The organism is Microvirga rosea, from assembly GCF_020595095.1.
GTDB classification, from domain to species: Bacteria; Pseudomonadota; Alphaproteobacteria; order Rhizobiales; family Beijerinckiaceae; genus Microvirga; species Microvirga rosea.
Genome location: NZ_JAJDOP010000010.1, coordinates 56376 through 98706 on the forward strand (window position 1 = coordinate 56376; position 42331 = coordinate 98706).

Here is a 42331-nt window from a genome sequence, read left to right on the forward strand (position 1 = left end):
CGGAGGCCGCCCGAAACACCGCCGTAGCTGACCAAGCCTGCCGGTTTGTAATTCCACTCGGCATAAACATAGTTGAGGGCGTTGAAGAAGGCCGGAGGCGGATTGAAGTTGTATTCAGGTGTCACGAATACATAGGCATCGGCTGCAGCAACGCTGGCGCTCCAGGCCTTGGTATGATCATGCCGGTATCTGCGCAGTATAGGGTGCTCGGGTTCATCGTAAAGCGGCAAGTTTAGCTCGGCGAGGTCGATGAGGGTCGACTGGAATTGACCGTGTTTCCCAACTTCCTCGTGAAACCATCGAGCCACGGCCGGACCGACGCGGCCGGGGCGGGTGCTGCAGATGATCGTGTTGAGCTTCAGCGACATAGGGACTCCTAGATTGTCATGAGAACCTATCCTATGTAGGTTCTGTTTTGTAACCGAGGCTCTTTAAGGAACTTTTCAGCCGCGCCGCAAGGAGGCACTTTTATGACACCCAGTCACATCCATGTGCCCACCGGCTGTTGCCGGACTGTCACTGAGATTCTGTCTCGTGTTGGCGATAAGTGGAGCGTCCAGGTCGTCGTCCAGCTCGGCGCAGGGCCGAAGCGCTTCAACGAGCTGCGGCGTATCGTCAGCGGCATTTCTCAGCGTATGCTGACCCTGACGTTACGGGGCCTGGAACGGGATGGGCTTGTTCAACGGACGATCTATCCGACAATTCCGCCCAAGGTGGAATACCGCCTGACCGAGCTTGGAGCTTCGTTGCTTGAAACGGTACGCGCTCTCGGCGACTGGGCCATCCAAAACCGGGATCAAATTCTCGAGGCGCGGCAGCGATTTGACGAAACCGGCGGACAGGGCACAGAAACGTTCTTCAATTCATCCGATGCCGCTTGAGCCGCGATCAGGACCGGGCCTTGTCGTTCAGGACCTCCCAAAGGGCAGGATCGTGAAAATCGGCAATCGTGCGGTCCGCGCCAACGGCCTGCATATCTTCAGCCGTAAGACCTGTCAGCATGCCGAAGGAAAACAGACCAGCGCCTTTGGCCGCCTTCATGCCCGAGGGTGAGTCTTCGAAGGCGACGGCCTCGTCTGCCTGGATCCCCAGCCTTTCCAGAGCCGTGAGATAGGGCAGTGGATCCGGTTTTCCGCGAACGACGTCCTCGATCGTCACTGTGACGGCGAAGCGTTGAGCGACGCCGATGATATCCAGCATATGGGTCGCATTGAGGATCGGAGCGTTGGTGACGAGAGCAACGCGAATGGCTCGATCGTCAGCCCAATCCAGAAGTTCGGCCAACCCGTCGAGCGGTTTGAGGTCGGTTGCGAGCCGCCGAAAAGCCGCCTCTTTCTGGCGGGCGAATTCCTCGTGCTCGCTAACCGTGTGGTTGGGAAGCAGGGTCGCGAAGATGGATTCGTTGGTGTGGCCGATGATGGAGTTCCGGAAGAGAACGTCGTCGATCACGATCCCCTCGGGCCCGAGAATTTCCGCAAAAGCCCGGAGATGAACCGGATCGCTGTGGACGAGAGTGCCGTCCATGTCGAAAATCAATGCCTTGAGCATAGAACCCATCGTGTCGCTGAAACCTCATCCGGCACAAGGCCGGAATGGAGCAGCCTTACAGCCAAACCGGGTCACGATAAACCGGTGATAGGCACTTTGTCGCAATTCATCGGTCAAGCCGGTTATGATGAGCCGACTTGCCCCGTCAAGCGCCTGGGATGAGGGCTACTCCACGCTGTGGGGCGAAAGAGACGGAGACTGCCGTCCCGGGCGGGATCGGCTCCTTGCGGCCGTATTGAACGACAAACAGGCTGCCGACCGGGCTTTCGAGATCATATTCGATCTGCGTTCCGAGATAGGATGCCTTTTTGACGGTACCGGTTATTCCGCCGCTCGGCGTAGGTCCTTCCTCAAGGAAAATCGCATCGGGCCGGACGGCAAGCTTGACCGGACCGGCATTTGCGTTGCGATGAGGCAGGGTCAGGATCGCTCCGCCGATTCGGACCCGTGCGTTCGGCCCTTCTCTGTCGAGCAGGATTCCTTCCAGAATATTGGCATCGCCGATGAAATCCGCCACGAAAAGATCAGCCGGTTCTTCGTACAGCTCCCGCGGTGTGCCGGTTTGCGCGATGCGCGCATTCGACATCACGATGATACGGTCCGAGACCGCCAGGGCCTCTTCCTGATCGTGGGTCACGTAGGCGACGGTCAGGTTCAGGCTCTGCTGCAATTCCCGAATATCCTCGCGGACGCGTCGCCGCAGCTTGGCGTCCAGATTCGAGAGCGGCTCGTCGAAAAGAAGAACCTGGGGCTCCAGCACGAGCGCGCGCGCGACGGCGACACGTTGCTGCTGGCCTCCTGACAGCTCCGACGGGCTGCGTTTTTCCAAACCGGAAAGTCCGACGAGAGAGAGCTTTTCCATGGCCATGGCCTGAGCATCTCTTTTCGGGACACCTTGAACACTCGGCCCATATGCAACGTTCTCGAGAACGGACATATGCGGGAAGAGCGCATAGGACTGGAACACCATGCTCACGTCACGATCCGCCGCCGAGAGATTCGTCACATCCCGGTCGCCGATCAGAATCTGACCTTCGCTGGCCATCTCGAGGCCCGCAATCATGCGCAGCGTTGTCGTCTTCCCGCAGCCGGAGGGGCCCAGCAATGTCACGAGCTGGCCGGGGGCTATGTTGAACGATACGTCGTCGACGGCGGTCACCCGACCATAACGCTTCGTCACGTTACGGAATTCGACCGACGCTGCCACCTTTCTGGAGGTCTTGGATGCTCCCGTGAGAGCAAGCGAGGATACTGCGGACATCTGGTTCATGGGGTGGCCTGAACGGCAAGAGGGGCTGTACTGGCGGTGGCGCTGCGGCGTCCCAGCCTGCGTTCACCGACGGCAAACTGGATCGCGACGATCGCGAGGAGCATGACGACGATGAGAACCGTCGAATATGCAATGGCAAGTCCAAATTCGCCCGCCTCGACCCGGCCGACGATGTAGGTGGTCGCCATATTGTATTCTGCCGTCACGAGGAAGATGACGGCGCTGACGGCCGTCATGGCGCGAACGAAGGAATAAACCAGGGAGGCCACGATCGCAGGCCGCAGAAGCGGCAGGACGATCCGACGCATGGTCGTGAACGAGCGGGCGCCGAGTGTCAGGGACGCCTCATCCAGGCTCTTGTCGATTTGGCTCAGCGTGGCAATCCCGGATCGGACGCCGACCGGCATGTTGCGGAACACAAAGCACATGACGAGAATGAAGCCGGTTCCGGTGATTTCGATGGGTGGCACGTTGAACGCCAGAATATACGATACGCCGACGACGGTTCCCGGAATTGCGAAACTCAGGAGAGTCCCGAATTCAAAGGCGCGCTGCCCTGAAAATCGCTGTCGTGTCAGAAGATAAGCCGTCAGAAGACCGATGGCCGCAGTCAGCGGGGCGGAGAGCGCCGCGACTTTGACGGTGGCAAAGAACGAGTTCCAGGCGGAGCCGGAGAAGTAGAGGCCCCATTCGGCCCTCTCCACCCTGAAGGCCGTCAGGAAGTGATCGAGGGTCGGCGTGTAATCGCGTCCCATCGAGCGCACGAAGCCGCCGACCAGAATGATGGCATAGATTACGATCGTGAAGAGCGCCCACGGAATCGCCGTCAGATAGGATGCGAGCGCGACGCGGCGAGGCAACGGCAGCGGAATGCCCGCATCGCCCTTGCCGGTCACCGTCGTGTAGACCTTCTTGCCGAGCCAGGCATGCTGGAGCCAGAATGCCCCAAGGGTGAAGCCGAGCAGAATGATGGACAAGACGGCCGCTCGGCCCTGGTCCTGCTGGGCTCCCACCACGGCAAAGAATATCTTTGTCGAGAGAACCTCGTAATTACCCCCCAGCACGAGAGGGTTGCCGAAGTCGGCAAGGCTTTCCACGAAGCCGAGCAGAAACGCGTTGGCGAGCCCCGGACGCATGAGCGGCAGGGTCACGGTCACAAACGTGGTCCAGCTTTTCGCGCGCAGCGTCTGGGAGGCCTCCTCCAGAGTCGGGCTGATCCCTTGAACGACCCCGATCAGCACGAGGAAGGCAATCGGCGTGAAGGCCAGGAGCTGTGAGATGAAGACGCCCGGAAGGCCATAGATCCAGCGTGAACGGGGAATTCCGAACCACTCATACAGAATGGCGGAAAGCGCGCCTGATCGCCCGAAAAGGAGGATCAGGGCAAGGCCGATCACAAAGGGAGGCGTGATGATCGGCAGAACGCTCATGACTCGCAGGAGCTTTTTGAACCGGAAGGTCGTTCGCGTGGCGATCAGTGCGAAGGCGAGTCCAAGAGCCGTTGTGCCGAACGCCACCAGAATGCCGAGGAAAAGCGTGTTCCAGGCAACGCCGCAGCGAAGGTCGCCGGTGAGGCAATCGAGGCCCCAAATCGAGCGATCCGTGAATTTCGCGATGAAAAGGCTTGGGGCAAAATTACCCCTGTCGTCTCCGAACGCGCTCGCCAGAATGGTGGAAACGGGAAAGAAAACGAAAACGATGATCAGGGCGACAACGACGCCGATGGACGAAGTGACAAAGGTGTCGCCCCGGCACCATCCGCGCGCCGCGAGCCCGTGGCACAGCAGGATCAGGAACGATGCTGCGGTCAAGGCCGCACCATAGCCCATTCCGGCCTGGCGAGGACCCGGCTCTCCGAAAAAAGCCTTGAGGCCGTCCAGAGTCCATCCGTTCAGGCCGATTGAAAAACCCTGGATCAGGATCAACAACAGGCCGAGGATGCCTGCCCCGGTCAGCCACCTCGCCAGGAGCGCCCCGTCAGGGCGCAGCGCAGGCCGGAGGAGCATGAGGAGGGGCAGAAGGATCGGGAGGAGCCACCAGGCTCCCTTCAAGCCGAGCACGAGCCCGGATCTGCCGATCACGAACTCACTCAATGTCGGTGCCACTGCCCGATCGAAGCCGTACCAAGGCAGAACCGCGTATCCGATCCAGCCCAGGACAATCCAGCCAAGGGTTGCCCGCGACATGTCCATCCTCACAGGAAGGCTCCGCAAGGAGAGTTTCCCTTGCGGAACGATCAATAGGTTACAAGAAACGGCAAGGCGGAGCCGCCTTGCCGCGAAGAGATCGAGCTGCCTATTTCGGCAGGTTCTTCACCTCGTTATCCCACTTGGACAAAAGCCGCTTGCGCTCGTCCGACGACCCGTACTTGGCGAAATCGAAGTTGATCAGCTTGATCTCACTGAGCTTGGGAGCCTGGGGCGGAACGGGCGTGTTCTTGTTGGACGGCACTTGATAGGACTTGGCTTCCGCACCGAGTTTCTGGGCATCGGGAGTCAGGGCCCAATCATAGAACTTTTTGGCGCTGTCCATGTTCTTGGCGCCCTTGATGATCGACATGGAGCCGATCTCGTAGCCTGTTCCTTCGCAGGGGGCGACGACCTTTACGGGGGCCTTGTCCACCACCATCGTCACGATGTCATGCATGAACGCGATGCCGACGGTCGTCTCTCCGAGCGCCATGGCCTTGGCGGGAGCCGCGCCGGACTTGGTGTACTGATTGATGTTCTTGTGCAGGGCCTTCAGATATTCGAAGCCCTTGTCCTCGCCCATCAGCTGGATGATCGTGGCGAGCAGGGTGTAGGAGGTTCCCGAGGAATTCGGGTCCGCAACCTGCACCTCGTCCTTCAGCTTCGGGTCGAGGAGATCCGCCCAGCATTTCGGCTCGATGCCCTTGGACTTGATCAGCTCCGTGTTGTAGCCGAAACCGAGCGCGCCGGAGTAGATGCCGACCGTCTTGTTCTTGGACTGCTCCCACTGGCGCACGGCCCAGTCCTGCAGTTCTGCGAGTTTCGGCGACTTGTAATCGACCGTGAGATTTTCCTCGGCGGCCTGCATATGCGGGTCGCCCGTGCCGCCCCACCAGATGTCCGCGCGGGGATTGGCCGCCTCGGCCTTCACCTGGGCATAAATTTCGCCGGAGCTCTTGCGGGTCATCGAGACCTTGATCCCCGTCTCCCGCTCGAAGGCGGTGGTCATGGCCCGGCACCATTCTTCCTGCACGCCGCAGTACATCACGAGGGCCCCCTGGGCCTGGGCTGCGCCGGCGGATAGAAACGACACAGCTGTGGCCGCACTGGCCAGCATCGTGGTCACGAAGAAGTTCTTTTTCAGTGTCACAGGAATCCTCCCACAGAAATAGATATTGTTTTCGTTGGTCGGCTAAGCTCCAACCATTGTGCCATCCGGTCAAGGCTTTTGAAGCGCGTCTTTCGGCGTATCTCGGCAGAATTGCCCTTACGATGGTTGGTGATGGGCTTTTCAGGAGACAGGAGCGCAAGCTTCGCTGTGGAAAAGCGAGGGGACGCCGGGCCCGTTGAGCAGTATCTAGACCGGCTCTCTCCCGATTCCTGTCGCCGCCGAGACGGCATCTGCGAGCCCGGGCGTGCAGACCAGAACGGGGTTGCCCTTCCGCAACCCCTCCTTGGCAAGGAAGTCGTTGACCCATCCACCGGCTTCTTCGACCACAAGAAGGCCCGCCAGGGCATCCCAGGAATTGAGGTGCAGTTCGCAGTAGGCATCAACCCGCCCATCCGCCACATAGGCGATGCCAAGGGTGCCGGATCCCGCCCGGCGAACATTGAAGCCGAGCGCCTTCAACCTCCCCACCATCGACAGATAAGCCTCCGTGGGCAGGCGGGACGACCACCCGGCCTCCACCGTCGCCTGACGGGCATCCGTCAGGCCGCTCACCCTGATCGGCTTGCCGTTGAGGCTCGCGCCGCCGCCGCGCCGGGCGGTGTAGAGCTCATCCTGCATCACATCCAGAATGACACCGATCTCGACCTTCTCATCGCGCACGAACGCGATGGAGGCTGCAAAATGGGGGATTCCCCTGGCAAAGTTGGCCGTTCCGTCAATGGGGTCGACGACCCACACGTCACGCTTGAAGGAGCCTCCGCCCTCTTCCCCATAAAAAGCATCGTCGGGAAAAAGAGCCAGCAGGCGGTCTCGGATCAGCTCCTCGACCTCGGCGTCGGTGGCCGTCAGATAATCCTGGGGGCCCTTCATGTCCGCATGCTGCGAGCGTGGCCTCTCGAGGAAGCGCTTGCGCGCCAAGCCCCCGGCCTCCCGTGCGATGGCGCGGGCAGCGTCAAATCTCAGTTCCAAATCGTCCGGCATGGTGGTCTTCCGCCCCGAAAAGGCTAAGCCTGGCAAGCGTTGTCAGGCGTTCACACAGATCTGTTACAAGTCCAGATCCAGCCCTGTTCGGCTGGATATTGAACAACTTTGCAGTTTGGTTGTTGATTAGCCGGCTCAAATCAATCAGATTTGCCCCACCATCTCAAGGACCTTCCTGACACAAGAATGCCAAAGAACGTCGAAAAGCTCTCCAAAAGCGCGCTGTGCCAAGTTGCGGCTCTTCCGTTCCGGATCCGGGAGGGAAGGGTGGAGGTGCTTCTCGTCACGTCGCGAGAGACCAGACGCTGGCTCATTCCTAAGGGTTGGCCCATGAAGGGCAAGAAGCCCTACAAGGCCGCCGCACAGGAAGCCGTCGAAGAAGCCGGCGTGAAGGGGGCCATCCAGCGTAAGCCCATCGGGTCCTACGAATATTGGAAGCGCCGGACCGAGCACTTCGACCTTTGTCGCGTCGATGTTTACCCCCTGGCCGTATCGAAGCAGCTCAAGTCCTGGCGGGAAAAGGGTCAGCGCGAGGCGCAATGGTTCGAAGTGGAGGACGCGGCCTATCAGGTTCTGGAGCCTGCTTTGGCCGAGCTTATCCGTGGACTTCCGGCTCACGTCTGAGTTTTGGAGCGTCTTCCTCAGAGGGGAATTTTTCCGTCCTGAGGGAACGCAAGGACCCTCAAGAAGTCTTCCTTAGCGTTAATTAAGGTCGGCACCCGGCCGGCTTTCCACGACGTTGACGGGAGGTCAGAATGAAAGCTCTGCGCTGGCATGGGAAGGAGGATATTCGCTGCGAGTCTGTTCCTGATCCGCAGATCGAGGATCCCCGGGATGCGATCATCAAGGTGACAAGCTGTGCCATTTGCGGATCCGACCTGCATCTGTACGACCACTTCATGCCCGGCATGCAGAAGGGCGACATCATGGGCCACGAGACCATGGGTGAAGTCGTCGAGACGGGCTCTTCCATCAAGAACTTGAAGGTGGGTGACCGGGTCGTGATCCCGTTCACCATCATTTGTGGTGAGTGCGAGCAGTGTCGCCGGGGCAACTTCTCGGTTTGCGAGCGGACCAACCGAAACGCCAATCTGGCGGCCAAGGCATTCGGTCATACGACGGCGGGTCTTTTCGGATATACCCATCTCACAGGCGGGTATCCGGGCGGTCAGGCGGAATATCTGCGCGTGCCCTATGCGGATGCGACCCACATCAAAGTCCCCAAAGGCATCCCGGACGAGAAGCTCCTGTTCCTCAGCGATATCTTCCCCACCGGGTGGCAGGCTGCGGTGCAATGCGACATCGAGCCGACCGATACGGTGGCGATCTGGGGAGCGGGGCCTGTCGGACAGATGGCGATCCGCAGCGCGCTTCTTCTCGGGGCCAAACAGGTGATCGCCATCGACTATGTGCCGGAGCGGTTGAGCATGGCGCAGGCCGGCGGCGCGACCACGATCAACTTCAAGGAAGAAAGCGTCATCGAGCGTCTTAATGAACTGACGAAAGGCAAAGGTCCTGAAAAATGCATCGACGCCGTAGGCCTCGAAGCGCATGTTTCGATGAAGCATCCCGACACGGTGCTTGATCGCGCCAAGCAGGCGGTCATGCTCGAGTCCGACCGGCCCCACGTGCTGCGGGAAATGATGTATGTGTGCCGCCCGGCCGGCGTCTTGTCCGTGCCCGGCGTCTATGGCGGGCTCCTCGACAAAATCCCGTTTGGTGCCATGATGAACAAGGGTCTCACCATACGGACGGGCCAAACACACGTGAACCGCTGGACGGATGATCTGCTGCGGCGGATCGAAGAAGGTCAGATCGATCCTTCTTTCGTCATCACGCATACGGTCGGCCTCGAAGAGGGGCCTGAGATGTACAAGAAGTTCCGCGACAAACAGGATGGCTGCATCAAGGTCGTCCTCAAGCCGAATTGAGGTGTCCCATGGCTCATCATCGTCACACGCGTTCCCGCCAGACCCGCCCTTCGGGCTCGGCCGAGACTCTGGCTCAAGGGCTCGGATGGTTCAGCCTTGCTCTTGGTGCCGCCGAACTCTTCGGCGCGAGAAGCATGGCGCGCTGGCTCGGCATGGAGGGGAACGAGCGGCTGATCCGTGCTTACGGAGCCCGTGAAATCGCCACCGGCATCGGCATTCTCACCCAACGGGATCCGACCCCCTGGATCTGGGGGCGGGTTGCGGGCGATGCCTTGGATCTAGCGACTCTCGGAAATGCCTTGCGCGACCGGCATTCGCATCATGATCGGGTGGCTGTCGCGTTCGGCGCCGTCGCGGGGGTCACGGTTCTTGATGTGGTCTGCGCCAATGCCCTTACGGGTCAGGAGCCTCAGCCCCGCCGCTACTTCGATTACAGCGATCGTAGCGGGCTGCCGCGCCCACCTCAGCAGATGCGCGGTGCCGCGCGGGATTTCGAAGTGCCACGGGATATGCGAATCCCGGATGCCATGCGTCCTTACAAGGAGCCGCAACGGCCCGGACGTCCGCAGCCGTCCATGTGAAAAGGCCGGCGTATGGGGCATCCTCGCGTCTTCACCATTGGCTATGAGGGAGCAGATCCGGACCGCTTCCTTGAAACGCTTCAGAATGCGGGTGTCGCCGTGTTGGCGGACGTCCGCGCGGTAGCCCTGTCCCGGAAACGGGGCTTTTCCAAATCGGCGCTGCGCGATTCGCTCGCGCAGCGCCATATCGGCTATGAGCATTTCATTCGCCTTGGAACGCCCAAGGAAGGACGACAGGCTGCCCGTGCCGGAGACGCGGCTCTGATGCACCGGATCTATTGCGACGAGGTGCTGGCCACTCCGGAAGCCGGCGAGGCCTTTGAGGTGCTGGCAGACATGGCGAGAGAACGGCCGATCTGTCTTCTTTGCTTCGAGCGCGACCCTGCGCAGTGCCATCGCCGCATTTTATCGGACCGCCTGTCTCAACAGGGGATGGAAGTGATCGACCTCATGGTCGTATAAGGATTTCGATGCGCCTGGATGGGATCCGTCTCATGCCTGCGTATGGAGATTTCATGAGCGCGATCATCGAGGCCGTCAGCAAACATCCAGGTCATGCTTTCAGCAAGCCCGTCCAAAAGTCCATCAGGCTTCTCGCCGGTCTCGGGGTCGAAGGAGATGCCCACGCGGGCGTGACGGTGAAGCACCGGTCGCGGATCGCCAAGGACCCAACCCAGCCCAACCTGCGCCAGGTTCACCTGATCCAGGCAGAACTTCACGATGAGCTGCGCTCCCAGGGGTTCAGCGTGTCCGCCGGGGAGCTGGGGGAAAATATCACGACGCGCGGCGTCGATCTTCTGGCGCTTCCTGTCGGCACCAAACTTCATTGCGGCGACCGGGCCGTCGTCGAGGTCACCGGCCTGCGCAACCCCTGCATTCAGATCGATCGCTTCCAGAAGGGAATGATGGCTGCCGTCCTCGAACGTGACGAGAGGGGACATCTCATCCGCAAGGCGGGGGTGATGGGCATTGTCCTTGAAGATGGTGAGGTGAAACCGGGTGATGTCATCCGCATTGAATTACCCGCGCCGCCCCACAAACGATTGGCGCCGGTTTGACGACGACAGAGCTCCGGGCAGGGCTGTGATCATTGAGATCAAATCTTTTGATGGCCGGGAGGCGGCGCGAAGGCTGAAAAGATACCTTTCAGCGTTGCCAAAGCTCCCCATTTGAGTTAGGTCTCTCAACAGGTTCATTTCAACGAGGGAGGATTGCATGGCAGTTGTCGCACGCTTGCGCAATGTTCCTCCCGTGTTCAAGCTTTAGGCTGAACCGCGCGGGCCGCAGGGCCCGGAACCATTTTCCAGTTTTCAACGTCGTGAGCGAGCACCGGTGACGCATGGCCGTCGCCGCGGATGCCGCCTTGCCAGCAGGAGAGGTCCGCCCGAACGCGGACCGATCGTCCGATGATCCAGCAGAAGAAGCGCGGGGACGCGACCCGCGATGTCCTGAATTTCACTTTCCGTCATTGGCGCCGTGAACCACGTTTCGTCGTTCTCATCGTCGTGACCATGATGGCGTCCACACTGGCCGACGTCTTCATGCCGGTTTTCGCAGGACGCCTCGTCGATGCGATCTCCCTTGGAGGCAGCGACCGCGATGCTGCTTTGGCGAATGCCGTAACGGCATTTATGGCCATGACAGGGCTCGGCCTGGTCATGGTCGTCATGCGCCATCTCGCGTTCTACGGAATCGTCGAGCTGACCTTGCGGGTCATGTCCCGGGTCGCCCAGGATGCATTCGCTCGCGTGCAGCGGTTTTCGACGGATTGGCACGCGAACAGCTTCGCCGGCTCGACGGTCCGGAAGATCACGCGCGGCATGTGGGCGCTGGATCTTCTGCACGACACGATCCTGCTGGCTTTGCTGCCGTCATTGGTCGTGCTGATCGGGTCGATGGTCGTGCTTGGTCTGCATTGGCCGATCATGGGAATCGTCATTGCGATCGGCACGGTCGGCTATATCACGATGACGGCTCTCCTATCGACGCTGTACGTTGCCCCTGCCGCGCGATTGGCGAACGCATGGGACACGAAGGTTGGAGGCACGCTCGCCGATGCTCTGAGCTGCAACGCGGTCGTAAAGGCCTTCGGCGCCGAGACCCGCGAGGACACGCGACTGACGAGGGTTCTGGCGAAATGGCAGAACCGGACCCAGCGCATCTGGAAGCGTGGCACGAACAGCGGCACGATGCAGCTGGTTGCCCTTCTGCTCATTCGGGCCGCAATCATCGGGACTGCTCTCTGGCTGTGGTGGCAGGGTCAGGCGTCGGCCGGCGATCTCGCCTATGTGATTACGACCTACTTCGTCATTCACGGCTATCTGCGTGACGTGGGCATGCACATCAACAACCTGCGCCGCTCCGTGAACGACATGGAGGAACTGGTCGCGATCCATGCGGAGCCCATCGGTATCGATGATCGTCCGTCTGCACCCGCCATACGCATCGCGCGGGGCGTGATCGCCTTCGATCATGTGCTGTTCCACTATGCCGGACATGAGACACCGCTCTACCGGGACCTGTCCTTGACCATCGCGGCGGGAGAGCGCGTGGGTCTCGTCGGGCCTTCGGGATCCGGCAAGACGACCCTCGTGAAGCTCATTCAGCGGCTCTATGACGTGTCCGGCGGACGCATCTTGATCGACGGGCAGGATATCGCTGCCGTGCAGCAGGCATCCCTGAGAGCGCAGATCGCCATTGTTCAGCAGGAACCAATCCTTTTCCACAGGACCCTTGCCGAGAATATCGCCTATGCGCGTCCCGGCGCCTCGATGGCGGAGATTGAGCGAGCCGCAAGGCTTGCCAATGCGCATGACTTTATCATGCACCTGCCGAAAGCCTATGGAACGCTTGTGGGCGAGCGCGGCGTGAAGCTGTCGGGCGGAGAGCGGCAGCGGGTGGCGATTGCACGCGCCTTCCTGGCCGATGCACCGATTCTGATCCTCGATGAGGCAACCTCAGCCCTCGACTCGGAATCGGAGATGCTGATCCAGCAGGCCATGGAGCGCCTGATGGAAGGCCGGACCTCCATCGTGATCGCGCATCGGCTCTCGACGGTTCGCGCCCTCGACCGGATCCTTGTGTTCGACAAGGGTCGTATCGTCGAGGAGGGAACGCATATAAGCCTCTACCAAAGAAGAGGCCTTTACCGCCGCCTCTGCGATCACCAGGGTCTCGACTTCGGAAGGGCGGAACGTCAGGAGCAGGCGGCAGAGTAGTCGGTCAGGGACTGCAGATGATCGGCACGACGGAGGCCTTGACGACATTGACGAGATCGGCGGCGCTCAGGACGGGCGCCGCCGTATTCGTTCGCGATTGGATAAACCCGGGAAAAGCGTCGTTCAGGGCGGCGGATGAAACCATGGGGTAGGGCGCGCTCGGGATGATTCCTGCAATCTTGCGCGGATTGGCAGGAAGAGGCTGCACCAGTCCAACCAGAGCGCCATTCTGGCCGAAGATGGGAGCGCCATCGGCTCCGGGTTGCAGGGCGGCCGTAATCATGGAGCCGTCGGCGAGCGTTCCGGCGACAGTCACCAATTGCGGCCCGTTTCCATCGTTGTTGAACGCCAGCACGACCGCTCGTTGTCCTGCTTCCACGCTTGTATCGGCCGCCAGCGGTACCTGTTTGGCGTTGAGGTCCTGCGCGGTTTCCAACAGGAAGGGGCCTTTTCCTTTGACCTGTTGCACCTTCAAGCCGCCAACGCGCAGATCCTTGCATTGCCCGACGGGAGCCGCGGTGAAGACTTGTCGCGGCGCAACGGCAAGGCCGGTGCCGAAGGGGGGCTGTCCACTGACGACGGCCGACGGCTGAGCAGGAGGGGTGACGGCTGTGGATGCGACCGCAGGCGCGGCGGAGGACGGAAACGGCACGAAGGCGTTGGCGATAGCCACGACGAGGCGATCGAGCTGAGCGGCGACGGACTTGTCGTATCCGATGGAAAACGCCCGTATTCCCGGTGGACCGCCGGCATACCGGGAGTAGAACTTGCCTGTGGGTGTTTCTCCGGCAATGACGAAAAAGTCCGCTTTGAGCACCTTGTAGCTGACGATCCGGCCGGGAGTCTTGATGGCAACGTTGCGATCATAGAGAGATTGCAGCGTCGAATCCGGGGGAGCGACCCGCGTGTCGAGGGTAATCTTGCCGTCCTGGCTCTGCCACCGGGTGCCGCCGTTCGGATTATCGCCTTGCTTCGGGAGGAGCTTGAGCGGGACGCCGATCTGGACCCCGGTCCTGGCATCGGTGACGATGTCGAATCCGACTGAACTACGGATGTTTCGCGCATTCGCCTGCAGGGCGCTGCGATCTGCGGCGCTCAGTGTCCCTGTCGCCTGGCGGCCGTTTCTCGTCTGGTACGCCGAGATCGCATCGAAGGTCTGCCGGCCGAATGTCCCATCCGCTGCGCCGCTATAGTCGCCGGACCAGATCAGATTTTCCTGGACCGCCTTGCGGTCGGCTTCGGAAAGAGCCTCGAAGGCGGCACGTGCCGCGTCTAGCGCCGCCGCAGCCGCCGGATCGGCGGTCCGGGCCGGGGTTCCAGCCTGTGCCTGGACTTCACTCCACGGCGCCTGTCCCGTATATGCCGAAAGAAGCGCGCAAAAGTAGAAGGCTCGGCGCAATCGGGCGCATTTCATCTGGCATCTCCCCTATCGGTCGGATTATTTTCGCAGAGCCAGCCTTCAAAAACCAGATCACGGAATGCGACCATGAGATTTTCTGCTGCCCTCGTCGGCTTGGGGTTCCTCTTTGCCTCGGACGTTGCCCAGGCCCAGTTCATGCCGGAGGGGCCCTGCACCAACGAGACATCGACCTATGCCCAAAGCGAATGTTTGGACAAGGCCTTGAAGGTGGCGGATGGCGAGCTGAACGCCGTTTATAAAAAGGCGCAGGCCTCGATCGACAAAAGCGATATGATGAACGCGGATCAGCGGAAGAGCTGGAAACAGGCGCTTCAGAAAGCCCAACGCGCCTGGGTTGCGTTCCGCGACGCGGATTGCGGCGAGCCGGTCGGCTACGAGTGGTCCCAGGGCACCGGCATGGGCCCTGCCACGCTCGCCTGCAATCTCGAGAAAACGAAGATCAGGGCCCAGGAACTCACCGCCCGTTATCTCAATCGCTAGGCCGCTTTATCTCTTTGACACCCTTGGGGCCTCGTGACAAACCACGGCCCATCTGGCCCGTGGTTTCATCGTGATTGCCTTTTCACCCTTACAGTTGCTCAATCATCCACGGCTTCAGGCGCTGATCCGACGCCGGGAGGTGCCGTTCGTGATGCTGGCGGCCTTCGTTGGCGTCCTTGCGGGGATCATTGTCTCGGCAATGGGTTTCGTGACGCGGCTCCTCCACAGCGTCCTTTTCGACATTTCCTTGACGGACAACCTGAGTGCGTTGTCCGAACTCAAGCCAGGTCAAGCGCTGGTGCCGGCGATAGGCGGATGCCTCGTCGGCCTGAGCGCTTGGCTGGTTTCCCGGTACCGAACGACCCACCTCGTCGACCCGATCGAGGCCAATGCCCTTCACGGAGGGCGATTGTCCCTGAGCGACAGCGTGATCGTCGGGGCTCAGACGATCCTGTCCAACGGCTTCGGTGCTTCCGTCGGCTTGGAGGCGGGCTATACGCAGATGGGATCCGGGATCGCCTCCTGGGGGGCTCGCCAGCTGAACCTTCGCCGGAGCGACGTTCGGGTCCTGGTCGGCTGTGGCGCGGCCGGAGCCATAGCGTCGGCATTCAACGCACCGTTCACGGGGGCGTTCTACGGCTTCGAGCTGATCATCGGGGTCTATTCGGTTGCGACGGTCGCCCCGGTGATGGCCGCAACTCTAGCCGCGGTCCTGGTGACCCAGCTTTTCCACACGGCGCCGAACCTGATCGAAGTCCCTCCGATTCCGGAGCTATCGGCCGCCGATTACTTTCCCTTCCTGATCCTCGGACTTGTCGCAGGGGCGATCTCGGTCGGCATCATGCGGCTTGTGACGCTGGTCGAGCGAGCGTTTGTCAGAACGGGCTGTCCGCCGGTCTTCAGGCCCGCGGTCGGGGGATTTGCGGTCGGGGGCCTTGCGCTCTTCGTGCCTCAGGTTCTGTCGGCCGGGCACGGAGCCCTGCATATTCAGCTCGAGGCCGGCCTCGGCCTTGGCGCATTGGTGCTCCTTTTCGCCGCAAAGGTTGCAGCGTCCGCCGTGTCGCTCGGATCAGGCTTTCGCGGCGGGCTGTTCTTTGCCTCTCTCCTGCTCGGGGCCCTTCTCGGCAAGATCTTTGCCATCGTGGCAGGGCCCGTCATGCCGCTGGTGGTCGACCCCGTGGTGTCCGCCATCGTGGGCATGGCATCGCTCGCGGTCGGAATCGTCGGCGGACCTCTGACGATTACCTTCCTGGCTCTTGAAACGACAGGTGATCTGGCGATCAGCGGTATCGTTCTGACAGCCTCGATCATGGCCGCCATCGTGGTGCGCCAAACGTTCGGCTATTCCTTTTCGACATGGCGCCTTCACCTTCGCGGGGAGACCATTCGAAGCGCCCAGGATGTGGGCTGGCTGCGCAACCTCACGGTCGGCCGGATGATGCGACGCGACGTGAAGACCATCCAGGTACCTACGACCTTGGCGGATTTTCGGCGCAAATTTCCCCTCGGGTCCGCTCAACGGGTCGTTGCCGCCGACGAGGACGGGCACTATGCGGGCATCGTTCTCGTGCCCGAGGCCTATGCGGCGGAGCTGGACGTGGATGCTGAGACGAGCATCGCGCAGTTTCTCCGTTACCGGGACGACATGCTGGTTCCCGCCATGAACGTGAAGGAGGCCGCCAGCATCTTCGATCAGAGCCAGAGCGAAGAACTCGCCGTGGTCGACAATGCCCGCAACCGGAAAGTCCTTGGCCTTTTGACGGAGAGCCACCTTCTTCGCCGCTACAGCGAGGAGCTCGACAAGGCTCATCGTGGCGCCTTGGGCGAAGAGACCGTGAATGAAAGCGTGGGAAAGGAGCGCCAGGGCTGAGCGTCCCTATCGGCGATCTTGGTTCCGTCCTGCCGTGATGCTAGGCTCAAGCATTGCTAAGGGGCAGGGGAGATTCCGGTGATGCGTCACTTGGTTCGCGCGCTGATCGTTGTTGCCGGATTGGTTTCGGGGGCTCTCCCGCTGCAGGCCCAGCAGCCGCTGAAGTCCTACGTGAACGAGGAGCTTGCCAGCCAGGCCATCCGGCTCGAGCAGGAGCTCAAGAAAGAAGGCACCGGCAGGGCCTCCGACGGGACAGGTCCTGTCCTGCGCCGCAAAGGCGAGGCTCAGCTGAATCTGGGTCTTGCCAATCAGGCTCTCGGCTTCTTCACGTCCGCCATTGCGGTTGAACCCGGTGCTTTCGCGAACTGGTCCGGATATGTCCGGGCAGCATTGGCCGTCGATCCCGGAAACGACTGGCAAGCACGGGAAAAATTGCAGAACCGCCGCCTGGCTGCCGCCTTCGCGGCTTATCAGAAAGCGGCCGGGCCCGCCGATGAAGCGGCCGCTTTGGCTCTTCTCGGCCAAGTCTATGCGGCACAGGAGATGTGGCGGCCGTCGCTCAATGCTTATGCGGCCAGCCTCAAGCTCAAGGACGATCCGTCCGTGCGGGCGGTCTATGAGCCACTTCGCGAAGAGCACGGCTTCAGAATTCTCGACTTCAAGGTCGACTCGGACTCGGCCTCACCGCGCGTATGCTTCCAGTTTTCCGATCCTCTCGCGGCAGGAAAGGTTGATTTCGCGCCGTTTGTCGCGGTTTCTGGAAATGCCAATGCGGCGGTTTCCGCGGAGGGATCGCAGCTCTGCGTCGATGGTCTGAAGCACAGCGAGCGATATGCTCTCGTGGTGCGGCAAGGCCTGCCCTCGGCCGTGGGAGAAAATCTCCTGACATCGGCCGACTACGAGATCTATGTGCGGGATCGTTCGCCGCAGGCGAGATTTACGGGCCGCAACTACGTTCTGCCCAGCACGGGCCAGGAGGGAATTCCCGTCGTCTCGGTCAACACCCGGAAGGTGGATGTCGAGGTCTATCGAATTGGCGACCGCAGCTTGTTGCCGACAGTCCGTTCCTATGACTTTCTCGGCCAGCTTTCCCGTTATTCCGCTGCAGAAATCGGGCGGGAAAAGGGCGTCAAGATCTGGAACGGCACGCTCGAAACCGCAAGCGACCTCAACCGTGATGTGATCACTGCGTTCCCGGTCATTGACGCGGTCGGCAAACTCGAGCCCGGCATCTATGTGATGACGGCCAAGCCCAATGACGGAGGTCCAAGCAGCAGTGCCGGGGATGACGATTACGGGAACATTGCCACGCAATGGTTCGTCGTTTCCGATCTTGGTCTTACGGCCTTTACAGGCAAGGGAGGCGTGCAAGCTTTCGTTCGCTCCCTTGCGACCGCCGAACCCCGTGCGGACGTGGAGATCCGGCTGATCGCCCGCAACAATGAGGTGCTTGCAACAAGGAAAACCGACGCTTCCGGCGTTGCTCAGTTCGACCCGGGTCTTGCGCGAGGCGAAGGCGGGATGGCGCCGGGTCTTCTCGTGGCCACGACAGGTTCCGATTACGGTTTCCTCGATCTTGGTTCCGCAGCGTTCGATTTGAGTGATCGTGGTGTCAAAGGTCGAACAGTCCCAGGTTCCGTCGATGTCTATCTGTATACCGAGCGGGGTGTTTATCGCACCGGCGAGACGGTGGCCCTGACGGCTCTGTTGCGGGATGTCAAAGGCATCGCCGTTCCGGGCATCCCCCTGACACTCGTCGTCCGGCGGCCGGACGGCGTTGAATATCGCCGTGCCCTCGTCGAGGACCAGGGGCTCGGGGGCAGGGCCCTTTCCATCCCGATCCTTCCGGGCTCCTTGAGGGGGACTTGGCGTGTCGCGGCTTACACGGATCCAAAGGGACCTTTGATCGGAGAAACAAGTTTCCTGGTCGAGGACTACGTCCCCGAGCGACTGGAGCTGACCCTGACCCCCAAGGTCGCAGCCCTGGTGCCGGGACAGCCCGCGCCGATCGACCTGTCTGCCCGGTATCTTTACGGCGCTCCGGGTTCGGATCTCGCAGTGACGGGCGAGGTCACGGTCGCCGCAGCCTCTAGTAACGGCATCAAGGGGCTGGAGGGCTACACCACCGGTCTTGACGACGAATCCATCGAGGCTGCAACCGTCGAGATCGAGCAAACCGCAACAACGGATGCGCAAGGCCGCGCCAGCCTGCAAATTCCGGTCCAGAGCATCGCGGCTCCGCGCCCCCTGGAAGGGCGCTTCACGCTACGGATTGCCGAGCCCGGAGGGCGGGCCATCGAGCGCAGCATAACGCTGCCGATTCTGCCCAAGGGACCGGTGGTCGCCGTTCGCAAGAACTTTTCCGGACAACTCGGCGAGGGCGCGAACGCGACCTTCGACATTGTGCTGGCGGATCCGTCAGGCAAGCGGCTGGCGAGCGGCAATGTCGGATGGAGCCTTTATAAGATCGAGCGGCGCTACCAATGGTATAATTCGGACGGACGCTGGACCTATGAGCCGGTGAAGAACACGAAACGCGTTGCGGACGGGCGCCTCGACGTGAAGCCGGATGCGATAGCGCGTATCACGGCGCCGGTGGAATGGGGGACGTACAGGCTGGACGTGAGTGCCGCGGATCTCGGGGAGACGGCACAAACGAGCCTGTCCTTCACGGTCGGGTGGTCCGGCGATCAGACAGCCGACACGCCGGATCTTCTCGATATGTCCTTGGACAGGACAAGCTACCGCGCGGGCGACAGCATGAGGCTTCACCTCAATCCTCGGTTCGCCGGCAAGGCGACCCTCGCGGTTGTCAGCGACCGCGTTCATGACATTCGGGTCGTGAATGTTGCGGCGGGCGGGACGGACGTCAATGTGCCGGTGAAGGCCGAGTGGGGGCCCGGCGCCTATATGGTCGTCATGGCCCATCGCCCTCTCGACCAGGCCGCGCGCCGCATGCCGGGCCGTGCGCTCGGCACCGCATGGTTCGAGATCGATCGGGAGGCCCGCGCCTTGTCGGTCAACCTCAACGCTCCCGATAAAATCAGACCGCGCGGGTCGCTCAGCCTGCCGATCCGGGTGGAAGGACTGAAACCTGGCGAAGAAGCTTGGATGACCGTGGCCGCCGTCGATGTGGGCATCCTGAACCTGACCCGTTACGAGGCCCCCAATCCCACAGGTCATTTCTTCGGGCAGAAGCAGTTGTCGTCTGAAATCCGCGATCTCTACGGCTATCTCATCGACGGCATGCAGGGGACACGAGGCGCTATCCGTTCCGGCGGAGACATGGAGCCGAAGCCGCTCGATGGCATTCCTCCGACCCAGGAACCCCTGGCGCGGTTCTCCGGCGTGGTGAAGGTGGGAGCAGACGGCGTCGCCCAGGTCGATTTCGATATGCCGGCGTTCAACGGTACTGTTCGGGTGATGGCGGTTGCCTGGACAAAGGACCGGGTCGGCCAGGCGTCCTCGGATGTGATCGTGCGCGATCCCGTCGTCGTGGCCGGTACCCTTCCGCGTTTCCTTGCCGTTGGAGACCGTTCGAGGTTCTTCCTCCAAATCGACAATGTCGAGGGTGCAGCCGGTGACTACACGATCGATCTGGATATCCAGGGACCGGTGATTGTCACCGCAGACGCCATGCGATCAACGATCCGTCTCGCCGAAAAGGCCAAGGGCGGAGTCACCATTCCCGTCACGGCCGGTGGACAGGGGCAGGCCATTATCGACGTCAGGCTGAAAGGGCCGGGCGTCGAGGAATTGTCCCAGCGTTTCGCGTTGACGATCCAACCCGGCACGGGATCGCTGGCGCGGAGGACGATCCAAAGCATCAATCCCGGTGCGAGTGTTTCCCTCTCGAAGGACCTCGTGAACGACATCCTGGCTGGCACCGGCGCGGTGTCCCTTTCGGTCTCGCCGCTGGCAAGCCTCGACGTTCCTGGACTTTTGCAAGCGCTCGACCGCTATCCTTATGGCTGCACGGAACAGATCGTGAGCCGTGCGCTGCCGCTTCTGTATGTCAACAAGCTCGCGGAGGAGGAAAAGCTCTCCCTCGACGAGAAGGCGGATGAGAGGGTCCGAGCCGCGATCGAGCGCATTCTGGCACGTCAGGACTCCAACGGCTCCTTCGGTCTTTGGACCGTCGGCGGAGACGATCTATGGCTTGACGCATATGCGATGGATTTTCTGACCCGCGCACGGGAGCGTGGTTTCGCGGTGCCGCAGGTCGGCTTCACGCTGGCGCTCGACCGGCTGAGGAACTTCGTTGCCAACACCACCCAGGTTGAGGACAACGCCGCGACCTTGGCTTACGCGGCCTATGTTCTGGCCCGGAACGGGCGCCCGGTCATGGGTGATCTGCGCTACCTTGCGGATACGAAGCTGAGCGCTTTCGCCTCTCCGTTGGCGCGGGGCCAGATCGCCGCCGCTCTCGCACTCCTCGGAGACAGAGGGCGAGCGCAGAAGGCTTTTGCTTCTGCTGTCGAGCAGTTGAAAGCCGAGCGGGACACGGGAGGTTTCCGCAGCGATTACGGCTCGCGCTTGCGCGACGGGGCAGGCCTCCTGACCCTTGCGTCCGAGACCGACAACATTCCGGCCGTCATGACGCCGGTTGCCAAGATCATCGACGACGAGCGCGGCAATCGTCGCACGAGCACCCAGGAAGAGGCATGGCTCGTTCTGGCGGCTCAGGCCGTCGCACGGGATGCCGAGGCGATGGTGTTGAAGGTGGACGGAGAGAGCAGAAAAGGAGCTTTCTATCGGACCTACCGCGATGCCGCGCTGGGGAATATGCCCATCACGGTCTCAAACGCCGGTCCGGCGGCCGTTCAGGCCGTTGTCACGGTGACAGGTAATCCGGTGGAGCCGGAACCGGGCGTGTCGCGGGGTTATACGGTGGAGCGGACCTATTACAAATTGGATGGGACGCAGGTCCAGCCGACGAGTGTCCGGCAGAACGAGCGCCTGGTGGTTGTCCTGAAAGTCACGGAAACGGAGGCCAGACAGGCACGTGTCCTTCTCGTCGATCGCCTGCCGGCAGGATTCGAAATCGATAATCCGAAGCTCGTGGACAGCGACACCGTTGCCGCGTTGCCATGGCTGAAGCGGGACGTCGAACCGGCCCATACCGAGTATCGGGATGATCGTTTCGTTGTCGCCTTCGATCGTGATTCCGAGCAATCCGCCTTCTTCACGGTGGCCTATATGGTGCGCGCGGTCTCGCCCGGCCGCTATGTGCATCCCGCAGCGCAAATCGAGGATATGTATCGTCCTGAGCGCTTTGGACGCACAGGCTTTGGTTCCGTCGAGGTCGTGCAAGCAAGGCCCTGATGTCGGGGAGCTCTATGCTATCGCTCCGTTTCCTCCGCCCGATCGTCGCCGGGGCAGCCGCCCTGATCGCCCTGGCGGGCCTTGCGCTCTGGAGCTATGTGGTGGGGCTCGGACCGCTCGATTTGAGCGTTGCGGAAAAGCGCTCAACGGTGGTTCTCGATCGGGATGGCCGCCTTCTGCGGCCATTCGTGACGGGGGAGGGCCGCTGGCGCTTGCCCATCGAGACGCCGGATGTCGACCCGCATTATCTCGCGATGCTCAAGGCATATGAGGATGCAAGATTCGAGCGGCATTTCGGCGTCGATCCTCTCGCCATGCTTCGCGCAGCTTCCCAACTCTTGCGCAATGGCGGCATCGTATCCGGCGGGTCGACCCTCACCATGCAGGTCGCACGGCTCCTTGAGCCGCGTGAGGAGCGAACGCTCGGTGCGAAACTTCGGCAGGTTGTTCGCGCGATCCAGCTTGAACGGCGGTTCAGCAAGAATCAGATCCTGACGCTCTACCTGACCCTGGCGCCCTATGGCGGCAACCTGGAGGGTGCGCGGGCGGCAAGCCTGTCCTATTTCGGCCGTGAGCCCAAGCGCTTGTCCTTCGCGGAGGCGGCGCTGCTGGTCGCTCTCCCGCAAGCGCCCGAGCTGCGGCGCCCCGACCGGGATCCGCAGGCCGCGCGTCGGGCGCGTGATCGCGTTCTCGACAGGGCTCTGGCGCGCGGTGTCATCGGAGCTGCCGAAGCAGAGGCCGCGAAGACCGAACCGGTTCCCAAGAAACGCCACGCCTTCCCGATGCTTGCAGCGCATGCGGCGGAGCAAGTCGTCGCCGAACAGCCTTCGGAGCGAGTACTGCGTCTCTCGATCGATTCTCGCTTGCAGGCGAACCTGGAGCGTCTGGCGAGGGAGCGGATCGAGCGGTTCGACGCGCCTTTGTCTCTTGCGATCATCGTGATCCACAATGCCACAGGAGAAATCCGCGCGCAGGTTGGCAGCCCGGACTACATGAGCCGCGAACGTGGGGGAGCCATCGACATGACCCGGGCCGTTCGGTCTCCGGGTTCGGCGTTGAAGCCTTTGATTTACGCGCTCGCCTTCGAAAATGGCATTGCGCATCCCGAAACCTTGCTCGATGACAGGCCGTCGCGCTACGGCGTGTATCAGCCGGAGAATTTCGATCTCGGATTCCAAGGGACCGTTACGGCGCGCCGTGCACTCCAGCTTTCCCTCAATGTGCCCGCAGTCGAGCTGCTGAACGAACTGGGACCGGCCCGCCTGCTGGCGCGGCTTCACCAGACAGGGATTGTCATTTCCATGCCGAAGGAGGCTGCGCCCGGGCTTGCTATCGGCCTCGGAGGGCTCGGCATCACGCTCACCGATCTCACCCGTATCTTCGCTGGGCTGGCGCGGGGAGGCGACGTACCCCGGCTGGTGCGGCGCAAGGGCGAAACCTCGGGCGAGGAGCCTCTTAGACGGATCGCGGAGCCGGTAGCCGCTTGGTATGTTTTCGATATCCTGCGGGGCGCGCCGCCGCCGGACAATGCCCTTGCCGGGCGGCTCGCGTTCAAGACTGGTACGTCCTACGGATACCGCGATGCATGGGCGATCGGGTATGACCGCACCTACACGATCGGCGTCTGGATCGGGAGGCCGGATGGTACCGCCGTTCCAGGTCTCGTCGGACGCACCAGTGCGGCGCCTATTCTTTTCGATGCCTATGGTCGTTTGGGAATTGAGCCGGAAGCACTGCCGATCCCACCCTTTGCCCTTCAGGCAACGACCGCAAGTCTGCCGCCGCCGCTCCGGCATATTCGTCAGGATGTTCCGAAGACTCTTGCGTCCACCGTTCAGGCTCCGCTCAGGATCACCTTCCCGCTCGATGGCTCTCGGGTCGACCTGGGATTGTCGCAACCCTTGGAGGAACGGAGTTCCTTGTCGCTCAAGTCGAGCGGAGGAACGCCGCCATTGACTTGGATGGTGGATGGCGCTCCCGTTGAAACGGCGTCGCTGCGCCGGGAAACCGTCTGGCAGCCTCAGGGTGCAGGATTTCTGCGCTTGTCCGTCATCGATGCCAAAGGGGCAACCGACAGCATTACCGTCCGCGTGGAGTGATCGGCTTCAGACGGCGGCGCTGAAGCGTGATACGTCCTCGGCCCTGAATTGATCGAAAACCGCTGCGGCGAGACGGACGAAGGGGCGCCCTGCATCCGTCATGGTAACGGCATGACGATCGAGCTTGACCAAGCCGTCCGCAATCAATGGCCTGAGAAGAGCAAGCTCGTCCATGTAAGTTGAAGGATCCCCGAGTACGCTGAGATCGGCTGTGAAGTTGCACATGAGCGATTCGATGATGTCGCCACGGGCACGGTCATCCAGGGTCAGGCGATAGCCACGAGCCGCAGCCAGTTTCCCTTCCTCGATCGCCTTCACATAAGTGCCGACATGCGCAGCATTCTGGACGTATCCGTCAGGCAGTTGCGAGATGGCGGATGCCCCGAACGCCAGAAGCGTCGGATGATCATCATCCGTGTAGCCTTGGAAATTGCGGTGCAGCGTGCCGGATCGGCTTGCAAGCGCCAAAGGATCGTCCGGCCGGGCGAAATGATCAAGGCCGATTGCCACATAACCACTCCCGGTGAAGGCTTCCGATACCGCTCGCGCTTGCAGGAAGCGCTCTTCCGAACCTGGTAGGGCGGCCGCATCGATGAGCCGCTGATTGGATTTGCGCTGCGGCATGTGAGCATAGCCGTAGCAGGCGACCCGATCGGGGCTTAAGGAGAGAACCTTCTCGCACGTTCGCCGGATCGACTCGATGCTCTGACGCGGCAGGCCGTACATGAGATCGAAGTTCAATCGCGTAATTCCAGCGCCTCGAAGAAGCTTGGCGGCGCCTCGCACCACCTCGAAGGGTTGGACCCTGCCGATGGCCACTTGCACGAGATCGTCAAGATCCTGGACGCCAAGGCTGGCTCGATTGATGCCAAGGGCCGCAAGACCTTGCGCGAGCGAGCCGTCAACAAACCGCGGATCAAGCTCGATGGCGTGTTCGAATTCGTCGGAGAAGATAAAGGAGCGAGATAATGTGTCGATAACGGACTTGAGACCATCGACCCCAAGAATGCTCGGCGTGCCGCCGCCCCAATGAAGATGGGCGATCCGCAATGGGTCCGCCGCATGGGAGGAGACGAGGGCGATCTCTTTCTCAAGGGCGTCCCGGTAACGATCGATGACCTCGTCGCGGCGCGCGACCATGGTGTGGCAGCCGCAATAATGACACAGCTGCCGGCAGAACGGCACGTGCAGATAGACGGATACGCTGGACCGAGGATCGAGCCGCTTCAGCCAGTTCTGCTGGTGCACGGGGCCTACAGCCACGGTGAATTCGGCTGCTGTCGGATAGGATGTGTAGCGCGGCACCGGGAGGCTGCCGTACCGGCGCACGAGTTGATCGGTCATGAGCTCTTCCTGCTCACCGGCAACAGCCGGCGTCACTGAGCGGGATAAGCCCGGTCGCGCAAGTGCGCCTTGATTTTGATCAACTCTGTTACAGTCGCCGGGACGTTGGCCTCTATTGAAGCGTTATACCGGCAACCGCGGCAAGCCGGCTCTTGTCGACGATCTCGACCGAATGCGGCTCAGGAAGGCGAATCAAGCCCTGCGTCTTCAACTTCGTGAATGTTCGGCTGACGGTTTCGATCGTCAGGCCGAGATAGTCGGCAATATCGGTTCGCGTCATCGGGAGGTGAACCGGGCTTTCAGGGCGCCCGTGGGCGGCGGCGCGGTTCGACATGATCAGCAGGAACGAGGCCACCTTCTCCGATGGGGCAAGACGGCCCAAAATCATCTGCGTTTCGCGAGCCTGCCTCAGGGCGGCGCGCGTCATGAGATGGAGCCGGTCGCGCAGGCGCGGATAGCGCTCGACGAGGTTGTCCATATCCCGGATCGAGAAGGAGCACAGGCCCGATGGCACGACCGCCTCGGCCGTCTGGGCATACGTCTCATCATCCGCTAGGCCCAGATAATCCCCCGGCATCAGGAAGCCCGTGATCTGGCGGCGCCCGTCCGGGAGCGCCAGGGAAAGGCGGAGCATGCCTGACGTCAGGGTGTAAACGCGGCGGCGGGGATCGCCTTCCTCCACCAGGGAGGCGTTGGGATCGAGGCGTACAAAGCTCATGGCACGCTCGAGCTCGCTGACCTCGTCATCCTGCAAGGCGGCGCAAACGGCCATTTTACGCGTGTCGCAGCTCGCGCAGGCTTGGCAGGGAGGCCGATAGTGGGAGGTCATGGATGCCCCAGACATGGTTCTAAGCTTTAAGGGATATTTTCCGACATAACGCGGCGTTTGTCTCGCCACAAATCATCGCATGCATAAATGGGTCAAGAGATATAAGATTACTCTTGCGTTGATTGGCTTGCATCATCACTGCTCTTGCGGAAAAGCTTCTCCCCGCCGATCCGGGCAAGACCGGGAAGGCTTCCTAAAGGCGTGTTACCATGTTTGAAACGAAAGCCCTTCCCCAAGCCGCCAGCAAGGCGGAAATCTACGTGTCCCTGGCCCAGCAGCTCTCCGGATTGGTCGAGGGAGAGACGGATGCCATCGCAAATGCCGCCAACATGTCGGCGTTGATCTATAACCTGCTTCCCGACCTCAACTGGGCTGGCTTCTATTTCATGCGCGGGGCCGGACTGGTGCTCGGGCCCTTTCAGGGAAAGCCCGCTTGCATTCGGATTCCGGTCGGGCGCGGGGTCTGCGGGACCGCCGTGGAACGCCGGACTTCCATTCTCGTCCCGGATGTCGATGCCTTTCCGGGGCACATTGCCTGCGACAGCGCTTCCCGGTCCGAACTTGTGGTTCCGCTGATCAAGAACGGAGCCGTCATCGGCGTTCTGGACCTCGACAGCCCGCGTCCCGACCGCTTCGACGAGGTCGATCAAGAGGGATGCGAGAGGCTCGTCCAGATTTATCTCGATGCATCGGACCTTCCCTAGGACGGGGTTGCCGGCGGGGGTGGACGGCAGGGAGCTCCCCATCCCCTTTTCGGGATCGGCTAAGAACATGCTAGAGATGTGGTTCCTCTGGCATCAAGGCGAAGGCCAGCGGCGCTCCAGGGAGGCGGCATGATGCACCAGGCCGGCCGAAAAACATTCCTCTGGTCTCTGCAGGCCGTCGTCGCCCTTGTGTTCACGGTGATCGTCCTCCTGATCTCGGGGGCCTTGATCGGCTTCAACCATCACCAGCTGACCGCCCTCACTCTGCGCGATGCAGAGGACGATTTCCGCCGGATCAATGGCAGCGTCAGAAATGAGATCGCCGGAGGCCTGCGTGTCGCGAGTTCCGTTCTCGACACTTTGTCGCTGACGATCGACCCGAACCTGCCCCTTGGTCAGCTGGCCATCACGTTGACGCCCGTTCTAAAAGATCTCGACCGGCTGCTCCCCGCCGCCATGGGCCTCTTCATCGGGCGTGGGGATGGAAGCCATATTCTCGTCCAGACCCTCGATGGAGGCCGTCCGCCGGAACTTGGGACCGGACCGGACCTTGAGGCCGCGGTCATCGCCTACATGATCGTTCAGCCGACCGCCGCAGGGGAAACCGTGGAATGGGTGGCCGTGGACAAGGATGGGCGGGAGCTTCGCCGCACACCTGCACTCCCGACGGATTTCGACCCGCGCCAGCGGCCCTGGTATGCACTGAGCCAAACGACCGAAAGCACGGTCCTCACACCGCCATATCGCTTCGCTAACGTGCCTGAGGCCGGAGTGACACTGGCGCAGCGCTCGCGCCAGCGAGAAGACGTCGTGTTCGGCATCGACATGACGCTTGCCAGCCTCGATCGCTATCTCGATCGTCTGCGTTTCCCGCCCGAGCTTGAGCTGATCGTCTTTGACCGCTCCGGCGCGCTCATCGCTCATCCCCATGGGGGATCTTTCCGGCAGATCCATCAGGCGGACGTCACCCATCGACTTTTGACGATCGAGGACTTGCAGTCTCCCCTCCTCACCGGGCTTTTCCGGGCATTCCAGGCATCCAAGGATGGTCAGGACAGAAGCCTGTCCTTCACGGTCGACGGCGAGTCCTATTTCGGCCGGACGGAGCCGGTGGGGGAGGGATTCGATAATTTGATGATCGGAATTGCCGTTCCCTATGAAACGATGATGGGGCCAGCGGAACAAATCCGATATGCGCTGCTTCTGGTGAGCGCCATTTCCGTGATCGTCGCGCTGCTCATCGTGCTTCTTGCGTCACGACGCCTTGCACTGCCCCTGCGGACGGCGACCGACGATATTCGCAGAATCATGAAATTCGAATTCGGGCACGCACGACGCTCGCCCTCGCATATCGCCGAAATGCTGGAGCTTTCCCGAGCCATCGACACACTCGAGCTGGCTTTGAGCAACTTCATGCGCTACGTGCCGACGGCGCTGGTGCGCGGCATCATCGGCCGCCGCTTCTCATCGGAGCTCGGAGGCGTTCGCCAGCCTATTACCGTTCTTTTCAGTGACGTCGCCGGTTTCACCACTATGGCGGAGGCGCTGGATCCGGAGCAGGTCATGAGTAAAACCTCCCGTTATTTCAGTGAAATCGGCAGCGAGCTGGTTCGCTCGGGAGCGACAATCGACAAGTATATCGGCGATAGCATCATGGCGTTTTGGAATGCTCCGGATACACGGGAGGATCATGTCGCGCTTGCCTGTCTGGGTGCCTTGCGAGCCTCGCGCCACCTCGATCGCCTCAATGAGGAGTTTCTCGGCGAGGGTGGCGCGCCCATGCGGACGCGCTTTGGCCTTCACACAGGGGAAGCGGTTGTCGGCAATGTGGGATCAATCGACCGAATGAACTATACGGCCCTTGGGCACACGGTGAACATGGCCTCTCGCTTCGAGAAGCTGAACAAGCGCTACGGCACGACGATTCTTGTCAGCGAAGACGTTCGCAACGCCGCCGGGGAGGGATTTCTGTTTCGGTTCGTCGATAAAGCGATCCCCGAAGGAGCGCATGCAGAGATCGCGGTCTACGAATTGCTCGGTGCCGATCTCCCTGACGAGCCTAGTCTTGCGGCGGCGCAGGAACGTCTGGATTCGCTTCCAGCATGGAATGAAGCGCTTGTTTTCTGCGAGAGTGAAAACTGGGACAAGGCAGCGGAAATCCTTGAGGAGCTTGTTGCAAAACTCCCGAACGACCTGCTGTTCAAGGTCCAACTCCAGCGGTGCCGCGCTCACCTTGCGCCGACCTTCACCGAATAGAATTTTCTTTTCCTTTACCCCGGTCCCATCCCGCAATGATCCCTTCTCCTTACATTGACAATTACTACAGCCGAACTGCGACCACGGCTGAGACTTATCCTGCCCTCGAAGAGGATATCGATGTCGATATTTGCATCATCGGGGCCGGTCTTGCCGGCTTGACGGCTGCATTGGAACTCACGCGGGCCGGCCGCTCCGTCGCTCTCGTGGAAGCACATCGCGTCGCCTGGGGAGCATCAGGGCGCAATGGCGGTTTCGTGTCCGCCGGCTATGCAACGGGCCTGTCGCAGATCGAGAAACGGGTTGGTCCTCACGATGCGCGAAAGCTCTATCGCCTTTCCATGGAAGGCGTGGAGATCGTTCGCCGCAATATTTCGGACCTTCACCTCACCGAAGCACAGCCGGTTCCCGGCATCGTCAAGGCCCTTCGCTACGATTCTCGCGGCGCTTTGCGGAAAACCCGGGACAAGCAGGAGCGAGCATTCGGATCAAAGCTGCGTTATCTATCACGGGACGAGATGGCAGCCATATTCGATACGTCAAAGTACCGTGAGGGGATTCTCGACGAGCAGGCGTTCCATTTTCATCCTTTGAATTACGGACGTAGTCTTGCACGGGAGATAGCCCGGCTCGGAGGAAGGATTTTCGAGAATACGCCTGTCGTTTCCGTCGATCTCTCCAGCGCGAAAAAATGCGTCAGAGCCGCCGGAGGCGCTATCCATGCTGAGCAGCTTCTTTTCGCGACGGGTGGTTATACGGGACCCCTTCTGCCGACGCTTGCACGGTCTTTTCTTCCAATCGCAACCTATGTGCTTCTGACGGAAGCCTCTCCCGACCTCGCTCGGGAAACGATCCGTACCTCTGCGGCCATTCTGGACGATCGCCGGGCGGGTGACTATTACCGCCTCGTGGAAGATGGGACACGCATCCTGTGGGGCGGGCGGATCACGACACGAACGACGGATCCTCGTAATATCGCCGCTCTCCTGCGGCGAGAGATGGTCGGCACGTACCCACAGCTTTCAGGCCTGAAAGTCGACGTGGCATGGTCCGGATTAATGGCTTACGCACGTCATCTCATGCCGCAGATCGGCCAATTGCAGCCGGGTGTCTGGTACTGCACCGCCTTCGGTGGACACGGCATGAACACAACGGCCATCGGCGGCACGGTGATTGCGGAGGGTATGATGGGATCGACGGATCGCTATCGCCTTTTCGCTCCGTTCGGACTCCCATGGAATGGTGGGGTTTTCGGAAAAGTCGCGGCTCAATTGACGTACTGGGGATATCAGGCAACTGACGCGGTAAGGGAATATCGCTCGGTGTGAGATCTCGGCAGGCCACTTTGAGCGGTTTTGATCAAGCCTTCCGTTCGATGAGATGTGAATAGCCGTCAGTCAGCCGCATTTGTTAAGCAATAAGCATTTTGTCCTGGCGTCATGCCGCTGCGTAAGGTGATTTCTAGGCCTTGCCAAGGAATGGCGATGCGGAGGAAACAGGCCCATTGGGGTGCGCAAGGGCGGGCTTAAGTTTGACGCATTTGCGAGCTCAAGTTCCAGACCTGTGAGTCGTGCAGGAAAGGAATGGCGATGACGCTAAGCAAACCGCATGATTCTGCCGAGCCGATGATCGTTGCCGAGGCCACCCTGGACGAGCTGAAGGAAGCTGTCCGTGCCTTAAGAACTCTTCAGCCGCGCAGTTCCCTGGCTGATTTCGTCGAAGCTCGGATCGAAGCGCTGGAAAACTTGTGTCGAAAAGGCAAACTGAGCTGAAAGCCGGCAAAAATCCTTGCTTCCTCTGGGTTTGAAAAACGGCGAATTCCTATTTGATCGCGTCGAAGATCCGGCCGGAGAAGAGATACACGAGCATGAGAAGTATGATGCCGATCAGCCAAACGAGTCTGACGGATTGTGCCGATTGTGGTGGTGGAGCCGACAGCTGAGCCGCTTCTATTTTCTCAAAGACCGGTCGCGGTGATGCCGGAAGACGCTCAATAAGCCGGAATGCTGTCGCCGGAACGATGTCCCGCGTTCCGATCAAGCGGGCATGAATCGGAATCTCGCCGCGGAAGGTGACCTCGGCCGGTTGGATATTCGCATCGTAGTTCACCCACCAGTACTCTTCGCGATCGCTCAAAACTAGTCCTCCGCATGTTCGGGCCGAAAGGTCGTCAGCTCTTTATGAAACCATCTCTGCACGATAGGGAGCAACACCTGATGCTGAAGAGCGGACAAGGTCGGCATCATTCCCATCCGAAAGCGAAATATCGCCACGACAGCTCCTGCCGGAAGCAGCAGCGCCCATGGGCGCGAGGCCGCCGGAATGCCGAGGGGCCGCCATGGAGCCTACGAACCCGAGCACCTTGATCAACGACTCGGGCCTCGTCTCGCCATGCCGAGACCGTCGAGCATCTCACCGGGTTGCAGCGATCCATATGGATCCATTGCCTGTCGCGCCGCATAAGCACGAGCCGCGTATCGAGTACTTCTTCAGGTCCATAGAAGAACAGATCACCAGAACTTTCAGAGAACATTGATTTTTTATGGTGACTACTAATATTGTATTTGTAATTATGTTTCCTCTATTATCTTTACTTTGATGGACGTTGGTGCTAGCTCGCTCGCCTTGGGTCTGCTTTCATTCCCAGACGTCGGATCCACACCCTTAGGTGCTGTCTCTGCTGCCGTGCGGGACCGCATAAGCATACGAAGCGTTCTCGCATGAAAGTCCTGTCCATCTTCGGAACGCGCCCTGAGGCGATCAAAATGGCGCCGCTCGTCAAGGCGCTTGAGGCAGAACCGGATCTGACGTCGATCGTCTGTGTCACCGGACAGCACCGGGCGATGCTTGATCAGGTTCTCCGGCTCTTCGACATTCGCCCGGAGCACGATCTCGATGTCATGGTTCCGAACCAGACCCTGAACGGATTGTCGGCTCGCATGCTCGGGACTCTCGACGATCTGCTGACGGCCGTGAAGCCGGATCGGGTGCTGGTTCATGGCGATACGACGACGGCCATGGCCGCATCCCTGGCCGCCTTTCATCGCCGGATTCCGGTTGGCCACGTCGAGGCGGGTCTACGGACCTATGACATCAATCAGCCATGGCCGGAGGAACTGAACAGGCGCATCGTCGACGTCGCCAGCGATCTGCTCTTCGCGCCGACCGCGCGGGCACGGGCCAATCTCGAGAGCGAAAGGCTCGGAGGGCGTGTCGTCGTGACCGGCAATACGGTTATCGACGCCCTGCGCCTGACCGTCGAGCGGCTCGGTTCCGACCTGGAATTGCAGGCCGATCTCGGTGCCCGGTTCAGCCAGCTCCGGAGCGACAGGAAGCTGCTTCTCGTGACCGGTCACAGACGGGAGAACTTCGGCGCCGGGTTCGCCAACATCTGTTCCGCTCTCTCCACGTTGTCCCTCAAGGATGATCTTGAGATCGTCTATCCCATTCATCTCAATCCGAACGTGCGCGGGCCCGTCCGCGAGGCGCTGGCCGACAGGCCGAACATCCATCTTGTCGAGCCTCAGGACTATGTCCCGTTCGTCTATCTCATGCAGCGGGCACATCTGATCCTCACGGATTCAGGAGGTGTGCAGGAAGAGGCGCCGTCTCTTGGAAAGCCGGTTCTCGTCATGCGCGATGTGACGGAAAGACCGGAGGCCGTTGATGCCGGGGCCGTACGGCTCGTGGGCACCGATCCCGACCGCATCGTCGGAGAGGTTGCGGCGCTCCTCGAGGCGCAATCCGTTTCCTCGACCTTTGCTCCGCACCGAAATCCCTACGGCGATGGCCATGCAGCGGCGCGCATCGTCTCGGCCCTGACAGGGCGATCCTTCGAGGAGTTCGCTCCCAAGAACGTTCATCGTTCGACACTCGCCGCTGAATGACCACTGGACCTTACCTTCATGATGACGTTTCCTCCCCATTTCGCCCCGCGAGCCCTTAGGGCCCTCGCGACCACGGCTGCTCTTGGGCTGGCCGTCTGGCCTGGCGCGACTGCCGCCGGCGAAGTTGCGGACACCGTTTCCCAGCTTGCATCGAATAGAATGATCACGCGTGAGGTCAGCCTCAAAGACCTCGGGATACGTGAGCCGATTATCCTCAACGCGTCCGACGCCCGACGCGAGATCTTTTTCCCCGTGCCTCCAGGGGTTTCGGTTCTCGATGCAGGCCTGCAGCTGGATGCGCACTATCTGCGCGGGGAGGGGGGCCGGACAACCTTCGTTTTATCGCTCGATGGTTACCCCGTTTCGTCCCGTTCTTTCACGCAGCCGGAAGGGTCGGCCGATCTTGCGATCGGGGTTGACGGCGCACCGCGATCCGCCGGTTTCGTACGGGTGGGAGCTGCGTGGGCATCGGTTGTGTCCGAACGCGCTTGCACCAGCGAGCGCACCAGCGGCAACATTCTGAGAATCGCCCCGACGACACGGCTGCACTATCGCTACGACGCCACAGAGATCCGTGACCTCTCCATGGCCTGGGCCTCGCTTCCTTCGTCGGTGACCATTGCGGTCGCAGGGCAAACCATGGCGAAAGACTCCTACGACGCCGCATGGCGGATCGGCGTTGCTCTCGAGAGGGTCGGCAAGCGGGCCGTCGTGAGGGCTCTGCCGTCGCCAGGCGACGAGGTTGATCTGGCAGGGATCGTCGTTCCCGATGCTCTGCGGGCTATTCCGGCCTTCAAGAGTCTTGTCGGAGCGGAACGCCTGAAGATCTCAGGTCCTGCCGAGGTCGGCGCTCTTCTGGTTCTCGGTGCGGCACCCGTTCAGGCGCAGGTGGCCATTGTCGATCAGGATTTCCGCTCCAAGATGGACGCGGCACTCACGGCGCTTGCCCAGCAAGTCGATGTCGCCGCGCCGGATGCCAAAGCCGCTTTGGCCAAATGGCGCTCAGGTGCCATGAGCGTTGCAAATGAGCCTCTCGAGTCCGGTGCGGTGCGCCTCATGCAGCTGGCCGGGCAGCCTCTGATCGCCATTGCGCCTGATGCCGGTGCCAAAGCCGCGGGTCTGTTCGACGATCTGTGGCGCAGGCTCGCCGTGTCCAGGTCGGTCGTGATCCGCAACGCCAATGACGGCTCCGGCGATGCTTCGGCGGTCTCTCTGGCGCGGCTCGGCGGCACGGCCATGAGCTTCGACGTGTTGGAGCGTGGGGATTGGTCCGCCACTTTCGATCTGGGCGCGTTAGCCTCCGACGGGCGTGTCCCGTCCCGTCTCGAACTCGATGTATCCGCCGCCCCGGGCGCGACGACGACCCAGCCGGTCGCTTCGGTCTTTATCAATGACATGCTGCTTGGCGCCAAACGCCTGGACGCCAACGGGCAGCCGGAGCGTGTCGCGGTGGAGGTGCCATCCTATGCACTCAAGCCGCAGAACGTGCTGCGAGTTTCCTTTCAGCGGCAGTCCGCAGGCGAGCATTGCCGGGAAACGCCGCAAGCGTATCCTGTCGCGATCCTGCCGACGAGCCGCCTCCTCCTGGAACAGGCGCCGGCGGCCGATGATTTCGCCGGCGTGATACCCCGCCTCGCCGGGCCCGCTGCGATGATCGTTCCCGAGGGCTGGCTGACCAAGGCCCCTGAGACTCTGGCGGTCGCGATCCGTCTTGCCAACGCGTCGGGTTTGTCGCCGGTGCGAGCCTCCTTCACCGCAAGCCCTGGACCCGTAAAGCCCGATCGGCCGTTCCTGTCTCTCGATGTGCCGCTTGAGGGGATGCCGGCGAAGGTCAAAGTGGAAGGTGATCGACTCATCATCGCCGGCCGGGACAGCACCAATCTGCTCGATGTCACGGGGCTCGATGGCCTTGGTGCGATCAGCGTCGTCAGGACGGATGGGCAGCCGGGATTGGTCTATGGCACGGTCGGCCGTCTTCCTCCCGCGCTCGAAGCCCCATTCTCCTTCACCGGAGGCGATATCGCCGTGCTTGGGCCGAGTGGCGTCCTGGCCCAGATCGACACGCGCGACCCGTTCGGCAACCGGCGGGCCCGCGATGACCGCAAGACCTGGTTCCAGGAATTATGGGGCAAGGTCGCGTGGGGAGGATCCGCCGCCGCTTCGGGCCTGCTCTTGCTGATCGTCCTTCGGGCCCGGCAGGTTCGGCGCCGTCACTCCGGCAGCGATCACTGATTGTCGACCGATCATGCTGTTCTACTGGCCATACCTTCTCGCCGATTATTACGCTGTCCTGGAAAAAATCGCAGCGGGCGTGGCCATTTTCATCCTGATCTCCAGCCTCGACGATCTCTTCATCGACGCTTGGTATTGGATACGGGAAGCGTATCGGACATTGATCGTCAAACGCCGATACATGCCTCTGACGCCGGAGCAACTGCGGGAGCAGAGCGAGCAGCCTCTCGCCATCATGATTCCGGCATGGCTCGAGTATGACGTCATCGCTCCCATGCTCGAGAACATGGTGACGGTCCTCGACTACCGACAATATGCGATCTTCGTCGGGACTTACGTCAACGACGCCGCTACCATCGCCGAGGTGGAGCGGATGAAGCGGCGCTACAAGCAGCTGGTGCGTGTCGAGGTTCCTCACGATGGTCCGACCTGCAAGGCGGATTGTCTCAACTGGATCATTCAGGCCATCTTTCTTCACGAGGAGCAGCAGGATATCCAGTTCGCGGGAGTCATTCTCCACGACAGCGAGGACGTGCTGCATCCTCTGGAGCTCAAGTTCTTCAATTACTTGTTGCCGCGGGTCGACCTCATTCAGCTGCCCGTCACATCCCTCGAGCGTGACTGGTACGAGCTCGTCGCCGGCGTCTATATGGACGAATTCGCCGAATGGCACGCGAAGGACTTGGTCGTTCGCGAAAGCATGACCAGCGTCGTGCCGTCCGCCGGCGTCGGAACCTGCTTCTCCCGGAGGGCCTTGCTGGCGCTTATCGAAACGTCCAACAACCAGCCCTTCAACACGGACAGTCTCACGGAAGACTACGACATCGGAATCAGGCTTGCCCGCCTCGGGATGAAGTCCATCATGGCGCGGTTCCCGGTGCAGTTCCAGGTGAAGCGAAACACTTGGTTCGGCTATGGGCGTCCCAAGGAACTCACCCTGACGATGCCCCTTTGCGTCCGGGAGTTCTTCCCCGACACGTTCCGGGCTTCTTATCGCCAGAAGGCGCGCTGGACGCTCGGAATCGGACTGCAGGGCTGGTCGCAAATCGGGTGGCGCGGATCGCTGGCGCACAAGTATCTGCTGATCCGGGACCGCAAGGGAATTCTCACAAGCCTGGTCACGATTCTGGCCTACGTGCTGCTAGCCCAGTTCATTCTGTTCCAGGCTGCGGCCGCCGCGGGGTGGTGGACAGCTCAATATCCGTCGATCTTCGCCAATGAAGAATGGCTTAGCACCGTCATCTGGTTGAATGTGATCGCCTATGGCCTGCGCCTCGCGCAACGGATCTACTTCGTCACGCGCTTGTTCGGCTGGGTGCATGGCGTCATGTCCGTGCCCAGGCTCGTCGTCGGCAACATCGTGAACTTCATGGCGACCGCCCGGGCCTGGAAGATCTTTCTTTCTCATCAGATCTTCGGCAGCCGCATTGTTTGGGACAAGACGATGCATGATTTCCCCAATGCCGAGGCATTGGTTCGTGATCGGCAACGGCTCGGTGAGCTGCTCGTGGCCTGGCAGGCCGTGGACGAGCAAACATTGCAAAGCGCCCTTGCGGAGCAAGCGCAACGGAGTGTCCCTTTGGGGCGCATTCTGGTGACTCGCGGAGATCTCGACGAGGAGACCTTGGCGGAGGCCATCGCCTTCCAGGCAAACCTGTCGCGCATTCATCTCAATGCGGACCTGGTGCAGGCGAGTTCCGGCCTGGTGCCTGTCGACCTGTGCGTACGAGAGAGGCTGCTGCCGATAGATGCGGGCAAGGGAAAGCCCATGCTGGTTGCCGCCGCAAAGCCCCTTGAGGCCGAGGTTCTCGAGGAATTGCGGTCCCTTCTGGGATATGTGCCGGAACAACGGATCGCCCGGGAGGGTGAGATCGCCGCAGGCCTGCGCTTGCTCCGCGGTTCCTCATACGCTTTCCAAGACAATGGCATGCCGCTCTTGGGAGACATTCTGTTGGAGAAGGGCTTGGTGGATCCCGACGCGCTCGCAGCCGCTCTCAGGGAGTATCGTCCGGACCAGCACGGACGTATCGGCGATTTTCTGGTGACGCAAGGTGTCGTCACACGGGGGGCTATCCATGAAGCCTTGGGCGTACAGCAGCGGATCTTGTCACTTGCAGAAGCCTAGATCACAACCTATGCCACGGCAGACGTCGCCGTTCCCCGTTCTCCGCCAGAGGACATGATGCCCGACAAGTTCCGGCTCGGTCGCACTGCCCTGTTCTCTCTGATCGGAGCGGTCACGCTGCTCGCGACGGCAGGAGGAGCGTGGGCTCAGAATGCCGAAGAATTGCCGCTGACCGGACCGGCCTACGAGATTGCAAGACAAGCGTATGAAGCCTTTGAGCGCAAGGATTATGCAACGGCTATTGCGCGGTCTCAGGAGGCGATCCGCCAGCGCCCTGACGTCAATCGTCTGAAGCGCCTGCTCGTTGAAGCTCTGATCGCTTCGGGCGCCCTGGAAGAGGCTGACAAAACCGCCTCCGGCTATATCCAGGCGGGCGTTCAGGATAACGAGCTGGTTCAATTGCGTGACCGCGTGCGGAAGCAGATTGCCGAGCAATCCGCGCGCCGGACCAATACGCCTGAGACACCGGCTCATGCCGTTGATCGCGCTTCACCTGCCGAAAAGCCTGACATGGCCGATGCGCCAATTGTGCGCCCTGCGGACCAACCTCGCCAGGTCCAGCAAACTGCCGATCCGGCTTTCCAGGCGGCCGACAGCGCCTACAAAGCTTATGGGCGCAAGGATTATGCCACAGCCATTGCGCAGGCTCGTAAAGCCGTGGCGCTGAAGCCCGATAGCCGGGATTATCGGCTTCTTCTGATCAACGCGCTTTCGGCCGGCCAGCATCCGCAGGAGGCAGACAAGATTGCAACCGCCGCCCTGGCGGAATTTCGGGACGATGGAGAAATCCAGGCCCAACGCGGCTATATCCGGGTTGCCCTTCGCCGATACGCGGCTGCTGCCGACGATTTCGCCGCCGCCCTGTCAAGCCGCAGATCACCTGTTCGAGACAGGCGTGCTCTTCTGCTCGCGACGTCCGATGCGGCTTTAGCGGCAAAGCAACCGCAGCGCGCCCTCGATGCGCTGGCGTCGTTGAAAGGCGAGCGCAGCTACGCGGTTGCGGGCCGTCTGGGCTTTGCTCTTCTCGCCCTCAATCGGCGCGAGGAGGCTCTCCAGGCGTTTCGGGAGGCTGCCACCTACAAGGCGACTCGCCAGGAAAAGGCGACGGTGACGCGAGCGGAGATAGGACTTCTGGTCGATTTGGACCGCAAGGATGAGGCACGCCAACGCTTTGCTGAGACCCAGGAGACATTGGCGGCGCTTCCAAGTCTCGATGTTGCATATTTGGCCAACCGCATCGGTGATGATCAGAGCGCTGGTCTGAATTTCGAGCGCGCGCGAGCCGCGGGTCAGCTCAAGGGCTCAGGTTACTTGGATGCGGCCTATACGGCGAAGCGGCTGTCCATGAACGATCAGGCGATTGAGCTCTTCAAGGCAGGTATCGACGCGGCTGCGAATGGGCAGTTGGAGCTTGAGCCTCAGCGGCTTTTCGGTCTTCGCCGCGAGGTTGCCGAACTGGAGCGCAGTTGGGGCGCTTACGCCAGTCTATCGTACGGCGCCGTCGGCGTGGCGCCCGGTATCCCTAACGCGCCAACTCCCGCCGGCGGAAACGTCCTGCAGGCTGGAACGGAAATCTACTGGCGTCCGCCCGGTATCGGTTATCGCAACGGGGCGCTTGTCGAAGTCTTCGGGCGCGTCTTCGAGACACTGACCGATGAGACCCACGGCCCGACCGGCGCCTCGACGGCACAAGGCTATGTCGGTGCGCGCTGGAAGCCGTTCAGCACCATCAACCTCGTGCTGGAGGCAAGCCGACTGTTTCCCATCGGCAAAATTGCCCGCACCGACAGCCTTCTCCGCGTGGCCTATTCCGACGGTTACGGAACGGATCTGCGGGTCGATGTTCCCGATTGGTGGACATGGCAGGTTTATGGGGATCTCGGATATTACGTCGAGGAAAAGCAGACCGTCGGCACCTTCGAGGCGCGTGCCGGACACAGTTTCCGGCTCGATGGTATCAGCAACCGGCTCGTCCTGACCCCATTTCTGGCGATCGGCGGCGGCTACGACAGTTCTCTCGCGACGCCCGAAGCGCTGGGGGCTGGCGCTGGCCTCAATCTTCGCTATTGGTTTCGCGAAACGCGGTATGCTGCGCCCCAGTCTTCGATCGATGTCAACGTCCAATACCGTGCGAGGCTGGGAGGAGATGATCGTGCACAGGGTGTTTTCGCTGGAATTACCCTGTCATATTGATGAGGGGAGGGGTGGTTCGCTGCTCCAGACACGCGCCTCCCTTGAGACCGTGCTGAAATGGGGGAGCGGGTAAGATGCGATCCCGCTCATGGCTCCTGCCGACCCTGATCGTTGCTTCCGCACTGTCTGTGATCGCTCTTTATCTCGCACTGTTTGGCACGCCGCGCATTCGTCGCGGGGATCTGGTGAAGGGCATCGTCTGGCAGGTGGACAATGCCACCGTCGGCATTCAGGGCCGTTGGGAGACAATCGGAGCGCGCCAGCTTCTCGTGCAATGGACGATTGTCGACAACGTCGCTTTCGTCCCCGATACCGGTCTGCCATCCGCGACTCGGTTGCCGGATTGGATGCGGATCTCGAAGGAGCCTTGGGCGAAGGAGGTCATCCTCGGCATGGCGGGCCGATTCAGCGAGGCCGAAGCACGTTCCCGGATGGTAGATTTGGCCGCTCTGTCACAGCGTCTTGCTCAACAGCCCACTCCTTTGAATGTCGTCGGGTGGTACTTTCCCGTGGAGGTTGATCCGACCTGGGCTGATGCCTCCCGCATGGCACTGCTCCTGATGCAGCTTCCCCGGCCGCTTTGGATCAGCGTTTACGATAGCGCCAATGTCGGCGCGGATGTGCTGGCGAACTGGCTCGCCTCATGGCTGCCGCCGGATGTCGGCGTGTTTTTTCAAGATGGCGTCGGCGTTCATGCCCGTGACGCATCTGTCGCTCGTCACTACGCTGATCGCCTCGCAAACAGACTGGGAGCGTCTCGCGTCCGCATCATCGCCGAGGCGTTCCGTCCCGATCCGAAAGGAGGGTTCCGCTCTGCCGCCGCGACGGAACTTGCATCACAGATCGCCGCCTATGACGGCTACGACCTCTATCTTTTCGACGGCCCGCATTACGTCTCCGACGCGCTCGTCACGCAGTTGAGCGAGTTGCGGTGACGCCCTCACGGGGCGCGCGTCCGTTCTCCATGGTAAATCCTCAGCAGACCATCGTGAGGCACCAGGCGCAAATTCGGCCCCGTGCGGGCAAGCCCGGTCCGCGCGTCGGAATTGGCATGAAGGGTGTTTCCGGAGTGTCTAGATTCTGGATGAAACACATCCTGCCGATCAAAGCGCCTCTTTCTTGACCAGGTGCAGATAAGCGGGATCGAACTCGCCAGCTTTCTGCAGTCCTTCCCAATTCAGCACCTTCAGAGCTCCCCCACGCAAGCTGATCAGGCCTATACTTCGAAGATCCTGAAGCACCCGGTTGGTGTGCACTGTCGAAAGCCCGAGAGCATCGCCCAGCTCGGCCTGAGTGAGCGGCAGATGGAAGGCATAGTCTTCCACCAGTTCGACGGCTCTTAATCGCACCAGCAGCTCGCAGAGAAGATGCGCAATTCGGCCATAGGCCGAGCGCCGCCCCATGCCGATCAACCACTGCCGGAACACGGCCGCATCGATGAGGGTATCGCGCCAGAACAGGTCGCCGAGACGGGGGTGGCTGTGGATCAGGGTGCGCAGGTCGTCGTGCTGGATGAAAGCAAGCTTGGAGGGGGACAGCGTGCCCAAGCTGTGATCCATCAGGTGCAGGTGCAGACTCTGAAGATCAGGAATGTCGCCGCTGATGTGAAACGAATGAATCTGCCGTCTGCCCTCATCCGTGACGCTGTAGCGGCAGGCAAAACCCTCGACAATCAGACAGCACTCGGAAGGAGTGTCCCCTTCGGAGACGATGTCCTGATTGGCCGGGAGAGTCTTCATCCGCAGCGGCAGGCGCAGCAAGGCCGCCTTTTCCTGGGACGCGAGCGGGGCAATGCTCTCCAGCTTGCGAATCAGCGCGACGGTATGCGGATGAATGGCGTCCATGACAGCCTCCCCCAATCTGACTTGGCGGGAGCAAATGTCTCTCGGCTGCTAGCGCCTCAGGATCGGATGCCAACGATATTGCAACCGTGACATGCAAATACGCCTGGAGGAAGGCAGGAACACAGGACCCCTATCCTAGTTGAAAGCTCATGCCCCGCTACTACTTCAACGTCAGAGAGGGAGCGCGCTTTGTTCCCGACGAAGAAGGCCTGGAGCTCGACGGCCTCGATGCGGCCGAATACGAGGCTGCCTGTGCGGCGGCCGAGATCGGACGAGACCGGCTGCCGAGGGGCGATACTCGTGAGGTTACGGTTGAGGTGAAGAACGAGTATCGGCAACGGGTGCTGACCATCACCGTCTCGATGGCGATTGACCGGGTGGATCCGGCGCCGGACCCCCCGCGCACTTAAGCCGGGCGGCACGATTTATCGAGCCGGTATGCTCGCGTCACGTTCGTCCGCGAATCGTCTCGTGTTTGACCTGAGCTTGTGGGGGAGAGTTCGGCGCAAACCCTTGCATCATAAGGGCTTGGGAATGGTGCTGCCAGAGAGGATTGAACTCTCGACCTCTCCCTTACCAAGGGAGTGCTCTACCACTGAGCTACGGCAGCATGCGTTGGGCGCGCCGGGTTACTGCCACAGGGGAGCGCTCGGCGCAAGTTTGAAGTTCAAATTTATTCCGCTGCGGCGATTTGGGAGGCGAGGGGCAGGCTCAAAGCGGTCCAGACTTCCACCAGGGCGCGGGCAAGCGCATCGATGTGCACGTCCGTATGGAACGGGCCGGGCGTGATCCGCAGGCGTTCGGTGCCCCGCGGGACCGTCGGATAGTTGATCG

General features: G+C 61.3%; 32 protein-coding genes, 1 tRNA gene and 1 pseudogene (1 of these 34 running past the window's edge). 21 read left to right on the forward strand and 13 right to left on the reverse strand.

The window, feature by feature from the left end; genetic code table 11:
* Positions 1 to 368: the 5' portion of an NADPH-dependent FMN reductase gene (locus LJD17_RS19720; RefSeq protein ID WP_227385918.1), read on the reverse strand. 202 nt of this gene lie to the left of the window's left edge; 368 of the gene's 570 nt are visible here — the first part of the coding sequence; it begins with the start codon at positions 366 to 368; the stop codon falls past the left edge of the window.
* Between the two features lie 102 nt (positions 369 to 470).
* Here LJD17_RS19720 and LJD17_RS19725 point away from each other — a divergent pair, with 102 nt between their 5' ends.
* Positions 471 to 881, forward strand: a complete 411-nt coding sequence (locus LJD17_RS19725) for a winged helix-turn-helix transcriptional regulator (protein WP_227385919.1) — start codon at positions 471 to 473, stop codon at positions 879 to 881.
* A gap of 7 nt (positions 882 to 888) precedes the next feature.
* Here the strand turns inward: LJD17_RS19725 and LJD17_RS19730 are convergent, their stop codons facing one another.
* The 5 genes from LJD17_RS19730 to LJD17_RS19750 all read right to left on the reverse strand — a co-directional run bounded on the left by LJD17_RS19730 (position 889) and on the right by LJD17_RS19750 (position 7159).
* Positions 889 to 1548 (reverse strand): HAD family hydrolase, encoded by a 660-nt coding sequence (locus tag LJD17_RS19730; RefSeq protein WP_227385920.1) that lies wholly within the window; start codon positions 1546 to 1548, stop codon positions 889 to 891.
* Positions 1549 to 1693: 145 nt separating this feature from the next.
* Positions 1694 to 2809, reverse strand: a complete 1116-nt coding sequence (locus tag LJD17_RS19735; RefSeq protein WP_227385949.1) for an ABC transporter ATP-binding protein — start codon at positions 2807 to 2809, stop codon at positions 1694 to 1696.
* A 5-nt stretch (positions 2810 to 2814) separates the two neighbouring features.
* Positions 2815 to 5004 carry an ABC transporter permease gene (locus LJD17_RS19740; RefSeq protein ID WP_227385921.1) on the reverse strand — a complete coding sequence of 730 codons (2190 nt, stop codon included), beginning with the start codon at positions 5002 to 5004 and terminating at the stop codon, positions 2815 to 2817.
* 109 nt (positions 5005 to 5113) lie between these two features.
* Positions 5114 to 6124, reverse strand: coding sequence for an ABC transporter substrate-binding protein (locus tag LJD17_RS19745; RefSeq protein WP_227385950.1), 1011 nt, complete (start codon positions 6122 to 6124; stop codon positions 5114 to 5116).
* A 240-nt stretch (positions 6125 to 6364) separates the two neighbouring features.
* Positions 6365 to 7159, reverse strand: a complete 795-nt coding sequence (locus LJD17_RS19750; RefSeq protein WP_227385922.1) for an inositol monophosphatase family protein — start codon at positions 7157 to 7159, stop codon at positions 6365 to 6367.
* A gap of 186 nt (positions 7160 to 7345) precedes the next feature.
* Between LJD17_RS19750 and LJD17_RS19755 the strand changes: the two genes are divergently transcribed.
* The 6 genes from LJD17_RS19755 to LJD17_RS19780 all read left to right on the forward strand — a co-directional run bounded on the left by LJD17_RS19755 (position 7346) and on the right by LJD17_RS19780 (position 12889).
* A complete protein-coding gene (locus LJD17_RS19755; RefSeq protein WP_227385923.1) occupies positions 7346 to 7783 on the forward strand; it encodes an NUDIX hydrolase in 438 nt (145 codons plus the stop codon).
* Positions 7784 to 7914: 131 nt separating this feature from the next.
* Positions 7915 to 9090, forward strand: coding sequence for a zinc-dependent alcohol dehydrogenase (locus tag LJD17_RS19760; protein ID WP_227385924.1), 1176 nt, complete (start codon positions 7915 to 7917; stop codon positions 9088 to 9090).
* An 8-nt stretch (positions 9091 to 9098) separates the two neighbouring features.
* Complete coding sequence (locus LJD17_RS19765; RefSeq protein ID WP_227385925.1) at positions 9099 to 9671, forward strand: cyclase dehydrase; 573 nt, start codon at positions 9099 to 9101, stop codon at positions 9669 to 9671.
* Positions 9672 to 9683: 12 nt separating this feature from the next.
* Positions 9684 to 10133 (forward strand): DUF488 domain-containing protein, encoded by a 450-nt coding sequence (locus LJD17_RS19770; protein ID WP_227385926.1) that lies wholly within the window; start codon positions 9684 to 9686, stop codon positions 10131 to 10133.
* 53 nt (positions 10134 to 10186) lie between these two features.
* Positions 10187 to 10729, forward strand: a complete 543-nt coding sequence (locus LJD17_RS19775) for an MOSC domain-containing protein (protein ID WP_227385927.1) — start codon at positions 10187 to 10189, stop codon at positions 10727 to 10729.
* Between the two features lie 348 nt (positions 10730 to 11077).
* Positions 11078 to 12889 carry an ABC transporter ATP-binding protein gene (locus LJD17_RS19780; protein WP_227385928.1) on the forward strand — a complete coding sequence of 604 codons (1812 nt, stop codon included), beginning with the start codon at positions 11078 to 11080 and terminating at the stop codon, positions 12887 to 12889.
* Between the two features lie 4 nt (positions 12890 to 12893).
* Here LJD17_RS19780 and LJD17_RS19785 read toward each other — a convergent pair whose 3' ends face one another.
* Positions 12894 to 14303, reverse strand: a complete 1410-nt coding sequence (locus LJD17_RS19785; protein ID WP_227385929.1) for a peptidoglycan-binding domain-containing protein — start codon at positions 14301 to 14303, stop codon at positions 12894 to 12896.
* 72 nt (positions 14304 to 14375) lie between these two features.
* On the opposite strand from LJD17_RS19785, the gene LJD17_RS19790 reads away from it, so the two are divergent.
* The 4 genes from LJD17_RS19790 (at position 14376) to pbpC (ending at position 24083) form a co-directional block, all read left to right on the forward strand.
* Positions 14376 to 14789, forward strand: coding sequence for a lysozyme inhibitor LprI family protein (locus LJD17_RS19790; RefSeq protein WP_227385930.1), 414 nt, complete (start codon positions 14376 to 14378; stop codon positions 14787 to 14789).
* 151 nt (positions 14790 to 14940) lie between these two features.
* Positions 14941 to 16659, forward strand: a complete 1719-nt coding sequence (locus LJD17_RS19795; protein ID WP_227385951.1) for a chloride channel protein — start codon at positions 14941 to 14943, stop codon at positions 16657 to 16659.
* A gap of 81 nt (positions 16660 to 16740) precedes the next feature.
* Positions 16741 to 21984 (forward strand): alpha-2-macroglobulin family protein, encoded by a 5244-nt coding sequence (locus LJD17_RS19800; protein ID WP_227385931.1) that lies wholly within the window; start codon positions 16741 to 16743, stop codon positions 21982 to 21984.
* 14 nt (positions 21985 to 21998) lie between these two features.
* Positions 21999 to 24083: a penicillin-binding protein 1C gene (gene pbpC / locus LJD17_RS19805; protein WP_227385932.1), complete on the forward strand. Its 2085-nt coding sequence runs from the start codon at positions 21999 to 22001 to the stop codon at positions 24081 to 24083.
* Positions 24084 to 24089: 6 nt separating this feature from the next.
* Here the strand turns inward: pbpC and hemN are convergent, their stop codons facing one another.
* Together hemN and LJD17_RS19815 are read right to left on the reverse strand one after the other, a co-directional pair.
* Positions 24090 to 25427 carry an oxygen-independent coproporphyrinogen III oxidase gene (gene hemN / locus LJD17_RS19810; RefSeq protein WP_227385933.1) on the reverse strand — a complete coding sequence of 446 codons (1338 nt, stop codon included), beginning with the start codon at positions 25425 to 25427 and terminating at the stop codon, positions 24090 to 24092.
* Positions 25428 to 25539: 112 nt separating this feature from the next.
* The gene (locus LJD17_RS19815) at positions 25540 to 26256 is read right to left on the reverse strand and encodes a Crp/Fnr family transcriptional regulator (RefSeq protein ID WP_227385934.1); all 717 of its coding nucleotides are present in this window, start codon (positions 26254 to 26256) and stop codon (positions 25540 to 25542) included.
* 209 nt (positions 26257 to 26465) lie between these two features.
* Here LJD17_RS19815 and LJD17_RS19820 point away from each other — a divergent pair, with 209 nt between their 5' ends.
* The 4 genes from LJD17_RS19820 to LJD17_RS19835 all read left to right on the forward strand — a co-directional run bounded on the left by LJD17_RS19820 (position 26466) and on the right by LJD17_RS19835 (position 30988).
* The gene (locus LJD17_RS19820; RefSeq protein ID WP_227385935.1) at positions 26466 to 26960 is read left to right on the forward strand and encodes a GAF domain-containing protein; all 495 of its coding nucleotides are present in this window, start codon (positions 26466 to 26468) and stop codon (positions 26958 to 26960) included.
* A gap of 129 nt (positions 26961 to 27089) precedes the next feature.
* The gene (locus LJD17_RS19825; RefSeq protein ID WP_227385936.1) at positions 27090 to 29216 is read left to right on the forward strand and encodes an adenylate/guanylate cyclase domain-containing protein; all 2127 of its coding nucleotides are present in this window, start codon (positions 27090 to 27092) and stop codon (positions 29214 to 29216) included.
* Positions 29217 to 29251: 35 nt separating this feature from the next.
* Complete coding sequence (locus LJD17_RS19830) at positions 29252 to 30544, forward strand: NAD(P)/FAD-dependent oxidoreductase (RefSeq protein ID WP_227385937.1); 1293 nt, start codon at positions 29252 to 29254, stop codon at positions 30542 to 30544.
* Between the two features lie 255 nt (positions 30545 to 30799).
* Positions 30800 to 30988 (forward strand): hypothetical protein, encoded by a 189-nt coding sequence (locus LJD17_RS19835; protein ID WP_227385938.1) that lies wholly within the window; start codon positions 30800 to 30802, stop codon positions 30986 to 30988.
* 49 nt (positions 30989 to 31037) lie between these two features.
* Here the strand turns inward: LJD17_RS19835 and LJD17_RS19840 are convergent, their stop codons facing one another.
* Complete coding sequence (locus LJD17_RS19840) at positions 31038 to 31352, reverse strand: hypothetical protein (RefSeq protein ID WP_227385939.1); 315 nt, start codon at positions 31350 to 31352, stop codon at positions 31038 to 31040.
* Positions 31353 to 31936: 584 nt separating this feature from the next.
* Here LJD17_RS19840 and wecB point away from each other — a divergent pair.
* The 5 genes from wecB to LJD17_RS19870 all read left to right on the forward strand — a co-directional run bounded on the left by wecB (position 31937) and on the right by LJD17_RS19870 (position 40588).
* Positions 31937 to 33103, forward strand: a complete 1167-nt coding sequence (gene wecB / locus LJD17_RS19850; protein WP_227385940.1) for a non-hydrolyzing UDP-N-acetylglucosamine 2-epimerase — start codon at positions 31937 to 31939, stop codon at positions 33101 to 33103.
* Positions 33104 to 33121: 18 nt separating this feature from the next.
* Positions 33122 to 35335 carry a cellulose biosynthesis cyclic di-GMP-binding regulatory protein BcsB gene (locus LJD17_RS19855; RefSeq protein ID WP_227385941.1) on the forward strand — a complete coding sequence of 738 codons (2214 nt, stop codon included), beginning with the start codon at positions 33122 to 33124 and terminating at the stop codon, positions 35333 to 35335.
* Positions 35336 to 35348: 13 nt separating this feature from the next.
* On the forward strand, positions 35349 to 37460 hold the full coding sequence (locus LJD17_RS19860) for a glycosyl transferase family protein (protein WP_227385942.1): 2112 nt from the start codon (positions 35349 to 35351) through the stop codon (positions 37458 to 37460).
* A gap of 54 nt (positions 37461 to 37514) precedes the next feature.
* Positions 37515 to 39653, forward strand: coding sequence for a bacteriophage N4 adsorption protein A (locus tag LJD17_RS19865; RefSeq protein ID WP_227385943.1), 2139 nt, complete (start codon positions 37515 to 37517; stop codon positions 39651 to 39653).
* A gap of 74 nt (positions 39654 to 39727) precedes the next feature.
* Positions 39728 to 40588: an alpha-amylase family protein gene (locus tag LJD17_RS19870; protein WP_227385944.1), complete on the forward strand. Its 861-nt coding sequence runs from the start codon at positions 39728 to 39730 to the stop codon at positions 40586 to 40588.
* Positions 40589 to 40756: 168 nt separating this feature from the next.
* Here LJD17_RS19870 and LJD17_RS19875 read toward each other — a convergent pair whose 3' ends face one another.
* A complete protein-coding gene (locus tag LJD17_RS19875; RefSeq protein WP_227385945.1) occupies positions 40757 to 41497 on the reverse strand; it encodes a Crp/Fnr family transcriptional regulator in 741 nt (246 codons plus the stop codon).
* 149 nt (positions 41498 to 41646) lie between these two features.
* Here LJD17_RS19875 and LJD17_RS19880 point away from each other — a divergent pair, with 149 nt between their 5' ends.
* Positions 41647 to 41907: a DUF6894 family protein gene (locus tag LJD17_RS19880; RefSeq protein ID WP_227385946.1), complete on the forward strand. Its 261-nt coding sequence runs from the start codon at positions 41647 to 41649 to the stop codon at positions 41905 to 41907.
* Between the two features lie 125 nt (positions 41908 to 42032).
* On the opposite strand, the gene LJD17_RS19885 is transcribed toward LJD17_RS19880, so the two are convergent.
* Together LJD17_RS19885 and LJD17_RS19890 are read right to left on the reverse strand one after the other, a co-directional pair.
* Positions 42033 to 42107, reverse strand: a tRNA-Thr gene (locus tag LJD17_RS19885).
* Positions 42108 to 42170: 63 nt separating this feature from the next.
* Positions 42171 to 42331: pseudogene (locus tag LJD17_RS19890) on the reverse strand (5-aminolevulinate synthase); the annotation flags it as partial.

Excerpts from the sequence above, each read along its gene's own strand:
- LJD17_RS19725 (WP_227385919.1), top strand. The coding sequence starts at position 471 with ATGACACCCAGTCACATCCATGTGCCCACCGGCTGTTGCCGGACTGTC.
- LJD17_RS19730 (WP_227385920.1), bottom strand. The coding sequence starts at position 1,548 with ATGCTCAAGGCATTGATTTTCGACATGGACGGCACTCTCGTCCACAGC.
- LJD17_RS19735 (WP_227385949.1), bottom strand. The coding sequence starts at position 2,809 with ATGTCCGCAGTATCCTCGCTTGCTCTCACGGGAGCATCCAAGACCTCC.
- LJD17_RS19740 (WP_227385921.1), bottom strand. The coding sequence starts at position 5,004 with ATGTCGCGGGCAACCCTTGGCTGGATTGTCCTGGGCTGGATCGGATAC.
- LJD17_RS19745 (WP_227385950.1), bottom strand. The coding sequence starts at position 6,124 with ATGCTGGCCAGTGCGGCCACAGCTGTGTCGTTTCTATCCGCCGGCGCA.
- LJD17_RS19750 (WP_227385922.1), bottom strand. The coding sequence starts at position 7,159 with ATGCCGGACGATTTGGAACTGAGATTTGACGCTGCCCGCGCCATCGCA.
- LJD17_RS19755 (WP_227385923.1), top strand. The coding sequence starts at position 7,346 with ATGCCAAAGAACGTCGAAAAGCTCTCCAAAAGCGCGCTGTGCCAAGTT.
- LJD17_RS19760 (WP_227385924.1), top strand. The coding sequence starts at position 7,915 with ATGAAAGCTCTGCGCTGGCATGGGAAGGAGGATATTCGCTGCGAGTCT.
- LJD17_RS19765 (WP_227385925.1), top strand. The coding sequence starts at position 9,099 with ATGGCTCATCATCGTCACACGCGTTCCCGCCAGACCCGCCCTTCGGGC.
- LJD17_RS19770 (WP_227385926.1), top strand. The coding sequence starts at position 9,684 with ATGGGGCATCCTCGCGTCTTCACCATTGGCTATGAGGGAGCAGATCCG.
- LJD17_RS19775 (WP_227385927.1), top strand. The coding sequence starts at position 10,187 with ATGAGCGCGATCATCGAGGCCGTCAGCAAACATCCAGGTCATGCTTTC.
- LJD17_RS19780 (WP_227385928.1), top strand. The coding sequence starts at position 11,078 with ATGATCCAGCAGAAGAAGCGCGGGGACGCGACCCGCGATGTCCTGAAT.
- LJD17_RS19785 (WP_227385929.1), bottom strand. The coding sequence starts at position 14,303 with ATGAAATGCGCCCGATTGCGCCGAGCCTTCTACTTTTGCGCGCTTCTT.
- LJD17_RS19790 (WP_227385930.1), top strand. The coding sequence starts at position 14,376 with ATGAGATTTTCTGCTGCCCTCGTCGGCTTGGGGTTCCTCTTTGCCTCG.
- LJD17_RS19795 (WP_227385951.1), top strand. The coding sequence starts at position 14,941 with ATGCTGGCGGCCTTCGTTGGCGTCCTTGCGGGGATCATTGTCTCGGCA.
- LJD17_RS19800 (WP_227385931.1), top strand. The coding sequence starts at position 16,741 with ATGCGTCACTTGGTTCGCGCGCTGATCGTTGTTGCCGGATTGGTTTCG.
- pbpC (WP_227385932.1), top strand. The coding sequence starts at position 21,999 with ATGCTATCGCTCCGTTTCCTCCGCCCGATCGTCGCCGGGGCAGCCGCC.
- hemN (WP_227385933.1), bottom strand. The coding sequence starts at position 25,427 with ATGACCGATCAACTCGTGCGCCGGTACGGCAGCCTCCCGGTGCCGCGC.
- LJD17_RS19815 (WP_227385934.1), bottom strand. The coding sequence starts at position 26,256 with ATGACCTCCCACTATCGGCCTCCCTGCCAAGCCTGCGCGAGCTGCGAC.
- LJD17_RS19820 (WP_227385935.1), top strand. The coding sequence starts at position 26,466 with ATGTTTGAAACGAAAGCCCTTCCCCAAGCCGCCAGCAAGGCGGAAATC.
- LJD17_RS19825 (WP_227385936.1), top strand. The coding sequence starts at position 27,090 with ATGATGCACCAGGCCGGCCGAAAAACATTCCTCTGGTCTCTGCAGGCC.
- LJD17_RS19830 (WP_227385937.1), top strand. The coding sequence starts at position 29,252 with ATGATCCCTTCTCCTTACATTGACAATTACTACAGCCGAACTGCGACC.
- LJD17_RS19835 (WP_227385938.1), top strand. The coding sequence starts at position 30,800 with ATGGCGATGACGCTAAGCAAACCGCATGATTCTGCCGAGCCGATGATC.
- wecB (WP_227385940.1), top strand. The coding sequence starts at position 31,937 with ATGAAAGTCCTGTCCATCTTCGGAACGCGCCCTGAGGCGATCAAAATG.
- LJD17_RS19855 (WP_227385941.1), top strand. The coding sequence starts at position 33,122 with ATGATGACGTTTCCTCCCCATTTCGCCCCGCGAGCCCTTAGGGCCCTC.
- LJD17_RS19860 (WP_227385942.1), top strand. The coding sequence starts at position 35,349 with ATGCTGTTCTACTGGCCATACCTTCTCGCCGATTATTACGCTGTCCTG.
- LJD17_RS19865 (WP_227385943.1), top strand. The coding sequence starts at position 37,515 with ATGATGCCCGACAAGTTCCGGCTCGGTCGCACTGCCCTGTTCTCTCTG.
- LJD17_RS19870 (WP_227385944.1), top strand. The coding sequence starts at position 39,728 with ATGCGATCCCGCTCATGGCTCCTGCCGACCCTGATCGTTGCTTCCGCA.
- LJD17_RS19875 (WP_227385945.1), bottom strand. The coding sequence starts at position 41,497 with ATGGACGCCATTCATCCGCATACCGTCGCGCTGATTCGCAAGCTGGAG.
- LJD17_RS19880 (WP_227385946.1), top strand. The coding sequence starts at position 41,647 with ATGCCCCGCTACTACTTCAACGTCAGAGAGGGAGCGCGCTTTGTTCCC.